Annotated in this window: 64 protein-coding genes and 1 other annotated feature (2 of these 65 only partly in view); of the genes, 35 read left to right on the forward strand and 29 right to left on the reverse strand. The window is 34.3% G+C overall.

What is annotated here, in order from left to right; genetic code table 11:
- A protein-coding gene (locus F1325_RS08050) for an IbrB-like domain-containing protein (protein ID WP_109372555.1) crosses the window boundary here: on the reverse strand, nt 1-135 show its 5' portion. It extends 507 nt beyond the left edge of the window; the window shows 135 of its 642 coding nt (coding positions 1-135); the start codon lies at nt 133-135; its stop codon lies off the left edge, out of view.
- Nucleotides 136-147: 12 nt separating this feature from the next.
- Nucleotides 148-1,374, reverse strand: a complete 1,227-nt coding sequence (locus F1325_RS08055) for a phosphoadenosine phosphosulfate reductase (RefSeq protein ID WP_109372554.1) — start codon at nt 1,372-1,374, stop codon at nt 148-150.
- 304 nt (nt 1,375-1,678) lie between these two features.
- Between F1325_RS08055 and F1325_RS08060 the strand changes: the two genes are divergently transcribed.
- From F1325_RS08060 to F1325_RS08075, 4 genes are all read left to right on the forward strand, one after another.
- A complete protein-coding gene (locus F1325_RS08060; protein WP_109372553.1) occupies nt 1,679-2,338 on the forward strand; it encodes a class I SAM-dependent methyltransferase in 660 nt (219 codons plus the stop codon).
- A 62-nt stretch (nt 2,339-2,400) separates the two neighbouring features.
- Complete coding sequence (locus tag F1325_RS08065) at nt 2,401-2,796, forward strand: subtilase family AB5 toxin binding subunit (protein WP_160230302.1); 396 nt, start codon at nt 2,401-2,403, stop codon at nt 2,794-2,796.
- Between the two features lie 124 nt (nt 2,797-2,920).
- Nucleotides 2,921-3,256 carry a c-type lysozyme inhibitor gene (locus F1325_RS08070; RefSeq protein WP_109372551.1) on the forward strand — a complete coding sequence of 112 codons (336 nt, stop codon included), beginning with the start codon at nt 2,921-2,923 and terminating at the stop codon, nt 3,254-3,256.
- Nucleotides 3,257-3,434: 178 nt separating this feature from the next.
- Entirely contained in the window at nt 3,435-3,938 is a 504-nt protein-coding gene (locus F1325_RS08075) for a hypothetical protein (RefSeq protein WP_109372550.1), read from the forward strand.
- A gap of 77 nt (nt 3,939-4,015) precedes the next feature.
- On the opposite strand, the gene F1325_RS08080 is transcribed toward F1325_RS08075, so the two are convergent.
- Together F1325_RS08080 and F1325_RS08085 are read right to left on the reverse strand one after the other, a co-directional pair.
- Complete coding sequence (locus F1325_RS08080; protein WP_160230303.1) at nt 4,016-5,965, reverse strand: autotransporter outer membrane beta-barrel domain-containing protein; 1,950 nt, start codon at nt 5,963-5,965, stop codon at nt 4,016-4,018.
- A gap of 265 nt (nt 5,966-6,230) precedes the next feature.
- Complete coding sequence (locus F1325_RS08085; protein ID WP_109372548.1) at nt 6,231-6,878, reverse strand: hypothetical protein; 648 nt, start codon at nt 6,876-6,878, stop codon at nt 6,231-6,233.
- A gap of 202 nt (nt 6,879-7,080) precedes the next feature.
- Here F1325_RS08085 and F1325_RS19170 point away from each other — a divergent pair, with 202 nt between their 5' ends.
- From F1325_RS19170 to F1325_RS08095, 3 genes are all read left to right on the forward strand, one after another.
- On the forward strand, nt 7,081-7,236 hold the full coding sequence (locus F1325_RS19170) for a hypothetical protein (RefSeq protein ID WP_167392481.1): 156 nt from the start codon (nt 7,081-7,083) through the stop codon (nt 7,234-7,236).
- 571 nt (nt 7,237-7,807) lie between these two features.
- Nucleotides 7,808-8,155 carry an immunity protein Imm33 domain-containing protein gene (locus tag F1325_RS08090; protein WP_160230304.1) on the forward strand — a complete coding sequence of 116 codons (348 nt, stop codon included), beginning with the start codon at nt 7,808-7,810 and terminating at the stop codon, nt 8,153-8,155.
- A 244-nt stretch (nt 8,156-8,399) separates the two neighbouring features.
- Entirely contained in the window at nt 8,400-8,621 is a 222-nt protein-coding gene (locus F1325_RS08095; protein ID WP_109372547.1) for a DUF465 domain-containing protein, read from the forward strand.
- A 205-nt stretch (nt 8,622-8,826) separates the two neighbouring features.
- Here F1325_RS08095 and F1325_RS08100 read toward each other — a convergent pair whose 3' ends face one another.
- From F1325_RS08100 to F1325_RS19345, 3 genes are all read right to left on the reverse strand, one after another.
- A complete protein-coding gene (locus tag F1325_RS08100) occupies nt 8,827-9,093 on the reverse strand; it encodes a putative Se/S carrier-like protein (RefSeq protein WP_160230305.1) in 267 nt (88 codons plus the stop codon).
- Complete coding sequence (gene yedE, locus F1325_RS08105) at nt 9,068-10,153, reverse strand: YedE family putative selenium transporter (RefSeq protein ID WP_244313558.1); 1,086 nt, start codon at nt 10,151-10,153, stop codon at nt 9,068-9,070. The genes F1325_RS08100 and yedE overlap by 26 nt, the downstream gene beginning before the upstream one ends.
- Nucleotides 10,154-10,390: 237 nt before the next feature.
- Complete coding sequence (locus F1325_RS19345) at nt 10,391-10,663, reverse strand: hypothetical protein (protein ID WP_244185023.1); 273 nt, start codon at nt 10,661-10,663, stop codon at nt 10,391-10,393.
- Nucleotides 10,664-11,156: 493 nt separating this feature from the next.
- Here F1325_RS19345 and F1325_RS08115 point away from each other — a divergent pair, with 493 nt between their 5' ends.
- From F1325_RS08115 to F1325_RS08130, 4 genes are all read left to right on the forward strand, one after another.
- Entirely contained in the window at nt 11,157-11,438 is a 282-nt protein-coding gene (locus F1325_RS08115) for a DUF5339 domain-containing protein (protein ID WP_109372544.1), read from the forward strand.
- A gap of 213 nt (nt 11,439-11,651) precedes the next feature.
- Nucleotides 11,652-12,185: a dihydrofolate reductase family protein gene (locus F1325_RS08120; RefSeq protein ID WP_109372543.1), complete on the forward strand. Its 534-nt coding sequence runs from the start codon at nt 11,652-11,654 to the stop codon at nt 12,183-12,185.
- A 196-nt stretch (nt 12,186-12,381) separates the two neighbouring features.
- Complete coding sequence (locus F1325_RS08125; protein ID WP_160230307.1) at nt 12,382-12,885, forward strand: hypothetical protein; 504 nt, start codon at nt 12,382-12,384, stop codon at nt 12,883-12,885.
- Between the two features lie 43 nt (nt 12,886-12,928).
- On the forward strand, nt 12,929-13,174 hold the full coding sequence (locus tag F1325_RS08130; protein ID WP_109372541.1) for a hypothetical protein: 246 nt from the start codon (nt 12,929-12,931) through the stop codon (nt 13,172-13,174).
- 147 nt (nt 13,175-13,321) lie between these two features.
- Here F1325_RS08130 and F1325_RS08135 read toward each other — a convergent pair whose 3' ends face one another.
- Nucleotides 13,322-14,077, reverse strand: a complete 756-nt coding sequence (locus F1325_RS08135) for a hypothetical protein (protein WP_109372540.1) — start codon at nt 14,075-14,077, stop codon at nt 13,322-13,324.
- 361 nt (nt 14,078-14,438) lie between these two features.
- Between F1325_RS08135 and F1325_RS08140 the strand changes: the two genes are divergently transcribed.
- From F1325_RS08140 to F1325_RS08155, 4 genes are all read left to right on the forward strand, one after another.
- Nucleotides 14,439-14,636, forward strand: a complete 198-nt coding sequence (locus F1325_RS08140) for a ParD-like family protein (protein ID WP_109372589.1) — start codon at nt 14,439-14,441, stop codon at nt 14,634-14,636.
- A 12-nt stretch (nt 14,637-14,648) separates the two neighbouring features.
- Nucleotides 14,649-15,425 carry a type I methionyl aminopeptidase gene (map, locus tag F1325_RS08145; protein ID WP_100158067.1) on the forward strand — a complete coding sequence of 259 codons (777 nt, stop codon included), beginning with the start codon at nt 14,649-14,651 and terminating at the stop codon, nt 15,423-15,425.
- A 272-nt stretch (nt 15,426-15,697) separates the two neighbouring features.
- The gene (locus tag F1325_RS08150) at nt 15,698-16,036 is read left to right on the forward strand and encodes an antiterminator Q family protein (RefSeq protein ID WP_244185022.1); all 339 of its coding nucleotides are present in this window, start codon (nt 15,698-15,700) and stop codon (nt 16,034-16,036) included.
- A 219-nt stretch (nt 16,037-16,255) separates the two neighbouring features.
- On the forward strand, nt 16,256-17,119 hold the full coding sequence (locus tag F1325_RS08155) for a lipase family alpha/beta hydrolase (protein ID WP_160230308.1): 864 nt from the start codon (nt 16,256-16,258) through the stop codon (nt 17,117-17,119).
- Between the two features lie 76 nt (nt 17,120-17,195).
- Here F1325_RS08155 and F1325_RS08160 read toward each other — a convergent pair whose 3' ends face one another.
- A complete protein-coding gene (locus tag F1325_RS08160; RefSeq protein WP_109372538.1) occupies nt 17,196-17,636 on the reverse strand; it encodes a hypothetical protein in 441 nt (146 codons plus the stop codon).
- A 320-nt stretch (nt 17,637-17,956) separates the two neighbouring features.
- Between F1325_RS08160 and F1325_RS08165 the strand changes: the two genes are divergently transcribed.
- Nucleotides 17,957-18,694, forward strand: coding sequence for a phosphatase (locus F1325_RS08165; RefSeq protein WP_109372537.1), 738 nt, complete (start codon nt 17,957-17,959; stop codon nt 18,692-18,694).
- A gap of 74 nt (nt 18,695-18,768) precedes the next feature.
- Here the strand turns inward: F1325_RS08165 and F1325_RS08170 are convergent, their stop codons facing one another.
- The 5 genes from F1325_RS08170 to F1325_RS08190 all read right to left on the reverse strand — a co-directional run bounded on the left by F1325_RS08170 (nt 18,769) and on the right by F1325_RS08190 (nt 23,912).
- Nucleotides 18,769-20,367, reverse strand: a complete 1,599-nt coding sequence (locus tag F1325_RS08170) for a methyl-accepting chemotaxis protein (RefSeq protein ID WP_167392480.1) — start codon at nt 20,365-20,367, stop codon at nt 18,769-18,771.
- A gap of 702 nt (nt 20,368-21,069) precedes the next feature.
- A complete protein-coding gene (nqrE, locus tag F1325_RS08175; protein WP_109372536.1) occupies nt 21,070-21,669 on the reverse strand; it encodes an NADH:ubiquinone reductase (Na(+)-transporting) subunit E in 600 nt (199 codons plus the stop codon).
- Nucleotides 21,670-22,004: 335 nt separating this feature from the next.
- A complete protein-coding gene (locus tag F1325_RS08180) occupies nt 22,005-22,595 on the reverse strand; it encodes a class IV adenylate cyclase (RefSeq protein ID WP_244185021.1) in 591 nt (196 codons plus the stop codon).
- Nucleotides 22,596-22,781: 186 nt separating this feature from the next.
- Nucleotides 22,782-23,162, reverse strand: coding sequence for a DUF2628 domain-containing protein (locus F1325_RS08185; RefSeq protein ID WP_160230309.1), 381 nt, complete (start codon nt 23,160-23,162; stop codon nt 22,782-22,784).
- Between the two features lie 315 nt (nt 23,163-23,477).
- Entirely contained in the window at nt 23,478-23,912 is a 435-nt protein-coding gene (locus F1325_RS08190; protein ID WP_072062602.1) for a universal stress protein, read from the reverse strand.
- Nucleotides 23,913-24,613: 701 nt separating this feature from the next.
- Here F1325_RS08190 and ftnA point away from each other — a divergent pair.
- The 4 genes from ftnA to F1325_RS08210 all read left to right on the forward strand — a co-directional run bounded on the left by ftnA (nt 24,614) and on the right by F1325_RS08210 (nt 27,235).
- A complete protein-coding gene (ftnA, locus tag F1325_RS08195) occupies nt 24,614-25,117 on the forward strand; it encodes a non-heme ferritin (RefSeq protein WP_075673382.1) in 504 nt (167 codons plus the stop codon).
- Between the two features lie 437 nt (nt 25,118-25,554).
- Nucleotides 25,555-25,947 carry a copper homeostasis periplasmic binding protein CopC gene (gene copC, locus F1325_RS08200; protein WP_023582413.1) on the forward strand — a complete coding sequence of 131 codons (393 nt, stop codon included), beginning with the start codon at nt 25,555-25,557 and terminating at the stop codon, nt 25,945-25,947.
- On the forward strand, nt 25,947-26,843 hold the full coding sequence (copD, locus tag F1325_RS08205) for a copper homeostasis membrane protein CopD (RefSeq protein WP_109372535.1): 897 nt from the start codon (nt 25,947-25,949) through the stop codon (nt 26,841-26,843). Before copC ends, copD begins: the two co-directional genes overlap by 1 nt.
- A 47-nt stretch (nt 26,844-26,890) precedes the next feature.
- The gene (locus tag F1325_RS08210; protein WP_160230310.1) at nt 26,891-27,235 is read left to right on the forward strand and encodes a YebY family protein; all 345 of its coding nucleotides are present in this window, start codon (nt 26,891-26,893) and stop codon (nt 27,233-27,235) included.
- Between the two features lie 307 nt (nt 27,236-27,542).
- Here F1325_RS08210 and F1325_RS08215 read toward each other — a convergent pair whose 3' ends face one another.
- The 3 genes from F1325_RS08215 to yebS form a co-directional block, all read right to left on the reverse strand.
- On the reverse strand, nt 27,543-27,785 hold the full coding sequence (locus F1325_RS08215; protein WP_023582410.1) for a DUF1480 family protein: 243 nt from the start codon (nt 27,783-27,785) through the stop codon (nt 27,543-27,545).
- 206 nt (nt 27,786-27,991) lie between these two features.
- Nucleotides 27,992-30,310 carry a PqiB family protein gene (locus F1325_RS08220; protein WP_160230311.1) on the reverse strand — a complete coding sequence of 773 codons (2,319 nt, stop codon included), beginning with the start codon at nt 30,308-30,310 and terminating at the stop codon, nt 27,992-27,994.
- Nucleotides 30,252-31,508 (reverse strand): membrane integrity lipid transport subunit YebS, encoded by a 1,257-nt coding sequence (gene yebS, locus F1325_RS08225; protein WP_160230312.1) that lies wholly within the window; start codon nt 31,506-31,508, stop codon nt 30,252-30,254. The genes F1325_RS08220 and yebS overlap by 59 nt, the downstream gene beginning before the upstream one ends.
- Nucleotides 31,509-31,786: 278 nt before the next feature.
- Here yebS and F1325_RS08230 point away from each other — a divergent pair, with 278 nt between their 5' ends.
- The 5 genes from F1325_RS08230 (at nt 31,787) to htpX (ending at nt 38,730) form a co-directional block, all read left to right on the forward strand.
- Nucleotides 31,787-32,284 carry a GAF domain-containing protein gene (locus F1325_RS08230; RefSeq protein WP_088495806.1) on the forward strand — a complete coding sequence of 166 codons (498 nt, stop codon included), beginning with the start codon at nt 31,787-31,789 and terminating at the stop codon, nt 32,282-32,284.
- A gap of 95 nt (nt 32,285-32,379) precedes the next feature.
- A complete protein-coding gene (gene proQ, locus F1325_RS08235) occupies nt 32,380-33,075 on the forward strand; it encodes an RNA chaperone ProQ (RefSeq protein WP_023582406.1) in 696 nt (231 codons plus the stop codon).
- A 19-nt stretch (nt 33,076-33,094) separates the two neighbouring features.
- The gene (gene prc, locus F1325_RS08240; protein WP_109372531.1) at nt 33,095-35,155 is read left to right on the forward strand and encodes a carboxy terminal-processing peptidase; all 2,061 of its coding nucleotides are present in this window, start codon (nt 33,095-33,097) and stop codon (nt 35,153-35,155) included.
- A gap of 913 nt (nt 35,156-36,068) precedes the next feature.
- Entirely contained in the window at nt 36,069-37,421 is a 1,353-nt protein-coding gene (locus F1325_RS08245; RefSeq protein WP_109372530.1) for an OprD family outer membrane porin, read from the forward strand.
- 430 nt (nt 37,422-37,851) lie between these two features.
- Entirely contained in the window at nt 37,852-38,730 is an 879-nt protein-coding gene (gene htpX / locus F1325_RS08250) for a protease HtpX (protein ID WP_088495802.1), read from the forward strand.
- An 87-nt stretch (nt 38,731-38,817) separates the two neighbouring features.
- On the opposite strand, the gene F1325_RS08255 is transcribed toward htpX, so the two are convergent.
- The 4 genes from F1325_RS08255 to hxpB form a co-directional block, all read right to left on the reverse strand.
- Nucleotides 38,818-39,681 carry a hypothetical protein gene (locus tag F1325_RS08255; RefSeq protein WP_244313559.1) on the reverse strand — a complete coding sequence of 288 codons (864 nt, stop codon included), beginning with the start codon at nt 39,679-39,681 and terminating at the stop codon, nt 38,818-38,820.
- Between the two features lie 135 nt (nt 39,682-39,816).
- On the reverse strand, nt 39,817-41,208 hold the full coding sequence (locus F1325_RS08260) for an L-cystine transporter (protein ID WP_109372529.1): 1,392 nt from the start codon (nt 41,206-41,208) through the stop codon (nt 39,817-39,819).
- Nucleotides 41,209-41,451: 243 nt separating this feature from the next.
- Nucleotides 41,452-42,018, reverse strand: coding sequence for a metal-dependent hydrolase (locus tag F1325_RS08265; protein WP_109372528.1), 567 nt, complete (start codon nt 42,016-42,018; stop codon nt 41,452-41,454).
- A 309-nt stretch (nt 42,019-42,327) separates the two neighbouring features.
- Entirely contained in the window at nt 42,328-42,996 is a 669-nt protein-coding gene (hxpB, locus tag F1325_RS08270; protein WP_100158082.1) for a hexitol phosphatase HxpB, read from the reverse strand.
- A gap of 200 nt (nt 42,997-43,196) precedes the next feature.
- Between hxpB and F1325_RS08275 the strand changes: the two genes are divergently transcribed.
- Nucleotides 43,197-43,736 (forward strand): YniB family protein, encoded by a 540-nt coding sequence (locus F1325_RS08275; RefSeq protein WP_167514940.1) that lies wholly within the window; start codon nt 43,197-43,199, stop codon nt 43,734-43,736.
- 135 nt (nt 43,737-43,871) lie between these two features.
- Here the strand turns inward: F1325_RS08275 and F1325_RS08280 are convergent, their stop codons facing one another.
- From F1325_RS08280 to F1325_RS08300, 5 genes are all read right to left on the reverse strand, one after another.
- Nucleotides 43,872-44,744, reverse strand: a complete 873-nt coding sequence (locus tag F1325_RS08280) for a fructosamine kinase family protein (protein WP_109372525.1) — start codon at nt 44,742-44,744, stop codon at nt 43,872-43,874.
- 154 nt (nt 44,745-44,898) lie between these two features.
- Nucleotides 44,899-45,756: a metal ABC transporter permease gene (locus tag F1325_RS08285; protein WP_109372524.1), complete on the reverse strand. Its 858-nt coding sequence runs from the start codon at nt 45,754-45,756 to the stop codon at nt 44,899-44,901.
- Complete coding sequence (locus F1325_RS08290; protein ID WP_099073583.1) at nt 45,753-46,664, reverse strand: metal ABC transporter permease; 912 nt, start codon at nt 46,662-46,664, stop codon at nt 45,753-45,755. Before F1325_RS08290 ends, F1325_RS08285 begins: the two co-directional genes overlap by 4 nt.
- Nucleotides 46,665-46,666: 2 nt before the next feature.
- Entirely contained in the window at nt 46,667-47,554 is an 888-nt protein-coding gene (locus F1325_RS08295) for a manganese/iron ABC transporter ATP-binding protein (RefSeq protein ID WP_109372523.1), read from the reverse strand.
- Nucleotides 47,551-48,408, reverse strand: a complete 858-nt coding sequence (locus F1325_RS08300; RefSeq protein ID WP_244185027.1) for a metal ABC transporter substrate-binding protein — start codon at nt 48,406-48,408, stop codon at nt 47,551-47,553. The genes F1325_RS08295 and F1325_RS08300 overlap by 4 nt, the downstream gene beginning before the upstream one ends.
- Nucleotides 48,409-49,047: 639 nt before the next feature.
- Between F1325_RS08300 and F1325_RS08305 the strand changes: the two genes are divergently transcribed.
- Nucleotides 49,048-49,719 (forward strand): transglycosylase SLT domain-containing protein, encoded by a 672-nt coding sequence (locus F1325_RS08305; RefSeq protein ID WP_109372521.1) that lies wholly within the window; start codon nt 49,048-49,050, stop codon nt 49,717-49,719.
- On the opposite strand, the gene F1325_RS08310 is transcribed toward F1325_RS08305, so the two are convergent.
- Both F1325_RS08310 and F1325_RS08315 read right to left on the reverse strand, forming a co-directional pair.
- Nucleotides 49,716-50,429: a MarC family NAAT transporter gene (locus F1325_RS08310; protein WP_099075216.1), complete on the reverse strand. Its 714-nt coding sequence runs from the start codon at nt 50,427-50,429 to the stop codon at nt 49,716-49,718. The two genes, F1325_RS08305 and F1325_RS08310, sit on opposite strands and share 4 nt — an antisense overlap.
- 99 nt (nt 50,430-50,528) lie before the next feature.
- The gene (locus F1325_RS08315; RefSeq protein ID WP_109372585.1) at nt 50,529-51,122 is read right to left on the reverse strand and encodes a GNAT family N-acetyltransferase; all 594 of its coding nucleotides are present in this window, start codon (nt 51,120-51,122) and stop codon (nt 50,529-50,531) included.
- Nucleotides 51,123-51,385: 263 nt separating this feature from the next.
- Between F1325_RS08315 and F1325_RS08320 the strand changes: the two genes are divergently transcribed.
- The gene (locus F1325_RS08320) at nt 51,386-51,724 is read left to right on the forward strand and encodes a tRNA-binding protein (protein ID WP_088495790.1); all 339 of its coding nucleotides are present in this window, start codon (nt 51,386-51,388) and stop codon (nt 51,722-51,724) included.
- A gap of 96 nt (nt 51,725-51,820) precedes the next feature.
- Nucleotides 51,821-52,510 carry a helix-turn-helix domain-containing protein gene (locus F1325_RS08325; RefSeq protein ID WP_160230313.1) on the forward strand — a complete coding sequence of 230 codons (690 nt, stop codon included), beginning with the start codon at nt 51,821-51,823 and terminating at the stop codon, nt 52,508-52,510.
- 4 nt (nt 52,511-52,514) lie between these two features.
- Here F1325_RS08325 and F1325_RS08330 read toward each other — a convergent pair whose 3' ends face one another.
- Nucleotides 52,515-52,955, reverse strand: a complete 441-nt coding sequence (locus tag F1325_RS08330) for a PACE efflux transporter (protein WP_109372518.1) — start codon at nt 52,953-52,955, stop codon at nt 52,515-52,517.
- Between the two features lie 379 nt (nt 52,956-53,334).
- Between F1325_RS08330 and thrS the strand changes: the two genes are divergently transcribed.
- The 6 genes from thrS to pheS all read left to right on the forward strand — a co-directional run.
- Nucleotides 53,335-55,263: a threonine--tRNA ligase gene (gene thrS, locus F1325_RS08335; RefSeq protein WP_023582384.1), complete on the forward strand. Its 1,929-nt coding sequence runs from the start codon at nt 53,335-53,337 to the stop codon at nt 55,261-55,263.
- Between the two features lie 3 nt (nt 55,264-55,266).
- Nucleotides 55,267-55,806: a translation initiation factor IF-3 gene (infC, locus tag F1325_RS08340; RefSeq protein ID WP_036937410.1), complete on the forward strand. Its 540-nt coding sequence runs from the start codon at nt 55,267-55,269 to the stop codon at nt 55,804-55,806.
- Nucleotides 55,807-55,900: 94 nt separating this feature from the next.
- Nucleotides 55,901-56,098, forward strand: coding sequence for a 50S ribosomal protein L35 (gene rpmI, locus F1325_RS08345; protein ID WP_004263702.1), 198 nt, complete (start codon nt 55,901-55,903; stop codon nt 56,096-56,098).
- A gap of 42 nt (nt 56,099-56,140) precedes the next feature.
- Nucleotides 56,141-56,497, forward strand: coding sequence for a 50S ribosomal protein L20 (gene rplT / locus F1325_RS08350; RefSeq protein ID WP_006537111.1), 357 nt, complete (start codon nt 56,141-56,143; stop codon nt 56,495-56,497).
- A gap of 106 nt (nt 56,498-56,603) precedes the next feature.
- Nucleotides 56,604-56,727: a sequence feature (Phe leader region), on the forward strand.
- Entirely contained in the window at nt 56,605-56,652 is a 48-nt protein-coding gene (gene pheM, locus F1325_RS19555) for a pheST operon leader peptide PheM (RefSeq protein ID WP_120655563.1), read from the forward strand. It overlaps the preceding feature by 48 nt.
- Before the next feature lie 100 nt (nt 56,728-56,827).
- On the forward strand, nt 56,828-57,671 hold the 5' portion of the coding sequence (pheS, locus tag F1325_RS08360; protein WP_023582383.1) for a phenylalanine--tRNA ligase subunit alpha. 140 nt of this gene lie beyond the right edge of the window; the window shows 844 of its 984 coding nt (coding positions 1-844); it begins with the start codon at nt 56,828-56,830; the stop codon falls past the right edge of the window.

Below are 57,671 nucleotides of genomic sequence, written 5' to 3' on the forward strand. Positions count from 1 at the left end.
ATCTATAGGTTCATTTTTGAATGGACTAATTTGATGAAGAAATAATTTGATTTTGTTGATAGCTTCGATTTTTTGCTCATCATTTAGTTTTAGCAGATAATCTTTTAGCGAAGAAAACACTGTTTCAATAGTCATATTCACCTCTTGTTAAATCAACTGCCAATTTTTACGTTTTTCCTGTATCCGTTTGCAATATCGGTCATAACAGTGTGATTTGGTAGGACTAAATGCTAATGTTCTACACCAAAAATCATTACGTAAAATAGTTTTACAGATCCGTCGCCAAGATGGGATTTGTTTACTGCTAGTATCACCCTCTTGTTCATCTGGTATTCCATTTGGATAATCTCGCTCAGCATACCAATGGAGATAAACTGCGATTTTATTTCGGTAATGTTCGGCTGTTTGTTCTGGTACGCTCGCTAGTAAAAAGTGGGCGTAAGATTTCCATGTATGATGGGCGGGTTTACTGATTTTACGTTGTCCAAAAAAACCTGATTTATTACGAGGGTGGGTGTATAACATACCCGCATCAGCACCACTCACTCGTTCACAGGCTAGACTCCACGTCTCAGGTTCTAATACATGGTATAACCATAGCCCTTTGCGTTGTTCAGGGCCAAATGGCTCACAAATGCGCATTTGACTTAAACTAACCCCAGCTTGGTGCATTAGACTATAAATAGAATTATAGGGTAGGTTAAAACGTGAAATGTATGTCCAAATATCTTTTACATGCCAGTCATAAATAGGATAGGCCATATAATAAAAACCTTCGGGTGATGCCGTTGTCCATGGGATATCGTCGGCATAACGTAGTTTTTGGTTGTTATTGATAGCAATAAAGCGATTTAATGATTCATCTGTCCTGATCCCTAATAAAATAACTGAACTACGATGATTTCCTGTGATCCACTGATTAAATGCAGGTGTGAAGTCTTCAAAAATCATATTCGGATGATAAAAAGGGAAAAAGTCTGGATCAGTGATTGCGTATTCTGGAGGTTGCCTTACCCATTTTTTTTCTGGTTCCCAAGCCGTCCAAATTGGTTCATATTGTGAGATCCCGCTTTCCGTCGTGATAGGTAATGCAATCCAGTAAAATCGCTCCGTACAGTCTTCATACAAAGATTTCATTTTTGCAACATGGCTAATGGTTGCGGAGTATTGCACTTCCCAGTCAAGAAACATGACATTGAATTTTCGATGTCGTTTTCTTGCTTCAGCAGCAACAAGATGAAAAAGAACAGTAGAATCTTTACCTCCAGAAAAGGAGAGAGAGATTTGTTCAAAAGTATCAAATAACCATTCAATTCGCGTTTGAGTAGCATCTAACACATTTATTCCAAGAGGAATTTTGTGTTTGCAAGACATAACTATCACCAGAATAAGTTAGTTAATAGTATTATTACTTAATCATATTTAGATTATAAAGGTAAGTTATGGTTGCTAGTTGTTACTGAGATTTACTTGAAAAAATAGGATAATAAATCATATATCATTGTTATTATTGATAGTTTCTAGTCATGAAAAAATTTTTTATAATTAAGAAAAATAAAGTAAGTGACTTAGTGAGTAGAGAATGTTTTAAAAATATTTCCTGATTTATTATTCGGGATTTTCAACTATTCATACAATAAATAAAAAATAAAATAGTCATTTTATGATAGGGTATTGTATGACATTAAGTACACATGATGGAGTCAAAGTATATACACCAGTGTCATTGAAGCTATATGATTGGTGGGTGCTTAATATTTCTAATAGCTATGCATGGCACTGTGATACGAATAAATATCTAATTCCACATTTTAAAAATCATCTCGGTGAGCGCCATATGGATATTGGCGTTGGAACGGGATTTTATTTAAAAAAATCATTAAATTATATAAAAGAAATCTCATTGACTGATCTTAATTTACACAGTCTGGAACATACTAAAAAGTATATACCTGATGATAAATTAATAAATTGCCTTCAGCATGATGTTTTTCAGCCTTTTTCTAATAAATTAAATGAATCTTATAATTCTATCTCATTGTTTTATTTACTACATTGTTTACCAGGAACGATGGATGATAAGAAAAAAGCGATAGAAAATATAAGTTATTTACTGACAGAAAAAGGGGTTTTATATGGCACAACGATTTTAGGGCAGGGAGTCAAACATAATTTTTTTGGTAAAAAATTAATGTCTATTTACAACAAAAAAGGTATTTTTTGCAATTATTCTGATTCGGTGGACTCTTTGGAAGAAATGCTTTCCTATTTATTTCATGACATCTCTATTCATGTACAAGGTACTGTCGCTTTGTTCACCGCAAAGAATAAAAAATAATAAGAAATATTATTCTGGATTAGAGGCCTTTTATCTTTATTTTCTTAAGGAATGGTATGTTAATGCGTAGCCTGTTTTTTACCTTTTTATTATTAACACCAGCGGCATTTGCCACAGATACATTAAGTCATGATATTGAATATTATTCTAATGTTACGTTAACGGATTTTAATTCGGGAAAAATTGAAGATGGTCGGTATTTTTGTGTTAAGGCCATGAATCATGGAGGTGAATTTATCGCCTGTGCAGTATCTAACAAGTCAGGTTGGGCTTCTTCTTATGATCACTTTTTTCAGCAAGCACATTATTACTACACAACAGGTAAAAGCTTTAGGTTATATGTTCAACCTAATGTTTGGACTCATCCCAAATTTACTCGAGTATATTCAAATAAAGCGATAGCAGGGTTCGCTAGTTGTCATAATAGTCGTTGCATGGGGCCAACAAAAGATAACTAATTGATTAATAGTAAATTTTATAAATTGGATAAATCCCATTAGAGTTTCAGATAGATTTTTTTAAATTAGTGAAGAGTAAAAGAATACTCTATAAACGCTAATTTAATGATATTTAGGAGACTATATGAAATTTTTATTTAAAAGTGTTTTTCTTGCAGTAGGTATTTTGTCTTCTAGTTTTGTTATGGCAGATAATGCTGATGAGATAACCAAAATTTCTTATGTGTGTGAAAATAATAAAGTGATGGAAGTTATCTATGTAAATACAGCAAAAGATAGCTATGCGATCATTAATCAAATGGATGAAATGATCCCAATGAAAATCATGAAAATGGCTTCTGGTGCAAACTATGAGGCGATGAATAAAAATTATACTTATAAGCTTTATACTAAAGGTGATAATGCCGATTTAGTCGAAGGAAAAGATAAACCAGTGTTGAGTGGTTGCAAAGCTAGTTAATTACCACTATTTTTTTGAAAATCATTTAGCGCTCTTACTAGAGGTCACTTCGGTGGCCTTTTTTTGTATATTTAGTTGATAAATTTGAAATTTAATTTATCCTTGCGATCACTATATGGATATAATTCACTATATGAAAATATAATTATTTTCTTACAATAAATAGGTTAGGGGTGGTATGAAAAAACACTCATATTCTCAGTTAGTTAGTTATGTATTTTCAATTTTATTTATTATAGCTGTATTTTTATATTGGAAAATTGAAATTAAAGAGTATGTTATAGTTTCAAATGTATCGATTAAAATAGCATTAGGGTTCTCTGTTATTGTCTCGTTAGTATGCTTTTTCTTTATATATAAAAAACCAACTTTTAATAAGGAAATAAAAAATTTATTAATTTTTCCTTTAGCATTAATTATGATTATATTTATTATTGTATATTTCATACTTTCTAATATTGTGTATTTTACTAGCGGAGAAATAAGTAGCTATAAGTCTAGTTACTCATACGTAGAAGGAAGAAGATCATGTTCTGGTATAAAAATAAATGATGAAAGTGAAGGCGAAGTAAAGATTTGTGCTAAAATTGTTCACGGTAATATTTATGAAACGGGAAATGCAGAAGTTTTGAAGAAAGCAAATGCAATAGGTTTTGAACTGATATCAGCAAAAACATACTAATATGAAACTGAAATAGAAAACCTCATAAGTTATGAGGTTTTTTATGTATTAATTTTATAAAATGAAAAATAAAATAGTTAAAAATTCATTCTAAATCCTGTTGTTACATATATCGGAGTTTCTATTTTATTACCATTTTGATAGTTTATTTCAGTATAGAAAAGAGCATCATTACCTATATTAGTTGTTAAACCAATGCCGTACTTACCAGTATTCCCAGAATAACGACTATCAAATGATACGTTATTAATTTCTATTTCATTATTTTTAATGAATTCACGAGATATTGCTGCTTTTAAGTAAGGCTTAATATTGTGGTTTGCAATCAGTAAATTACTTTCTAATGTGGTTCCTAATTCACCTTTTAAGCTATCCGCATTGTGGATGTTTGCTTTCATACCATTATCTAATAAATAATGCGACTTACCAATATGAGAATAAAGGATCTGGCTGTATGGTGTCAGTGTTAATGCGTTTGAGAACGCAATAGGATAACCTATTTCTGTTGACGTTGTAATCGCATTTTGATTGTAATTTCCTTTAACTCTTCTACCTTCATTCATATTAGTATTGATTTCATTATGAAGATGATTCATCTTAAATAAAGAGTCTACATAAAAACTAGAATGATTAATCCAAGTTAAATAAATACCACCACTATAGCTATTAATATCACCATTATTAATATTGTCAGATTTGATCTTACTCTTAGTGTAAGAAGTTATTAAACCAAATAGTAATTGGTCATTATTTATGGCTATCTTCTTATCTATACCAACTTGCATTCCATTTAAGTTTGAATGGAATTGACTATAACCTTTATCATTCAAATGAGAATTATGATTTAAATAGCGAACCCACACTCCGAGATCATTATTATTTTCACGCAAGAAGCCCATTCTTTGGCGTAAAGTACTCGTCTCAATACTCAATATGTGCTGTGGTGCTGAGGCCATATTAATAACGGCTTGAGCACTATTGCTTAATATAGGTTGAGTAACATTAGGCTGTTTAGAGGTATCAGGCTGTTTAGAGGTATCCGGCTCGCCTGATTTTCCACCTACAAGATACCACTCTGTATGACCATCATTAGTTTTGCTATTTAGTTTATATTTCCAAACACCAACTTCAACATTACCCTCTTTATTTAATAAATTAAAATTAGCATCACCTCTATTTACATAAACTAATTGAGTATTTTTAGGATCAGAAATTTCTTCTCCGCTATCATTTATTTTTAATCCAAAATGCCCAGTAGCATGATCTGAAATATAAATATTATCGCTTAAACCATTGGCTAAGCTGCTACTTAAAATAAAAGTACCTTCACCGGTGAGCGTTTTCAATTCAAGCCGATTAAATTGCATGCCAGAAATATAATGTTCCATTTCAAGTTGGCTACCAGATTGCATCTCTAGATTGTTAATATGAGTAATTAATTCTGGGCCTGGTTTTTCTGGTCTAGGAGCATTGCCATCATCACCATAATCTTCGTTCCATGAGGGTAAAATATATGTTTTACCTGCTAGTGTTAAGTTTTCTATAAAGATTTTAGTTGAAGGGACAGGATCATTTTTAGATACATCAGTAGATTCAGCATCAATGTTATCAATATATAATTCAGCATTTTTATCTATAAATAATTTGCCTATAGATGATGAACCTGCGCTCATATCAATATTACTTGTGCCTGTTACTATAGTATCTTTAATAGTAGGAATACCTATTTTTTTTGCATCATGAGCATACATACTAATAGTAGCATCGTCTTTAACGATAGTACCTATCGCGAGACTATCACCATTCATTCTTAATATTGCCTCGTTTGAAAGAGTAATATTTTGTATTTCGTGGCTTTTATCTATATAAAGATTTGTTGTATCACTGTAAGTAGAATTAGAAGTAATTTCATTATTGGAGAGAATAACACCTTGTATATTATTTTCTTTTGCATAAACAGAACTGGCTAAGAAAGATAATATACTTATAGTAATAATATTCTTACTAAAATGTTTATTCAATAGCATAAAAATGACCTTTTTTATTTTTTATTGTGTGAAAAATAATTAATTTATGCTTAATGATTATGTTATTTGTTTTTTTTATCAATTTAAATAACCGTAAAAAAATTTATTTAGAATATAATCTTTCTTAAGGTGAATTCTATTAAAGAAAAATATAATTATTTGCTATATAGAATAATATATCTTAGATGGGTTATTTAGCTTATGGTGTTTTTTATTTTAAAAAACACCATAAGCTAAATAAGAGAATATCATAATAGCCTAGCTATTATACTTTGGGGTTTCTGTATACTAAAATAGCAAAAAATAGAGCCCATAAGAAACTGATAACTTTAAACCATTTAGGATATTTTTTTTGTAGAGAAAACCAGCAAAAAATAAAGGGAGCAAAAAAAGTGGCAATTGCTAGGATAGCAAATTTTGTTTTATAAAATCTTTTTGCTTTAAATTCTTTTTTAACTCTTTTCTCAATTTCTTTGCCGTTTCTTTCTACTTCAGCTCTTTCATTATTCCATAATGGGTATTTATTATCTAACCAACGCGTTATCCCAAATAATGAGGTGGTAATTCTATTCTTTGCGTATTGACTTGTATCGCCAGAATATTTTATTTCTTGAATAATTTGAAAGAATGATACAGTAAGTTTAAGAAACTCATTGTCTAATTTCTCATAAGGCAGAGGCTTATCAGAGTTAGGGCTTTTACTTTTTTTCTCCGATCGTTCAAAACAACCAATCATTGTAGAGACTTCATCAACGGTTTTATCTGCAAATTTATTAAATTCTCTTTTTTGAATTTCTTGCGGTGACAGTCCATCATCAGAAAGACTAATTCTGTATGTAGTTCCCAAACTAGGAAAAATTGAGTTTCTTTTTCTTACATTAGCTTTTACGGTTCTTTTGGGGTTTAGAAACATGAATGATACCTATCTATTTTCTAATTTATCATGAATATATTAATGTTTTTTCTAAACTTAAACAACGAACTATATCGTAAATATCCTATCGATAATGTACTGCTAATCATCTTTAAATGATGATTTTGTAAAACCGTGTAAGTCAGACCGTTCTGTTGCTGTTTTGTGCCAATATTTTCTCTTTTACAAATGGGGAATTATTATGTCTACAATGAAAACAGAAGTTATTGTTATTCGTTTAACAAAAAAAGAGCGTGCATTATTGGATTCAATAAAAACAGCACCACTACTTGCAGATTGGATGAAAGAATTAGCACTTTCTAAATTACAAGAGCACGATATTTCATCTAATAAATAGTTACAAATGCCGGCAAAAAGGGAATTGAGTCGGCATCCTTATTTTATTACTTATACTATAAAATTAAGTCGTAACAGTAATAATGGATTATAGTTTATGTCCATTAATTTTAAGATATGGATATTAATAGAACTAAAAAAGCATTTGAGTAAAGTTAAAGAGATGTAAAGCTAATTGTAATGAGAAAATGATATCAACAACCATTGCCAATAAAAAAGCCCAATGTGGCGGCATTGGGCTTAGTGACTCGAATAGATGGGTATAAAAAACTATTAGAGATCGGTATAAATGTAGTGAATTTTCATTTTATAAATTAACAATAAATGCTTTTTTTTAAGTAAAAAGTGCTGTTATGCTTTATGTCGTCTAGTTTTAAAGCAAATTGATGTTTTTTCATTCTATTTAATTGTGTGGAGTTTCGTAGATCTACTCGTTTTCATACTTTTGGCTATGTGAATAGAGGGAGCGATGCGCTCTTTTATCAATACTTGGTAGATAACGATAAGTTAATTATAATCAAAAACTTATAAACTCTTTTCTCGAGTGCTTTTTGTAAAATTAAAGATATAATATGAATAAAAACAATAAGTTATTAATTTCTGAGCAACAGAACATAATGTGTGAAAGATATGGTGTTTTACCTCAAAAGCCAGAAGAGATGGTAGCGATTGCTTTGGATAACCTAAATGGTAATCCTATTTACGGTACACGCATAAAACACTTAGAAGGTGGTACTATAAGTTGGTTTTTCTATTGTGAGGAATATTGTGCAAAGGACGACTTTTATCAACCATTGCATACAGAACATTTGAAAGAATTACTACCTGAAGTAATAAATTATCTTTATCTACCAGAAGGATATAATTTTATTATTGATAGAGATGGATATGAAGATGTTTGGTTTGAAGAGATAAATTAATAAGTATTTATCATTATTTTATAATTTTTAGATTAAGTAGATTTACATTTTTATATGCTCTTACGTATTGAATTTTATAACTATGCTGAGAGTATATAATATAAAAATATTGAGCTATTTTAAGAATTAAAAATATTAATTGATGTTGGTCTTATTTTTAACATAAAGACAATGACAGATTAATCAGTTTGAGTAAATATTATAAGAGTATTTAATTCACTATTAATAAGGAAGGTAGCTATTTATGTTTCCAGAATATCGTGATTTAATTTCAAAACTTCGTCAGACTGATCCCCATTTTCGTGCTCTTTTTGAACAACATAACGAACTTGACCATAAAATTGTTAGATTAGAACATAAAGATAGAAGAGGATATGGTGAAGAAGTTGTTGAGCTCAAAAAACAAAAACTAAAACTGAAAGAGGAAATTCATCAGATCCTCAAAAACCCACCGGAAGAAGCGTGAGTAATAAAAAATAATTACTCTATAAATACATAAAGATGCAGAAACCATCCAACTAAAAAGGGATGGTTTTTCATTTTTAAAAAGATAATTTATTTTTAATTAAAAAATTATATAAACCATATAGTTATATATATAAAGAAAAGGCTACTATTGTAGCCTTTTAACTGTCTAGGTTCTAAATATAATAACTTAGTTATGTACTATGTTAAAACTCATCTTTCCAAAGCACATCAAAATGGTTTGAATCTATTTTATAAACAGCTCTAACGTTATCATTAATATACTGTTTATAAATTTCATCGTCAGAAAAATAAATGGATATGGCTAACTCACATTCTGACGATATTTTTCGTGGAGCATCAATAATTTTTGCGGAAAAATTATCTTGTTGGAGTTGTTGCTGAAGTTTTTTTACAGCGTATTGCTCATGAAAAAGGAATAAATAGTTATGCGCCATTTTTACTAATTCCATTATCTTTTGCTTTATTTGCGACATAGGTATAAATAGCAGCAACAATGACAGCAAACAATAAACCAATAATAACAACTAGCTTACCATTATCAGTAACTCCAGCAGGGCTTGAGGCATAAGTGAAGTTATGAGCAAATGCTGCCCCCACTAACATACCCATGACGCTTACAGCAGCATCTGAGTTACCTTGGCCAGCATTAGCTAGTTGTCGTAATGGGCAACCTGTAATGAGTACACCACATAAGCCTACAAGCGCCATAGAGAGAAAATTCCATAGACCATCGCTGTGGGCTATTGGTTGATTTTCAAAACTAAGATTAAACTTGCCTAAATAGAGATTACCCAAAAAAACAACGAGTGTTAATGTGATTACACCAAACGCCATATTGTAATTGCGCGATAAAAATACATGTTTGGCCATTCCAATAAAGCAGAATCTTGTGCGTTGAATAATAAAACCAATAATAAGCCCTGCGATGATAGACATCCACACTGGCGCATGACTTGCTCCAGGGCCTTTCACACTGGCATTAAATATATCACTATTCCATAAGAATAGAGCAAATAGGAATATACATATGATAGGTAAAATAAAACCTTCTATAGAAGATTGGTTATAATTTCTTGGTAGAGAAAATCCTTTTTTGACAAATAAACTACCTATGCCAATTCCTATTATTAATCCAACTAATCCTATAACAGCATTTAAATCACCGGCGCCGATACGAAGTACCATTCTTAATGGACAACCTAAAAAAACTAAGCAACCTATCATCATTAGAAAACCCAGTGTAAAACGAATAATAGGTGCAGAGCCTGCCTTTGGTTGAAATTCTTTGAAGATAAGTGCGGCAATAAAAGAACCAAGAATAAAACCAAATATTTCTGTGCGAAGATATTGTACCGTTTCGGTGTGATGCAAGCCCATACTTCCTGCGCTATCACGAATAAAGCACGCTACACAAACCCCCATATTAGGTGGATTTCCGTTAATACCAAGAAGTAACGCAAGAGTACCGATAATAAATCCAGATAGGATTAAAACCCATTTTATAGACATCAAATGCTTCCGTTGATGGGGAAGCCCCCTGACTAATAGAACCTATTAAGTACGGAGCAACTATATATAAGAATAACGTATGATTCTTTTATATAGATCACGTCAAAATTAATAAACTAGATAAGATAATTTTTAGAATCTAAGAATGTTAATTTAATGAGCAATAAGTTAATTATTGTTTAAATAACTTATTGCTAATAATGAAGAGTATAAAATGATGTTTAGAAAAGGATTAATTTAACTATTTATTTCTTTTTTCCACTTTGTATATGCATTTGTAATTACAGGTGCAATTTTTTCATCATTATCCCATGTATTTTCAACATAATATGAAGAAGATAACCCTTGGGCTAAAACACGCTCGAAATCTTCAAAATAGCTATTATTTTCTGATTCATAATAATATTGTGTAAATGCATATCCTTCATCACTCAAGTCATCACTAATAAATTTCTCGTCACAAACTTGGATAAGAAATGCAAGACCATCCATTTTTCTTTTACGCAGCATTTCTAGTTCTTTAGTTGCATCTTCTTGTAAATCCTAACTTTCTAAGTTATTTTCAATAATCCAAGTTAAATAAAACCCTATATGTATACCTCCATTTTCAGGTGGAAGGTCGTCAGGAAAATCACCATAAGCGTGCTAGTCGATTCTATCAATTGCCATTTTTCTACCTGTGTTAGTGAGTGGAGATTATTTTATTGTAACAAGTTATCGATATACAAATAGTAGCATTACTATAAAAATAAAATTATCAGTGGATAATAATAACAGATTAAATTAAAAAGAATAAACCAATGTGTTAGCTGATACGGAAAATAATAAACTAAATTCAATTATCATATTTTGATTCCACTTATTATAATAATCATTATTAGATTGGTATTTATTTTTTAATTAAGATAATACTTATCCCCATTTTATTATTCTTTGAGATAATACTGATTTAAAAGATAATGGAAGTAACTCTCTAACTGTTAACAATACTTAAAGTATATTTATGGAAAATTTTATTTTAGCTTTGGGTTTATTATCAATTTCTTCTATCGCTGTTTCTGCTGATTTATCTAAAACATGCGAAGACTATTTTAAAGAAACTGACTCTTATGTCGAATTAATGGCAAAAAATGATGCAACTAAAGCTCAAGCAGAAGCGATGAAAGCGCAATATACTCAAGCTAAAGAACAATTTGCAGCATTACCTAAAGATGTACAGGAAAGTACTTGTAAGCAAGCTTTAGATTCTTTAGAGCAAATGAAAAAAATGTCAGCAGGTCAATAAGTTTTATTTTATTTCGATAAGCCTTATAATAATTAAAGTTATAGGGCTTTTTTTATGACTAAAAGATAAAAATACTTTTTATATCGCAATATCTTCTTATTAAATCTAATTTAAAATTAAAAAATAATTTATTTTCATTACCTCTATGTTTGTTTTCAATTTTATTTATTTAATGTTAATATCAAATGCCTTCTCTAAGAATGAGTATTGACAATGAACATTGTGGTTTATATTGCAACAAGTTTAGATGGTTATATTGCTGATAAGCAAGGTAATATTGATTGGCTTACCAGTATTGAAAACCCTGAAAATTTAGACTTTGGTTTTTCTGACTTTCTTAGTGAAATAGATGTAATTATTATGGGAAGAACAACGTTTGAAACAATAATGGGTTTTGATATTGAGTGGCCCTATGTTCAGCCTGTTTTTGTATTAAGTAATACCATTAAAGAATTACCAAGCTCATTACCTAGTAATGTAAATATCTTATCAGGAAATGTTAGTGAAATAATAAAAAGACTTAAAGATGATGGATATAATAGAGTGTATGTTGACGGTGGAAAAACAATTCAAGGATTTATTAATAAAGGTTTTGTTGATGAACTTATAATAACTAGAATGCCTATTTTATTAGGTGAGGGCATACCGTTATTTATTCCAAATGATAAAAAAATAGAATTTACTCATCATAAAACAGAAGTGTATTTAAATTCTTTTGTTAAATCACATTATAAAAAACATAATTAAATATCAATTATTAAATTTGGAGGGCACCTTATTGGTGTCCTTTCTTATTTCTATATGATTAATAATTTAATATAGTTGGTTGCTATACATTTCCGTTGGATGTATTTTTGTTTATTCTTATTATTTTAGTTAAGTTATTTGTTTGTCTTGTATTTTTTATCAAGTTATAGCTTAAATCATTTTCTATCATCGATTTATGAGCATATTTCTTTATTTTTATATAAATGGGAAAATTTATTTTGTTGATGAATCGATTTTATGGAATAATTATTTACTCCTATTTCTTATTGATATTCAATTTATGCATTATTTTTTATTGTTATTACTTTCTGTATTTGTAAGTTCTGGATGTACCAATAATAAAGTAGCTCAGACTAAACTAATTGAAACACACACCGATAATTCCATTTCTGATAGTCACTCGGTTAATAATAACTTGGTTTTTATGTTAGGAAAGCAATCTCGTTTTGAAATGGAAGTTCAAGAAGAAAAACAAAGGCTTGGACAAGTTTTTAAGGTCGGTTTAAATGAGAAAAAACCATCAATCAACGATCAGTATTTAAATAATAATTCAACATTAAAGCCTATTCAAAAAATAAGTTTTACTATGCCAGTTGCTGAGCCTATTTGGAATGAAAAAAAACAAACTGTTGAATTCAAATGGAAACAAAAGCCACATTATACTTTTGATGCCTATTAATATTTTAATATCAATTTAAAATTTAATTTTATATGGATAAATTATGCGCATAGCAATCACCTTATTATTATCTTTTCTATTATTGGGTTGTACTACTGATAACGTTACTTTTAGTACGGGTAATTCAGGGAGCCATAGAATAGGCAGCCCAGTATGTTCTACATTAGTTTGTGGTAAGAATACTCGAACACCAGGAGAGCAAAAATCAATTAATGAGGCTGTTCATGAACAACAGCGGGCTATTATGCGAGGAGAAAAACCTGATTTGCAGATCATGGCTTCTTATTAGAATTTAACACGATTTAAATAGAGCTAGAAAAAGTGCACTAGCATTAAATGCTAATATAAATCTTAAGCCGCTTTATTTCATAGTTGCTCAAAAAAATAGCGTAATAATTTACGCTATTTTTAGCAGAAGAAATTTAATGGATAAAGATTAAGGGATACAAGGCTCTGGTGCATAGTTACTATTTGGAAAAGGATTTGGTAAATAGCTACATTTCTTCATCATTTGTTGTGAGCCTTCTTCTGATTCAAAAAGTGCAACACCAATTACCCCCATATTTCTTTTATCACCTTGAGCACTATAATTTACATATCCTTCATCAGGAGCGCCAAAGCGAAAAGCGGCAACTTGTTGCTGATTTTTTCTAAAACCTTCAACAAATAAAGTATCTCCAGGTCTTAATAAATAACCTCTATTTTGATAAGAGCCTGCTGTTCCACTAATGACATCTAATCCATCAACAGTAATAACAGCTTCATATATTATTTTATGGCTAGTGTTATGTAAGAAAATAATATAGCGCTCATTCTGTTTTCCATACAGTAAATATTGATTATTCTGTGTGTGATATAATGGCATTATCTTTCTGTATTCAGTCAAGATTGATATCTGTACTGGACTTTCACTAATACGCACAATTTTTGAATAAGAATTGGAAGGCACTCCACTTTGATAAAATATAGATGTTGTTTGTGAAGGTGTTTGTGATAATCGATACGCTTCAACACTTTCAGTAACAGAAGATAAACTTTCTCCCCATTTTGTTGAAAGGGCTCTATTTTCAGTTTGCTCATTGGCAATACTTAAGCTAGTGGGATAGTTTCTCTCAATTGTTGTACAACCAGAGGTTAGTATTAAAATACTACTCAATAACGAAAGTGATGCGATTGTTTTGAATAGATTCATATTCTTGCTTTCCTTAGTATTTATGCGAGATTTGTTTCTAAATTTTATTAATACCAAATTAGCGTGTGCTTTCTAATTTGTCTCTCAGCTAATTCTTAGGATAATCGTATTTAAGATAAACAGCTGTAATTTAGGATAATTTGAGACCAAATATTATTCATTTATGGGTTGGCGTAATAAAATAGATAAAAATAAAAAAATGATCTCATTATTTTGAGTTTTTATTTTCTCCTATTTCTCCCTATTTTCTTATTTAGGCATTTTATGCCTATGGCGGTATTGAATAGCAATTGAAAGAAGAAGAGTTTAATTCTATTATAGAACGTATATGTTTTATTATGATCTGTATATAAGGATTGGTGTGGGTATTGTAAAAATTTCTGATGAATTACATGAGTACTTGCGAAAAGCAAGTAATGTGATGTCACGCTCTGTTAATGCTCAGGCAGAGTTTTGGATAAAAATTGGCATTCAAGCAGAGTTAAACCCAGATAAGACATTTCCAATGATTATCAATGAAATGCTGGAAAAAGAAGCCATCAAGCAAGACGTAGAATAAGAGGAAAGAAGAGTGGATAAAATAACGATTAAAACGGCTGATGAAATTGAATTAATGCGTGAGTCAGGGCGTTTATTGGCGAAAGTTTTTACAATGCTTGATGATTTTATTGTACCTGGTGTTTCTACACTAGAGATTAACGATAAAGTTGATGATTTTATTGTCAATGAACTTCAATCAAGACCAGCAAGTAAAGGTCAATATGGTTATGAGTATGTGCTAAATACATCTATCAATGAAGTTGTTTGTCATGGTGTGCCAAAAGCAGATGAGCGCCTTAAAAGCAAAGATATTGTTAATGTTGATATTACACTAGAAAAAAATGGATTTATTGCTGACTCTAGTAAAATGTATATTATGCCAGAGGCATCTCCTATTGCGCGTAAATTAGCAAAAACAACGTATCAAGCAATGTGGGAAGGTATTAAGGAAGTAAAACCAGGTGCGACATTAGGCGATATTGGTCATGCTATTCAAAGCTTTGCACAAAGTCATGGATATAGTGTAGTGAGAGAATACTGTGGGCATGGAATAGGAAGAGAAATGCATGAAGCGCCACAGGTACTACATTATGGTATTAAAGGACAGGGCGTTGAATTAAAAGAAGGCATGACTTTTACGATTGAGCCAATGATAAATCAAGGCGGCGCTAAAATAAAAACCAAGAAAGATGGTTGGACTGTTGTAACAAGAGATAAAAAGTTATCTGCTCAATCAGAACATACTATTTTGGTAACAGCAACAGGGTATGAAGTGCTCACTTTACGTCCAGAAGAAGTATTACCATAATTGCTACTCTTTTATATTTATAGCCATTTTAAGAGAAAATATTTTTTATAATTTAAAAATATTTAAATTTTTAATTGAAGTGGCTAGTTGCATCTATTTTATTTTCCATTCCTATCAATAAATTAAGTTAAAAACTCAATATCTTTACAAACCAGAGTTGTAAATTACACGTTGTTCACTATATTAATATCAATATTCATTAAGTGTTAATGGAACATTGTCAAATGATTGCAGGATGCGATTATTACTTTATGAAAAATAAGGATGTTAATATGGAAAATATTTCAAAAATTTTAGAAGCGTGGGGATCATGGGTAGCTAATGATCAAAATGCTATTAATTTGTTGAATAATAAAGAAATCATTCCAGAGCGTATAAAGTTGAGAGAAAAATGTACTCATCATAATGCTAATATTATTAATGACTTAATGAAAAGATTGATGGCGCACAATAAAGAGGACTATCAATTGCTTATTAATTATTATATTTTTGGTAAAACGTTTATTCAGCTTGCAAAATATGATCAATGTTCGGATACATATATTGGAAAAAAACTGAAAAAAGCAGAAGGTATGATTGAAGGTATGCTGATTTTCTCTGGTATTAATTAAGACTATAAATAAAAAATCAAAATAATGCTTTACGATCGTAAAATAAAGATTAAGCTAAAAACACTTAGAATAATTAAGGTATAAAAATACGATGCTTACTATAATTTTTGTACTTCAAAGTTGTATTTTAAATTTTGTATTCTAAGTGTTGTTTTAAGTATTGCTAATAGGATGTTTAGCAAATTAAATAGATTAATTTAAACCCAAGGAGTGGAAAATATGTCAACTACATATCCAATTATTTTAGTTCATGGTTTATCTGGTTTTGATGATATCGTCGGTTATCCTTATTTTTATGGTATCGCCGATGCCTTAGAAAAAGATGGCCATAAAGTTTTCACCGCATCTCTTTCTGCATTTAATTCTAACGAAGTTCGTGGTGAACAACTTTGGGAATTTGTGCAAAAAATTCTCAAAGAAACGAAAGCAAAAAAAGTAAATTTAATCGGTCATAGCCAAGGCCCATTAGCTTGCCGTTATGTTGCTGCAAAACATGCGAAGAGCATTGCTTCTGTTACTTCTGTTAATGGTGTAAACCACGGTTCAGAAATTGCAGATTTAGTACGACGTATTATGCGCAAGGATAGTGTGCCAGAATATATTGCTGATGCAGTAATGAAAGCTATTGGTACTATTATTTCTGCATTTTCAGGTAATTGTGGCAATCCACAAGATGCCGTCGCTGCATTAGAAGCGTTAACAACTGAAAATGTAACTGAATTTAATAAAAAGTACCCACAAGGGTTGCCAGCTGTTCGTGGTGGTGAAGGTAAAGAAATCGTAAATGGCGTTCATTACTATTCATTTGGTAGCTATATCCAAGGTTTGATTGCTGGTGAAAGAGGCAATTTACTGGATCCTACTCATGCCGCAATGCGTGTATTAAGTGCATTCTTTACTGAGCGTGAAAATGATGGCTTGGTAGGTCGTACAAGTATGCGATTAGGTAAACTGATCAAAGATAATTATGCTGAAGATCATCTGGATATGGTAAATCAGGTTGCTGGGTTAGTAGGGCGTGGTGAAGATATCATCGCTATTTATACAAACCATGCGAATTTCTTAGCAAGTAAAAAGCTTTAATCATCCTGCATACTTGTTATGAAATAATCTAGTACGAATGGCTCTAATCAATTTAGAGCCATTTTTATTTTTTTAATTATTGTTGGTTAATATCTTTATTAACGCTGACAGAAATAGCATAGCCTAATAAATAAAGTGCTTGCTCTAGACTATCTACTTTTGAGGTTTGATTAATTTCAAGTAAACGCTCTATTTGTGCACTCGTTAAATTCATTTTTCTTGCAAGATCGGATTTTTTTGTCTTTGTTTCTAACATCGCATTATGTAATGCAATTTTTAAACAGCTAATAAGAGGTAAGTAGACAATAAAATCACCATCTTGGGCTTTGGATGGAGCAGGAATAGGCTGTTTACTCGCAATAAACTCCTCAAGACCCACATGTAAAATATCAGAGGCTTCTAGTTCAATATCATCTTCTGTATAAGCAACAGCGTGTATATTATCAAAATCACGGTAGGTAATTTCGTAAGTTTCACTTTCTTTATCAAAATGAGCGACTGCTGGATAGTTGAACATAAATAGCCTTTTATAAAGTTGAAAACTAGGTTTAACATGAAATTACACAATATAATGTGTTTTCAAAATTCTTGTGTATAGTACTAAAGTCAAACTCTATTTATCTATTTGATATTAAATAGTATGTTAAAGATTAAAGCATATTTATTAAAATTTATCTTCATTTCTTGCTAATGTAAGAAAAAGTGCAGTAGATAGTACATTGCTTGTTGGTTATTGCGTATTTTTACTGGAATTGATAATTAATTCTAGATAGATCTTATATTCAAGAAAAGCCATCTTATCGATGTTCATAAGGTGTTTTTAGAAAGGAGTTGTTTATGTATCCCGTTGATTTACATGCTCATACTATTGCTAGTACACATGCTTACAGTACAGTTAGTGAATATTTCCAGCAAGCTAAAAAGCAGGGAATTCAGTTGTTTGCAATTACTGATCATGGCCCAGATATGGATGATGCACCTCATGAATGGCATTTTTCTAACTTACCTGTGATCCCTCGTATTATTGATGGTGTTGGTATTCTTTATGGTATAGAAGCGAATATTAAAAATATTAAAGGTGAAACAGATTGTAGTGAGAAAATGAGCAAGAAATTAGATATTGTACTTGCTGGTTTTCATGATCCAGTAATGAGCTCATTAGGTCTTGTTGATAATACAAAAGCGTTAATTGCAACAATAGCAAGTGGCTGTGTCCAAATGATTACGCATCCAGGTAATCCGAAATATCCAATAGATATTGCTGAAGTTGCAAAAGCAGCTGCTACTTACAACGTTGCTTTAGAAATGAATAACTCATCATTTATTCATTCTAGAGTAGGAAGTGAGAAAAATTGCATAGAAATAGCGAAAGCAGTACGTGATGCAGGAGGATTAATTGCACTAGGCTCTGACTCACACATTGCTTCTTCACTAGGAAATTTTGATCGAGTATTAGAAGTATTAGCTCAAATAGATTTTCCACAAGAACGTATATTAAATGTAACTCCAAGAAGGGTATTAGATTTTCTAGAGTCACATGGTAAAAAAGAGATCCCTGAATTTAGCCATTTTTAATATTGGGTTAAATCAGTAATAAGAAAGCTATCCTAAGATTAAGATAGCTTTTATGCTGTGGGTAGACTTAACATTTACTGATGAAAAACAGTTAATTCTTGTTTTAGTCTATCTGATTGTGTTTGCAAAGAATCTAATGAACTGACTAATTCTCGTGTCATTGTTGAATTAGCTTGTGTGGTTTGATCTAATTGATTTATTGCATCTTCAATTTGGGCAATACCATTACTTTGTTCATTTGTAGAAATAGAAATATCGTGGATCATTTCATTAATATTTTCAGTATGTTTAGAAATATCTACCATATTATCGTTTGCGTCAGCGGCTAGCTGAAAACACTGATTTATTTTTTTACTTGAATTAGCGACAAGTACTTTTATCTCTTTTGATGCCAAATTACAGCTAATAGATAATTCTCTTACTTCTTTAGCAACAACAGCAAAACCTTTTCCGTGTTCACCGACTCTTGCCGCTTCTACGGCAGCATTTAAAGCCAATAGATTTGTTTGGAAGGCGATATTATCGATTGTAGAGGTAATGTCGTTTATTTGTTCAGAGAACGTGACAACTTCATGCATATTTTCAACAACGTTAGCGAGCATTTCATTGCTTTGATGGATCATCGTATCTGTTTTTGTTACTAGCTCACATGATGCTTGTGTATTTTCTGCATGTTGTTTTGATGTAACGCTTAATTGTCGTATTCCTGCGGAAGTTTCGAGCACAGCTGCTGACTGTTGTTCAACACGAATAGCAAGATTATTGTTCATAACAGCAATATCACTTAATTCTGAATTAATAAGACCTGAGCTGTGATTGATGTTATTGACGATCCGTTTTATCTGATCTCGCATTTTTTGAATATTGGCAGTGAGAATATTTATTTCATATAGACCTTTTGTGGTGACATCGGTCGCTAATTCTCCATTACTAATATCTTCGATATTTTTCATTATAGCGTTTAAAGGTGAAATAAAGTTTTTTCGTAGTACAACTTGAACTAAGAAAGAAAAAATAACAATTAATATTGAAATGGCAATTAAGCTATAAATAATTTTATCGTACAGTAATTCTCCTTCACCCAATGAAGCCGTGTAATAATTTTCTAGCTGTTGATGATAGTTAGTATAAGCTTGCTCAAAATTGTCTTGATAGGTTTGTGTTGGTTGATTTAAATACTCGTATGTTTTGCCTTGTTCTAGAAAGGCTAAAAATTCAATGAGCGCTGCATTAAGCTCAGTATATTTCTGCTCTAATTGTTGTATATAACTTTGATCTTCAACATTATGAGGAAAATTCTTGAAACTTTCCCATCCATTTTCAACGTGCTGAAGTTTTTCTTTAGTTTGTTGTAATAATGAGGATATGTCAGTATTTGCGGTAGCCATTTTATTAATGATTAATAAGTGGCGAGAACTAGCCCTATTTAAGGTATTACGTGTTTGTAGTAGATTTTCCCAAGTATCACTTAGTAGTGATTGTTCATGGTAGATATTATTTAGTGTGTTTAAGTTTCTCTTGTAATCATTAACTGAAGAGAGAAATAAAACACAAGCTAGCCCAAGAAGTAAGATTAAAGAGCCTGTAATAAGCCAAACTAGGGTGGTTGTTTTTAAACTCGACATATTAAAAGAGACGTTTGGCAAATAACGTTGTTTGAAGTTCTTAAACATGTAATGTTATTTCCTTTTTCATAAAAATATAACTGTGTAATTTATTGATTTTTAAGTTTTATTTTTACTTCCTGTAACTGGTATAGACAAAGAATTAAAAAAACAAATGAAAATATGTTTTTAGGTCACTCTTTGATTTAATGCCATATATCCTTTTGATTTTTTCAAATACTAAAAAATAGTATCGGCATTTTATAAATATTCTTTATGCTTATTTATTGTTCTGATTAATAAATTTATTAAATGTATTTATTTATTTTGTAACACGTTGATTTTTAATTAATTTTTCTTAAATATTAAAAGTTAAAGATAAATAATAAAAATGATATAAAAGAGATCACCTTCGTGGAATATAGTTAACCTGTTGATTTATTATTAACTTTATGTGATTGACTAGTTTATTTTTGAACAATTAGATTTAAATAATGCCAGTGTTTCTATTTATAAAATAAAAAATTAATAATGATTAAAACAGCAATAAATTAAATTATTTTTTGTTTATTTAATAGAACAAATAAGAGAACTTAACGTTATAAATGAGAGGAAGATAAAAAGATTGCAATAGATAAAAAATAAGAAATCAGACGAAATCGCTATAAGCGGGAGGGTTATAACCCCTCCGCCTATAAATAAAGATCACATCAGGAATGATCCTAATGATGTATGAAAATTTCACATAAGATTAAAGATAAAAATAAGTTATTAAAGTGAAATGCCAGAGAATGACATAAAACCAAGTGACATTAATCCTACTGTGATAAATGTGATCCCTAATCCTCTCAATCCTTTCGGAATGTCTGAATATTTCATTTTTTCACGTAAACCTGAGAGGGCTATAATCGCAAGTAACCAACCTATGCCACATCCTGCACCATATATCACTGATTCAGTAAATGTGTAATCACGTTCAACCATAAAAATGGTGGCACCAAAGATAGCGCAATGAATAGTCAATAAAGGCAAAAAGATCCCTAATGAATGATAAAGTGAAGGGATAAATTTATCTAAAAACATTTCTAAAATTTGAACTAGTGCCGCTAAAACGCCAATAAAAGTAATATATCTAAGAAAGCTAAGATCAATACCTTCAACTATCGCGTCTTTCTTTAGGATAAAATGATAGATTAAGTTGTTGATAGGTGTAGCAATAATAAGTAAGACAGTAACAGTAAGACCTAGTTTTAATGAGGTTTTTACTTCTTTAGAAACAGCAAGAAAAGTACACATTCCTAAAAAGAAACTTAATGCCATATTCTCAACAAAAGTTGCCTTAATAAAGATATTAAGGTAATTTTCAAGCATAAACCCTCCTGTTAATATATTTTTTTACTAATTCTATTAAAAACAGTGTATTAATATAAGTGGTATTGCAAAAATATCTTTAAAATTAGATCTAAATGACATTTTTTGACTAAGAGTGAGATTTATTTAAGATAAGGAAAATAAAATTATTGGATAAATGTAATAAATATAGGATTCAAATAAATCTTCTATTTAAAACCCCATTTTTTATTGTTAGTGGGTAGGATAAAAAGCATTAGAAATGACAAAGCATCAATATCTGTTGATAGCATATCGATGCTTAGATGAGAAAGTTTTTAATTATTTTTATAGAGATGTTTACTGAATAAAATTGTTTATGATTTGAGGTTGTTTAACATGAGTGTTTTATAGTTATCTTTCTCAAGATCTTTTTCTGTAAAACCAAATTTTGCGGCTAAATGTCTTAATTGAACCGTGTAGAGTGATAGTTTGCTTTGGTCGTCCGTCATGATAGCAAACTCGGCAAATGAGCCTAATTTATCTAGTTTATCAATTGTGATATGAAACTCATCTAGAAAATAGATTTCTCTTGATTTTGTATAATTGAGAATACAATGGTAGCCAAGTGTCGTAAACATAGAGACTGTTTTTTCTGCATCTTCGATGCGAACGGCTTCACATTGTGATAAATCAGGGCCTTTAACGATAAGAAGATTTATTCCTGAGGGTAGCATTTTTCTTACGCATAAACTGATGGTTGGAGTTGAAAATTCAGTATTATCATGTTCCATGTACCAATCTGTTTCTTTATTCTCAGGTGTAAATAATGTGGCTCCTGATTTTTTTAATTCATTAATAAAATTTTGTGGATTTTGAAGGTGATATTTTAGTTCAGCTTCAAATTTACCTTGAAAGTGTTCAGACATACGTTTTCCCCAATTTAGCGTTAATGAATTATAGCGCATTAACAAGGTGCTCTTCTGAGATAAAAACGAACTTTTAGTGTTATTTCATTATTTTCTATTTTAGTAAATTAGATGAAAATATTTAAATAGAGTAATGGATAAAATTACTATGAAATAAGGATAAGAGGATATAGTGTTATTAAAAAAAGATATAAGGGAAAATAAAGGGGCGTTGCCCCTTTATTATTACAGAACACCTTCGAACGGGTTCCAACTTTGATCATTTTTGGTTTCTTTTAAGTAGTATGCATAGTTGGCTGTTATCGCCCATAAAATGTTAACTGCGATACCCACAGCATTGATAACACTATTGTTTACAGGTAAAAAACCAATAATAGTAAAAATGGCAATATTAATAGCAAATAATGTTAATGCCTTGCGCCATAAACCTAAAATAAGAAAGTAAATAAAACCAAAGAAAAATGCCCAGATATTCATTCCAATAAGAATACGTTTACCAAAGGAGAGTTCTTTATAAGCAGCTTTAAATTCTGGCGTTTTAGGTGAGCCATATTTATCAAAAAATGAAAAACGCTCTTGCCATTTTTCAGAAAGTTCTTTATTCATTTTAATTCCTTTTACTCTGTTGATTAAATTTAGCCTTAATAGAAAAGTATCTTTACATAATTTAACATCATGAACAATATAAATTTATTAAGAGATTATTAATATAAGAGTTTATATAAAAAGCATTAAAGTGACTGTATTTCTAGTCATTTTTTAATAATTATCTTATTGCTTCAGAATATATTTTTAATAATTACTCTTAAAAATAAACAGGATAAAATAAAATATCATTTTGAATGGATTTTATGGTGAAAAGAATAAGAAATCTGGCTTATGACGAATACCAGATTTCTTATGGAAGTAGGAAGTGAGTGATTAACGCACGACTAATACAGATGATTCTGCGTAACTAACCACTGAAGATGCGGTAGAACCTAGAAGATAAGTTTTCATACCAGGATTACGAGAACCAATGACAATCAGCTCTGCTTGAATTTTTTTTGCGGTTTCTAAAATTTTATCGCGAGGATTGCCTATAGACACGTAAAATTGAGTTGTACTATTGGGAATATCAATGTGCGATAAATTTTCTTTTAGTGTGGATAATGCAATTTCAATACGTTGTTTGTCACTTGCTAGTCTATCTTGGCCTGCGAATGCAAATCCGACAAAAGACTCATAACTTGGAATGACTGATAAAAAATGAATATTCAATTTGTCAGCGACAGACAATGCTTTTAGATGAGACACAACCTTGTCTAATAAACCAAGCTCTGTAAAATCAACGGGTACTAACACTGTTTTTGTCATAGTGGCTCCTAATTAACCTTTTATTATGATTAGGGCTTTTATATTAATTTTTTGTGCATACAAATATGAGTTGCCTACTAATCTTATCAGTCAAAATGAAAAACTGCACAAAAATTGGAATTATTTTTATTTTTTGAGAGTTATGTATTTTTTTATGTGAAAAGAGTGAAAAAAACTGCTGTCTGAAAAATAAATATGTAGCAATATCAAATAGAAATCATAAAAAAATAGGGAATGATAACAAGTAATAGAAGGATATTTTATTTTTCTAATGATGATTATTGTAGATATTACGTTGTATATATTTATTGATATATGGTAAAGCTTATTTTTGAATATTTTTTAATGGTTGGAATATGATTTTTATTTAATGCTAATTTTAATTTCTTGGATTATAAAGAAAAAGTTAATAAATATGGAAACTAAAATTAAAAGTCAAAAGTGAAATATTATATTTATATATTTCAATGCGTTAGGTTATTTTATGTAATGGTTAAATACATGTTTTATCTTAATGATAATAAATGCTATTTAGCTTTTTAATAGTATTAAAAGCATATTACAAATGAGATTGGTTTTTATTTTTATTACGGCTAATTAATTAAAAAAAATAAATAAAAGCACACTTAAATAGCTATATTTTTATTTTTAACTGTGCATAATATCCATAATGTTAATTTTCATCGCAAGGAACGTAAAATATGTTACATCAAGATATGATCAACAAATTGAATGAACAGCTAAATCTAGAGTTTTATTCGGCAAATCTGTATTTGCAAATGAGTGCTTGGTGCGACGATAAAGGGTTTGATGGGGCTGCTAAATTTTTAAAAGCTCACTCTCGTGAAGAAATGGAACATATGCACCGCTTATTTGATTACTTAAGTGATACAGGTGCAATGCCTTTACTTGGGGCGATTGAAGCTCCACCTGCTGAGTTTTCATCATTATCTGAGTTATTCGATAAAACTTACGAACATGAAAAACATATTACATCTGAGATTAATAAATTAGCGCATGTTGCAATGACAACTCAGGATTATTCAACATTTAACTTCTTACAATGGTATGTTGCAGAGCAGCATGAAGAAGAAAAATTATTCAAATCAATCCTTGATAAATTAGCAATGGTTGGTGACAGTGGAAAAGCTTTATTCTTGTTAGATAAAGATCTGAACACATTATCAACATCTGCACATGTCTAATTATTAATAAAGCTTTAAATAGCCTAAATTAATAAATGAATTATTGCGCTCTGCTGTGAATGAATAGCAGGGCGTTTTTTATTCTTCTATATTACCTCCCTTTCTATTGTTGCTATTCTTATCTCTTCTCTTACTTACATTGTCTGTTTTTTACCCTAAAAAATACCTACCCCATGTTATTTATACAGAGTGGTTATTTTACTTTTAGTTGTATTTGGTTATGTATTGAACTGTTTAGACTGTCAATATGGGTATTATATTTTCTCAAAGTGTAAAAATGGGTGATATTTGAAACAGAAACTGGTCTAAATAACATATATTTTGAGTGCTAGTTCACAACCTTTTATTTCTAATATCAAGAAGCGAAGATCTTGACGTAAATTTGCTATAAAATATTTTCATAAATAAAAAAATCACCTGTAATTTAAGAGGTTATTATGTCATTAAATACACTTAAGACATCTTGGGGTAAATTATCGGCTATTGCTGTTTTATTCCTTGGTATGTCATACCAACAAGCATTAGCACACGCACACTTAAAATCACAGTTACCTGCTGAAGGTGCTGCTATTGAACAAGCGCAAGCGCCTAAAGTTATCACACTAGACTTTTCTGAAGGTATTGAATTAGCCTTTAGCAAAATTAAAGTCACTAATAGCGACGGTAAAGAAATTACCGTAGGAAAACTGAGTTTAGATCCTGTTAACAACACTAAATTATTATTGCCTTTAGAAAGTGATTTAGCAGAAGGTAATTATTTAGTTAATTGGAACGTTGTTTCTGTTGATGGGCACAAGACAAAAGGTTCTTATCAATTTAGTGTAAAATAATGACACCTGAAGACGTTTATATTTTATGCCGTTTTTTCCATTTCGTGGCAGTCATGTTTATGTTCGGACTGAGCTTCTCGGCTGCCATTCTTGCAAAAGATAAGTTCATTCCTCTTATTCAAGTCCGTTTGCGCCCTGCATTAGCCATTAGTACCGTCACTGTCTTTATTACGACTTATTTATGGATGGTTGTGCAATCTGGTATTATGGGAAATGGATGGGAAGACGCTTGGTCATTCGAAATATGGAAAGCGGTATTAGGTACTTCTTTTGGTCAAGTTTGGCAATGGCAATTGGTATTAGCAACCGTTGCATTAGCCGTTTTATTTATACACCAACGTTATATTCGTAACTTCTCTTTATTAATTGTTGCTTCAATTATGTTGATCTTACATGCATCAATTGGTCATGGTGCCATGTTTGCAGGATCAGAAGCGATATTTTACAAAGTTAACCAAAGTATTCATCTTATTAGTGCTGCCTATTGGTTTGGTGGTTTATGGCCATTTGTTGCTTGTTTGCAATTTTTACGGAATAAAGACGAGCTTGCAGATGGAATGATCAAACCTATCATTAGTACAATGAAGCGATTTTCACTTTTTGGTCATATTGCTGTTTTATTGGTTATTATTACCGGTGTTATCAGTGCCGTTATGTTAATTCCAGGATGGCCAGCCGTACAATTATCATCTGAATATCAAAGTATGTTATGGCTTAAAATTAGCTTAGTGGTGTTAATGCTTGGCCTAGCTGTAATCAATCGTTATGTCTTAGTTCCTCATATCCGTAAGAAAAATAACTTTCAATGGTTGCTAGTAAATAGTTGGTTTGAACTATTACTTGGAACAATGGTTATTTTTACTGTAGCCATCTTTGCGATTAACTCACCCGTATAGATTGTTATATAATCGAAAAAACCTAATTTCTTAAGTGAGACATCCACATGAAACGTTTTTTATTAGCGGGAATGTTAATGCTTTTCTCTTTTCAAGCATTCTCGGCGGCACCTATTTCAACGGTCAGTAAACTTCAATTTGGTGACGATTGGCCATTTACTCGAGAAGAAGTGATGCTCAATTGCCGTGCTGATGGTGCTTGGTTTGTGATTAATCCAGCAACACTGATGCAGTATCCACTTAATGAAATTGCAATGAAACAAATGGAAAGTGGGAAAGTAAAAGCACAGTTAATTGATGTTATTTTACTGCCAGATCCTAATGCACCTGAAAAGAAAAAATCAGTAAAAGTGATACAGAATGCGATTAAGTTGCTCTGTGAGAGTAATTAATCAAGTGATTGATAATATGACTAAGGTTTTTTATTTTTATCGTATTGATTTTAATAATAAAAATTAAGAGCAAAGATTTTTTGAATAGAAAATGGTGTGCTACTAGGTTGTTTACTGGATCTTTACATATTGTTAGCTAATATTTAACAGTAGGTTGTGAGATAGAAAAGTCTGAGTTAGTCCTCGATTTTTGTTTATGCAGTAATCAACAATTACTTTTTAGCGCACGGCTCGCAATGAGCCATTTCCCTAAGCCAGATAAATGATTTATCTGGCTTTTTTTATGTTATTTCGCTTTAGCATCTCGTTATGCCACTTTTAAGATCCAGTGGTGATTATCTTTATCATAAGCATGACGATAAAGCAGAATATTTTTATCTTTCAATTGGGCTGGAATACTTGTGTTTTCATCCCATCCATCTAATTGCATGCAAAACTCTTTGTCATAATCACATGGAATATGAATATAAGTTAATTGGTTATCAGAAGAGTGTTTCAAAGTAATATCTTCAATTTCATAGCAAGCAATTTTCAACGTTGTCTTTTTCATAATAAAACTCCGGATTAAGCGATGTTGTGTTCTGTTGTGTATTGTTGGTGGCATTTATTTTAAAGAATGCTTTTTGACCGAACAAAATTAAGCATAGTATAAATGGAATCTATTTCCAAAATATTTTTTGGAAATAAAAAAAGCGGATCATTTTTTGTGATCCGCTTTAAATAAATTATCTGAAATAGGGCAGAATTGTCTAATTTTTAAGGTTTAGGTATTGCTGTTCCCCATTCATCCCAATCTTTGGGTTCTTTATCATTTAAAATGAAATTCTGTTCCTGTTTTGCTTTCGCTTGTAATGGTGTGGAAGGTGGTGTTGCAAAAGTGATCCCACCGCGTATAAATTGCTTGAATGTACCACTACGAATAACGCCGCCAGTTAAACCAAACGAGAAGTTATATCCAGATGAGAGCCAAAACTCAGTATTATTTCGAACTAGGTATTGGTATTTTTTACTAATACGGATGTGAATTAATACTCTGTCAGACATGTTTCCTAGTTCAAGACCTGTTACGGCGCCAACTTCAAGACCACGGTAGTAAATTGGTGTACCAATTTGTACCGAACCCGCTTCAGTGGCATTTAACACAAGATTTAATCCATCGAGATAGCGTGAGTCTGTAATGTTAGATGTTTGCAATTCAAATTGACGATATACGCCACCATTGCCAGGTTCTGCTTTAATATAAGGTTGTATAAGTGAATCTAAGTTATCTAATCCTGATGCTGTTAATTCGGGAGTAACAACAGCGAAGCGACTGCCTGATCTCGCAAAGGTTTTGACATAATCAGGGTAGAGAACAGCAGATACAGTCACTGCTTTTCTATCTGGTGAAAGGATTAATGATTCGACTTGTCCAATATCAATGCCTAAATAACGAATAGGCATTCCTTCAGAGAGTTTGCTTGCGTCATATGTTTTTAAAGTAATTTGAGCACCGATAGCTCGTGCGCTAGTTTCTGATGGATAGAGTTTGTAACGTGAAACGTTATTATTGATATTTTCGAAATTATCAAAACTGATTGCGCCTTTTAATGCGCGATTTAGTGGTGTTGCTTCAACAGTTAATCCTGAGCCATTAACAGATACTTTTGCTGCCCCTTCAGTCCAAAATACACTCTTTTCTGTAAGCAGATGGCGGTATTGCTTTGAAATATAAACATCAATATCAAATTCATCCATTAAAGGTCGAACATCAGTAATTTCACCGACTTGGAATTGATGATAAAGAACCACTGAACCTTTTTGTATCCCAGGAAGGCTTGCTGCTTTTAAAGTGAGTATCACGGGTAATTCATTACCATCAACACTGGCTTTAGCAAAAAAGTCGTTACGATAAAGGCGATACTGTTCTTTAGGTGTTCCTTTAGTACCTTGAATAAGATGAATGCCTCCTTCAAGCCATTCTTGAGGTGTAGCACCTTGAACTTCAATGCCATTTAGACCCATATTGACGTTAATTCGGCTATTAGCAACAAATTTACTATTTTCATAAATATAATGTTTATATTCAGGGGCAATAATTGCATCAAAAATAACTCCATCATCACTCATATTACGCTGAATGATTTGTCCAATAGTAATTCCTCTAAAAAGAATAGGTTGTCCTGCATCGACGCCCCAACTTTCTTCACTGGTTAGAGAAATGATTAATCCATCTTCGCCATATATTGCTTTACCCGCATCTACGGAGGTTGCTGATTGTAAAACAAATTGCTGGTTTTCTTGTGCTGGAGGGCTGTTTTCTGGGGAATCAAACGCAATTGCACCATTGATTAAAGCAGAAACACTTTCCATTTTTACTGATACGCCACTTTTTAAATTGAAATTACCTTGAAAGCCCGAGACGTTCCAGAAATGGCTATCTTGGCGAATTAAGTGGGCATATTGTTTATCAATACTAAGTTCAATAAAAATACCTTGATTATCAGGGCGAATCGCATAGCTATACACTTTACCAACAGGAACTTGGCGATAATAAACTTGAGAGTCAACATTGAGTGATCCAAGTTTTTCTGTCGTTAGCGTTATTAACTGCTGATTTTTATCAATATTAGCTTGAGGACGAACTTCCTGAGCAATAAATTTAAACTGCTTTTCACCGTCACCTGGTAACATGCTGATATAGTTACCACCAACTAAAGCATCGAGCCCAGATACGCCAGAAAGGCTGGCTTTAGGTGTAACTAACCAAAACTGTGTGTTTTTGCGCAGTGTAGTCGATAGATCTTTGCGGATATCAGCTGTAACAATAACTCGACGTAAGTCATCGCTTAAAGTGACATCTTTAACAAGACCCACATCAACGCCTTGATAACGAATAGGCGTTCTGCCAGAGACAATTCCTGATGCGGATTGAAAATCAATCGTGATTTGCACGCCTTTATCTTGCCAATGTTGGAAAAGCAACCAACTAGCAATAAAAATGGCGATAACAGGGAGTAGCCAAAATGTCGAAATTTTACGCTTGCGGCGTATTTGGGCTTGTGTGTCCTGAACGTCGTTTTCTTCTTGTTGCATAAGTATCCCATAGTAAACGACTATCCAACCATTCAACGGCAAGGATAGTAAGAATAACCGCAGTACCAAAATAAAAAGCCGCTGGTCCCATTGTGAAAGTCATCAATTGATCTCGATTAATCAATGACATCATCAGTCCAATCACAAAGAGATCAAGCATTGACCATCGTCCTATCCAAGAGACAAAACGGTATAGTTTCATTCGAAGTAGGGGGTCAATACGAGAATTAAAATGAATGCTTAATAATAAGCCCAGCATAATTATAATTTTGAAAAAAGGCACAAAAACACTGGCAATAAAAACAATAACTGCGATCGGAGTATTGCCTGAATTCACTAAGGAAAGTACACCTGAAAAAATAGTGTCTTCACTACGTCGGCCATTAAAATAGAAAATAGAAATAGGTAATAAATTTGCAGGTATGAGTAAAATTATTGCTGAAATTAATGCCGCCCATGTTTTTTGTAAACTCATTGGTTGTCTTGGGGTATAGCAAGATTTACAACGTGGGCAGTGTGTTGATGGTGTTCTTTTAAAATGATAATGACAAGCATGGCAAGTCGCAGGGCTTTTTTCTATTTCTTTTTGTGGATAAAAGCGTTGCCAAAGTTGGTCCATATTAATGTTAATTAGCATTAATAAGCTGAGTATCATTAAAGAAACAAAAGCAATTAAGCCATTGCCAATATAGACGGTTGCATAATCACCTAATTTTATTGTTGCAACACCAAGACCAATCAAATAGACATCTAACATTACCCATTCTTTTAATTTCCCTAACATTAATAAGACTGGGCGAAGATTAAGGCGTAAGCGAGATCCTAAATGAAGATATAAAATAGCGATGGGGAGGCTAAGTGGTGCAGCAACAGCACAAAAAGCTACCATCGTTGCTGTAAGAGGAGAGCCTTGCTCTGACATCATGCGAATACCGTCAAGCACATTCGCCGTTATCATCGTGCCTAATAGATGAATTTTAATTAGTGGCTGAGTAAATGCTATTGATGCCAAAATAAGCATTGTAATAGAGAGAATAAGTAGACGAGTTAATGACCAATATCGATAAGATGCGAGTTTGGCTTGGCAACGTGGGCAATAGGCATCCTCTCCACGCTTCAATGCGAGAGGTAGTGTCACGAGGTGATCACACTCCTGACAGCGTATTGATTTTTTTTCCTTTGTTGCGATATTGTTCACTATGTTGCTCGTTAATTCGCCTAAGTTGGTTTTCTCAAGAGTTATCGTTTGATTAAGCTAAAAAAAAGTACCTATACTCAATGGTTCACAAGTTATCATTTTTATTATATTTATGCCTTTCATTTTACAATACAAAGTGTCTGATTTTTTTTGTGGGTGTTAAGGGGATATTATCGTTTTTTTACCCAATTCTTGAAAATGGAGTATTCAACCTCAAGATAAAATAGGCTAAATTACGAGTATGTTATCTATTTTAGTTACGCAAATAGGGTTTAATGATGCCAAAATCGCTTTTTTATCAGGAACTCACTGATAATTTGTCAGCCTTGTTGTCTGGTGAAAATGATCTTATCGCATCACTTGCTAATACCAGCGCACTTCTTTACGAGAAGTTAGATACGATAAATTGGGTTGGGTTTTATCTTAATGATGGTGATTCATTAGTCCTTGGCCCATTTCAAGGCAAAATTGCTTGTGTCAGAATAGGTTTTGGGAAAGGAGTTTGCGGAACTGCATACTCTGAAAACAGAATTTTAAGAGTAAGCGACGTTCACCAATTTAGTGGTCATATTGCTTGTGACAGTGCAAGTCAGTCTGAAATTGTTCTCCCGTTAGAAGTGAATGGACAAATTATCGGCGTTCTCGATATTGATAGTCCTATTTTTGATCGTTTTGATAAAAAAGATGAAAATGGGCTTAAAGCGTTGTGTGACGTGCTCTGCGAGCATTTAAAAACTTGTCATACAGCAAAATATTGTGAATTTTGTGTAAGTTAACAGGCGTTTGCCATAGAAATTGTTGGCAACACTATTATAATGTCGCTTGTTCATGCCTGCGCTGGTTGGCAAAACCGTTGTAATCAGGAAATTTCATGGAAAATCAACCTAAGTTGAATAGTAGTAAAGAAATCATCGCTTTTTTAGCTGAACGTTTCCCTAAGTGTTTTATCGCTGAGGGCGAAGCTCGCCCTTTGAAAGTTGGCATTTTTCAAGATCTTGTTGAAGATCTAAAAGATGAAACTCAACTGAGTAAAACACAGTTACGTTCGGCATTACGCTTATATACCTCAAGTTGGCGCTACCTTTATGGAGTTAAAGAAGGAGCAAAACGTGTCGATTTGAATGGTAATGACTGCGGCGAACTGGAAGCTGAGCATATTGAACATGCTCGTACACAATTAGCAGAAGCTAAGGCGCGCGTTCAAGCTCAGAGAGCAGAACAACGTGCTAAGAAGCGCGAAGCTGAAGGTGATAAGGAGACCAGCAAACGTCCGGCAGCGAAAAAGCCAAATAATACGCGTCGTCAGCCACCTAAAGAGGGTGAAAAACGGCAGCCTCGTCCTCAAAAAGCGACTCAAGCACCTCGTAAAGCACCACCACGCCAAAATACTGAAAAGTTAATTCCAGTGAAAGACACATCAGTTCTTACTGTTGGTCAATCGCTGAAAGTTAACGTTGGTAGCAGCGTGATGGACGCGACAGTGCTAGAGATAGCGAAAGAGGGTGTACGTGTACAATTGCCTAACGGTTTGGCAATGAATGTACGCACGGAACATTTAAAGTTCTGATACGGAGGCCAACCAGAGCATGAACAAACTTTTAAATGTGGCTTTTGCAATCGGATTAACGTTAACAGGCACTTCTGTTGTGATGGCTGAGAAACCAGCCACCCCAGCAATGGTAACTATTGATCAGTTACCCGACTTAAAGCAAGAGCCACAGCATTCTACCGTGAGCGAGCGAGTAACCTCTCGTTTTGAACGCTCTCATTACCGTCAGTTCTCGCTAGATGCGAGCTTTTCTGAAAAGATTTTTAATCGCTATCTTAATTTATTAGATTATAGCCACAATGTGTTGCTAGCATCAGATATTGCCCAATTTGATAAAGAAAAAACCAAAGTAGGTGAATATCTGAAAAAAGGTGAGCTTCAGCCCCTTTATGATCTTTTTAATTTAGCGCAAAAAAGACGTTTTGAACGTTTTCAATACGCCTTAAACCGCCTAGATAAACCCATAGATTTAACTGGTCAAGATAAGTTTGAGTTAGATAGAACAAAAGCGCCGTGGCCGCAAACTCAAGCTGAGCTAGATAAACTTTGGGATGAAAAAGTAAAATATGATTGGCTAACGCTGAAACTATCTGAAAAAACAGATAGCGAAGTTAAAGAGACACTCACTAAGCGTTATAAAGCTGCATTACGTCGTCAAACGCAAAGCCAAAGCGAAGATGTTTTCCAAATCATTATGTCGGCATTCGCCCGCGAAATTGATCCTCATACAAGTTATCTATCACCAAGAAATACCGAAGCCTTTGACTCTGAAATGAGTCTATCCTTAGAAGGCATTGGCGCTGTATTACAGATGGATGATGATTATCCTATGATCAACTCTATGGTAACGGGTGGTCCCGCTGCAAAAAGCAAAGAGTTGAAAGTTGGCGATAAAATTATTGCTGTAGGGCAACAAAATAAAACGATGGTTGATGTTGTCGGCTGGCGACTTGATGATATCGTTGCTTTGATTAAAGGGCCGAAAGGTAGCCAAGTAAAATTAGAAGTTATTTCTGATGAGAAAGGCGCTAAACCAAGAACAATCACGTTAGTCAGAGAGCAAATCCGTTTAGAAGACAGAGCGGTTAAGCTAACTGAAAAAGTAATTAACGGTGATAAAGTTGCAATTTTGGATATTCCAAGCTTCTATGTTGGCTTAACCAATGATGTAAAAACACAGTTACAAAAAGTGGCGAAAGATAATGTTTCATCTTTGGTCATTGATTTGCGCGGCAATGGTGGTGGAGCATTAACCGAGGCGATTTCACTTTCAGGATTATTTATTCCAAGTGGTCCCGTTGTGCAAGTCAGAGATAATAATGGTCGTGTACGACAAGATTTCGATAAAGATGATGTCGTGTATTATAAAGGGCCACTGGTTGTTATCGTGAATCGCTTTAGTGCTTCTGCCTCTGAAATTTTTGCTGCTGCAATGCAAGACTACGGACGAGCATTAATTGTCGGTGAGCAAACGTTCGGTAAAGGAACAGTTCAGCAATATCGCCCATTAACCCGTGTTTACGATCAAATGCTAAGCCCTGATTGGCCTGGTTTAGGTTCAGTGCAATACACTATTCAAAAATTCTATCGAATTAATGGTGGTAGTACTCAACTTAAAGGGGTAACACCTGATTTGCTGTTACCAAGCTTTGATAGTGCTGAAATGGGTGAAAGTTTTGAAGATAACGCATTGCCTTGGGATAGTATCTCTCCAGCAAGTTATCAGCTATCTGAGTATTCAGACAAGCTGAAAGCGGCGTTAGCACCATTAACTGAACAGCATACTAAGCGCATTGCAAATGACAGAGAGTTTTCATACATCTTTACTGATATTCAGCGTTATAACGATGCTAAAGCAAAAGGTGAAGATAAATTTGTTATCTTAAACTTCGCTGAAAGAGAGAAAGAAAACAAAGAGCTAGAAGCCATTAAATTAAACCGCATTAATGAGCGTTTTAAATTAGAGGGTAAGCCTGCGTTGAAATCACTCGATGATTTGCCTAAGGATTATGAAGGGCCAGATCCTTATTTAGATGAAACAGCTGCAATTGCGGTTGATCTCTCAAAAGTGCTTAAGCCTAAGAAATTATTAAATTAAGTTATCAGTTATAACAACGGATACTTAAAGTAACCCCCCAATAGTTGGATAACCAATTGCTGGGGGGTTTTGTATATATATTGATCAAGATATAAGATTATCATTGCCAATCAATGCTCATCAGGCTTTTCATCAAAAATCTTCTTAACAAAACCAATAATATCTTCTTGGATAGAACCCTTCATATTTTTAGTTATTCACTATATTAAGTTACCAGTAATATAAATAATTATTAATAAATAGATATTTAAATTTTACTTTATGTCACTTAATTTTTAATTCGAAATATATCTTGAATAAGTTTTGTAAGCTATAAGAGAGAATACTAGGTTAATTTTTAGATAAGAAGTGAGTTTCTTATCTAATAAGTGGAATGAAAAGATAAAGGGATTATTTATTGTGATTAAGATCTCATTTGAAGGCATGTCTATTGTAATAAATGTAACATGTTGTGACAATGATCTCTAAAATTGACATAAGATTACTATAGTATACAGATTATGAAATATTTGCGTCATTTTTGGATATTGACGCGTTAGCTAAAATCTTACCTAAATGATGAGTTATCTTTATTCTATAAGTTCAAAAATATATTTTTAGAGCAACATATCATAACTAAAATAATATATTTTCAGAGTAAGGTTCTCTACGTAAGGGATAATGACTAAAGGCAAATAATCTATAATTTGCTTATAGGATTTTATTGCAAAAAAATAAGTGAATATAAATATGGTGAAGTATCCATATTGGATTTTTTATGCCAAAAAATGACTCTATTGCTTGAAAATGGTGCAACTATAAATTTAATCAAAGGTTATTTTTTAGCTAAATAAAGAAATGGTGTTTTATTAAACTTGCTGAATATAAGTCAGTATAACTTAATTCAAATATTTATTAACCAGGTTGCATTTAAATGAAAGTAAAAAAAATAGTATTGTTTATGTTGTCTCCTTGCTTCTTAGCGGTAAGCGCTGCTAATGCTGCGAATTGGGAAGACTCAATTAAAGAAAGCGCGTTTATTTCAGATTCAGAACTTGAACTTTCTACAATCAATATGTGGAAATACTTGAAAACTGAAAACCGCTTTGATAAAGAAGAGCAACGCTACAGAAAGCAAGTTGCTAATGCTTGGGGGCAAAACTTCCAAGCTGATTTCAGATCAGGTTATTTAGGTGGCATTCTAGGATTTGATGTCTCTTATTATGGTGGTATCAAATTAGGTGCAAGTAAAGACTTCGCCTCTCGTGCAATCTTATATAATGATGATGGCGAAGCAAAAGGCTATAACAAAATTGGTCAACGTTTTGCAAAAGTTAAATTCGATTTAGATCCTGTATTAATTAACGGTAAAGCGGGTTGGTTTACTCTGAAAAATACCGGTATTTTTACAAACTCACAGCGTTTATCATTAAACAGCTACAATGGTTATGCAACTAACACTGCAATGGGCGACTGGAGCCTAGATTTACTATTCCTTGACGGTAAAGTAATGCGTCGTGATAGTCCAAATATCGACAGAATGTATTTTAGCGATGGTAATGGCGTTAGACATAATATCGACCATGTGCTGACTGGTGGCATTAACTACAACTCCAAACCGTTAAAAGTATTTTATTTCTATGGTCAAGCGGATGATGTATTCCGTCAACATGGTTTAGAAGCAAAATATAAATTAACCTCAGATGTTACTGTTGGCGGTGTTGTTTATTATCATGATTACGGTAGTGATGGTAAACGTACATTAAGTGATGCCAATAAGGGTAAACGTAACTTTGATAATGACGCATGGCACTTTGCAGGTACTATGGAATGGCGCATTCCAGAGTCACCATGGACGTTACGTACAGGTGTGACATATACCGATGCAGAAAAAGCTAATGGTGTTGGTCAATTTGCTCGTAATCCAATTGGTAATACCCGTGGACGCTTTAACTCACCTGCTTACGCAGATATCGACTATGTACGTGATGGTGAGGTTATGGGTGCATTGGAAGCTGAATACAGAGTTAGCAAAGAACTGTCTGTTGGTGCGCGTACCAACTATAGTGAATTCAGCTATTCTGGCGAAAGATTAAAACAAGGACAGTTTGGTTTATTTAGCTACTGGAAACCAACCGCGAATCTTTCTGTTTCTTTAAGCGGTGGTATCGGCTGGCACCACCAGCAAGAAAACGACTATACCACACCAAAACTTTATGATGGTCACTCACAACGAGCTCACTCATTGTCTGGCTCTATGACAACAACATATCGTTTTAAAATGTAACCTATAGCGTTAATTGAGTTTATTGCTCATATCAGATGCACGACTTGCATACATTGTGAGTCGTGCATAAAAATACAGAGATAGCGGCTCTATCGATTATCGTAAAAGATGGCGTCTATATGCTAACTTACGCTGTTTTTTTATGGTAAACCCATTGTCATGATATTAAACAATACAAGCCTTTCTTAAATAAATTCCTTCCGTTCGACAAAACAGAAAATTCATATCATCTATTATCAATCACACTTTATACTTAAGTTTTAAATGATGCCTAATATTAGGTGTTCACTGGCTATTTTTTTATCAAAATGTAAAGTTATATCGTTTTTAATATTAAATAAGTTAAAAGGCTTGATAAAATCTAAAAAAGCCTTATTTATAAGACAGTTTTAGCAATGTGATAATTAGATAAAATAGGAACAGTATCAATATGATGAGAATTGCTTTATTCCTGTTAACAAACTTAGCCGTTATGTTTGTTTTTGGGATCATCTTATCTTTAACAGGTATACAAGGTCGTAGTGTTCAAGGCTTGATGATCATGGCGGGCTTATTTGGCTTTGGTGGTGCATTCATTTCACTATTAATGTCAAAATGGATGGCATTACGTTCAGTGGGTGGTCAAGTTATTGAAAACCCAACTTCAGAAGTAGAGCGTTGGTTATTAGATACGGTAAGACGACAATCTGAACAAGTCGGTATTAAAATGCCACAAGTAGCAATTTATGATGCACCTGATATTAATGCGTTCGCGACAGGTGCTCGTCGTGATGCGTCGCTGGTGGCCGTGAGTACTGGTTTGTTAGCTAGTATGAGCCGTGATGAAGCAGAAGCGGTTATTGCCCACGAAATTAGCCATGTCGCTAATGGTGATATGATAACCATGACCTTACTGCAAGGTGTTGTGAATACCTTCGTTATCTTTATTTCTCGTATCATCGCTCAATTTGTTGCTAACTTTATTTCTAATGATGAAGAGAGCGAAAATAGCAATGGAAACCCATGGGTCTATATGGGAGTTTCAATGGTTCTGGAAATTGTATTCGGTATTCTTGCCAGCATTATTACAATGTGGTTCTCTCGTTATCGTGAGTTCCATGCGGATGCTGGTTCTGCAAAGCTTGTTGGCCGTGAGAAAATGATAGCTGCATTACAACGTTTGAAAACGAGTTACGAGCCGCAAGAAGAAAGTAGCATGATGGCTTTCTGTATTAATGGCCGTAATAAGTCATTCAGCGAGTTATTTTTATCTCACCCGCCATTAGATAAGCGTATTGAAGCACTGCGCAATGGTGAGTATCTGAAATAAGATTGAGATTTTAATCGCCAACTCTCAAAAAATTAAAGCGCTCAATATGAAAGTATTGGGCGCTTTCTATTTGTGAAGAATAGGGCTTTAATCTAAATATTCGCCAAAGTATGTCACCACTTTTTCCTCATCAATTTTAAGGCTGCCTTTCCAGCCTGCCCACGGCATTTCCATATCAGAGCGACCTTTTGTGTTATTAAGTTGGTTTTCTGCAATGGTAATATCGCCGAAATTAGCCCAATGATCCAAAGATAATGGAATATACGCATTGGGAATAACACCAACTAAGGCAAGTGAGTGCAAAATACCTCGTTTGGTATATTTATCACCAGAAATTAATTTAGCTTCATTTAACCGCTTTTCAAACTTACCCGGAGTTTCATCTTCTGGAGATTGGCGTAATAAATGGAGTAATTGCTTAAAGATCTCTTTATCTGCGGATGTTGGACTGACTGGCGCGACGGTCAGTAGATGTTTTAAATTCAAGTAAGCATAAGAGGGATTGTCCGTATAAGAATTACCATAATAGAGGCAATATTGAAAATAGCTGTCATTAATATGTTTTTGTTGATCCCCATCACTACAAACCCAACAGCAGGCATATTGAGGTTTTTCTTCATAATTATGTAATGGCAAATTTTGTAATTTATGAAAAGCCCCTAGAACAGAGCGACCTCTAAGATAACTGCCTCCAACACCTGCAACAAAAGCATCTAAGCAACGCTTTTGGGTGAGTAATGGATTATTCTTTAAGCTATTTAATTTCGAAATAACATCAGTGTGATCAGCAAATTTTTCTATGATATTAGGTTGCCAATTGGCCTCAGATAACAAAGTTTGTTCCTTGTCTGAAAGAATATTAAGGGGATACAGTGAAACTTGGCGTTCTGGATCATATTGGCTATTTTCATATTTATAGAGTTTACGTAAAACTCGCATAATTTTTTGCACGATTTTACCTTGTTATGTTTATAGGTTTTTTATTGATATTGGTGAATTGCATAGATAGAAGATAGGTAACTTAATATAGATACAAAAAAAAGCCAGTTCAAATGAACTGGCTTTATCAATAGAGGTAGATAACGTTTATTTTACGGTAAGCTCAGTTTCTTCATCTTGGTTGAAGACAGCTTTGTCCGTTTGTCCCATAATTTGACTGGTGATTGTACCTGCTGTCATTGAGCCACTAACGTTTAATGCTGTACGTCCCATATCAATTAACGGCTCTACTGAGATTAACAGAGCAACTAATGTCACTGGTAAGCCCATTGCAGGTAAAACGATAAGGGCTGCAAATGTTGCACCACCACCCACGCCAGCAACACCAGCAGAGCTAACAGTTACGATAGCCACTAAAGTTGCGATCCACATTGGATCTAATGGGTTAATTCCCACGGTAGGCGCAACCATAACAGCTAACATCGCAGGGTAAATACCCGCACAACCATTTTGACCAATTGTTGTACCAAAAGACGATGAGAAGCTTGCGATAGATTCAGGTACACCAACACGTTTAATTTGAGTTTCAATATTTAACGGAATACTTGCAGCACTTGAGCGGCTTGTAAATGCAAATGCTAATAAAGGCCCCGCTTTTTTGAAGAATTTAATAGGGTTTAAACCCGTGAAGCTGACCAGTAATCCATGAACAACAAACATTAAGCCAATAGCAACATAAGAGGCAACAACAAAGCTTCCTAATTGAATGATGTCGTGCATATTTGAGCTTGCAACAACCTTAGTCATTAGAGCCATTACACCATAAGGTGTTAACATCATAACAATACGAACCAGCTTCATGATCCATGATTGTAGGCAATCAATCGCGGCTAAAACTTTCTCACCACGAGGCTGGTCTTCTTTGAGTAATTTCAATGCAGCCATGCCTAAGAAAGTTGCAAAGATAACAACGCTAATAATCGATGTTGAGCTTGCACCTGTTAAATCAGCAAATGGATTTTTAGGAATAAATGACAAAATAAGCTGTGGCATCGTTAAGTCAGAAACTTTGCCCATGTAATTTTGTTCAAGCGCAATTAAGCGCTGTGCTTCTTGTTCACCTTGTACTAAGCCTTCTGCTGTTAAGCCAAATAGGTTAGCAATAACAATACCGATTAAGGCAGAAATAGCGGTGGTAAATAACAGTGTACCAATAGTGAGACCACTAATTTTTCCTAGTGATGATGCTTGATGCAAACGAGCTACGGCACTAAGAATAGAGGCAAATACTAATGGCATAATGATCATTTGCAACAGCTGTACATAGCCATTACCCACGATATTAAACCAAAGAATAGATTCTTTAATAATAGGATCGTGTGAGTCATAGAATGCGTGTAGTGCTAGTCCAAAAGCAACACCAAAAACTAAACCAACAAGAACTTTCTTTGAAAGGCTCCACTGACGTTGACTTAATTTAGCCAAGATGAGTAATAGCACAACAAAGACGAGTACGTTAATAATTAACGGAAAATTCATCTTAACTCTCCAACGAGATCTTTATTTATATAAATTCAACGATTGTATGCGATATGAGTTCTTAGGTAATAAGAAAGGATATAACAGCATCAATTCGTTATATAGTAACAGGGTTGTTAATAACTTTTTATAATTAATTAGTATTTTATATAATCGTTTGGTTATAAAGACAAGGAAAGTAGGTATAAAAAGATGTAAGAATTTATAAATAAATAGAAAAACGTAGGGTTTTGTCAAGGGATGTTAAAAGTTAGTGCGCTTATCGTGGTACATCTGTAACCAGTTGTTGACTTGCGAAGGCAGGGTAACAGTAAGGTGTGGAGGTAAAAAAAGTGCGCCAACAAGGATCAAAACAGAAATAAATCTCTCGCCTTTTTTATTATTCTTTTTACCTAAAATAGGTAATGCAAAACGCATTTTTAAAGGCCACAAGAAAGGAACGCCCGCAGGAGTTAACATATCGGCAATGAGATGACTAAGATAACCCAATAAAAGGGCATGGAAGATATCGGCAGAAATATCCCAACGTGGTGAAACTTGGGTTTCCCACAAAATAGCTAAACCACAAAACGCAAGTAAACTATGCGTAAAACCTCGATGACCACAGAGCTTTGATAGCGGCAGAGAAATAATACGGAATAATCGCCCAAGAATAGAGCCAGGGTGATCTAAATCAGGAAGAAGTGAGCCTAATAAGACAGCAGGGATCATGTGAAACCAATCACCATCAGCAAGAGCTGGTGTTATTTCAAGCTTCTGTGCTAACACAAGTGTTGCCACAGAAAAAAGTAGATGTCCTTCTGCTGTCATTCCATATCTGTTCGTTTGCTGTTCATTTATACAGTAATGAAGTATAAAAGGTTTTGACGATAACTAACAGACAAAAAAGATAAAAATTGTCTTAAATATTAAGGAATAACGGGAGTATTTTATTTGATTGATTTAAAAATGATCGAATTTAGGATAAGAAACTAAAAAGTAAGATAACAGCGAATGGCAGTAAGCAAAATATATAAGAGGAATACTTAAAAGTAGAAAATGGCTCGCGAGGCGATAAACATTAAAAATAGAACAAAAAGGATATCTGACAAGGCAAGATATCCTTTTTATTTATGGAAATTAGCCTAATAAATGCAGTTGTGTTAGCTCATTGAGTGATGCAATTTTTACATCAGCTAAGCCCCATTGTTTATCATTAAATTGTTCTGTTGCTGGTACAACGATAGAGCGCATTCTTGCACCTTTACAAGCAATCATACCATTGCGAGAATCTTCTAATGAGACACAGTGGATAGGATCAAGATTAAGTGCTTTAGCTGCGTTTAGATAAACCTCAGGGTGTGGTTTGCTGTGTGGTAATTCATCAGCAGACACGACGGCTGAGAAGTAATGGCGAATATTAAACAACTCAAGTACACGCTCAAGCATAAAATCAGGAGATGCCGATGCAAGTGCAATTTTTAACCCTGATGATTTGCAAAGTTCTAAGGCATGTTCAACACCTGGTAATAGTGGCTTTGTTTCTTCAACCAATTTGACAACACGAGAAACCATTTTTTGTTTTGCTTCTTGTTTTGAAACGCCTTGCCAAGGTGATGCTCTATACCATAAATCAATGACTTCATTTATTCTTAACCCAACCATATCGGGCATTGCCGATGCAAGGGATAAATCGACGCCTAATTCAGCAAAGACCTCATGTTCTGCTTGCTGCCAAAATGGTTCAGAGTCGATTAATAAACCATCCATATCAAATATTGCAGCTTCAATAGGGAATTTAAAAGACATGTTACTCTCCATAAATAAGGTCTATGTTGTCGAGTGGCGATTGTAGCAAGAGTTACAAGGAAAATCTTTTTAATCAGTTTCTTATTTATTTTGTAAAATAAATAGAGAGAATAGCTACTATTAATTTATTGTCGTATTAGCCGTTAACTAGACTACGATAAACAGATAAGATATTGACGAATTCTATTAGTGAGGATGTGATGAGTTATCAATATGCAGGATTGTATGCCATTTTAAATCGTGTACTTGGCTGGCTTATTTTTATTCCTGCCTTTATTTCGACAGCCGTATCATTGACAGGATTGGCTGCAATACAACGCCCAAGTGGTGATGGTGTAAATGCCGTAATTAATGACTTTTTTCGTGTATTAGCGGAAATGGTGCAATTTAACACACCTTTTTTAGGTTTTTTCTGGAGAAATTCACCTATCCCTAATACTCAAATGGGGTTTAGCCAAGAAAATATCACTTTTTTTGTCATTTTTCTTTTTATGTTTATTGGTTTAGCATTCAGCGCATCAGGATTACGAATTTATCGCCAAGTGAAATATTTGAAAGAAAATATACAAGATCAGCTTATTATCGAACGCGCAATGAAAAGTGGTGTGACGGCTGAGGAGTTGCAACAAAATATCAAATTACCGCGACATACTATCTTTACTCAAATTATGGTGCTTTATCTGTCACCTTTGGTTGTTATTGCAATAGGTTATTTCTTGATGAAATTTTTAGGATGGTAATACTGCTTTAAAGTGAACGAGGACGGTTCATTGATATTAACTGAAGGGAAAAATAAACCTCGCACAACCGAATCTGGCGAGGTTATATTTTTTAGTTTATGTATCTTGTCTCAGAGCTACTTCACACTTTTCCTATTAAGGTGTTGCTAATAGGTCATCAATTATTTTTCTGACTTCTAAATAATTTTCTTCGCCCCCAAATAAATTACAACGGTTGAGGAAGAAATAGAGTTGGTAAATAGGCTGACGTGATAAAAACTTATCTGATAATGGCCAAACGCTTTGATAACCATCGAAAATATTTGCAGGCACTGCTGTGCAAAGTGGTAACATCGCGATATCACACTCTCGATCTCCCCAATAACAAGCAGGATCGAATACCGTACCTTCTGATTGACCAATCGCAGCACAGTTTTTAGGCCATAAGTTGCCGTGAAGCAGAGAGGGTTGTGGATTATGATCAGCAAGGCGATGATTGATGATTTGAATTATCTCGTCGATATCCCCAAAAATCATGCCTTTCTCAGAAGCTAGTTGTAGCTGAAAACCAATACGTTTTTCTGAATAAAAGTGATTCCAGCGTTTTTCCCAGCTATTGAGTTGAGGTGTTGTATCGATTTGGGTGTCGAAATCAAAGCCATAGCTAGGTTGATCTTCCCACTGATGTAGTCTTGCTAGTTGTTGTCCAAAACAGTAGGCGCTATGAGGTGTAAATGGTTGAACAGGCAAAAATTCAAGGAGTAGAAAACTGGCATCTTTACTATTACCGATACCAAGAACCCGAGGTGTTCGAATGGTTTGACTTTTTGCCAACATTTCGAGTTGTTCTGCTTCATTTTTAAAATTAGGCAGAAATTCACGCAAATTAGATTTCACAAAAACTGGCGTTTCACCATAATAAATTTTCCATGTATGATGAATATCGCCACTAGAAAGGTGGATTTTTTCGTTTATCTTTGCTGAAAATCCTAAGTTTGATTCCAGTAAACGACCTATATTCTGCCACATACTTACACCTCGCAAAGTTGTTTACTTAGTAGACCCAAATAAAATAATAACGAGCGATGTTTATACTATGACAATAACACTTTAATTAAACCAATAAAGTATAAAGCTAAAAAACGGGATGATTATCCCGTTTTTGCTAAGATAAAGAATATTATCAGGCGTTAGCGGGTTTTGTTTGTCGCTTTATTTTTGCCAATTTTATCTGATTACAGAGTAACGCAATAATAAAGAATACAGCTTGCGTTAGCACAATACATGGGCCTGTTGCTCCATCAATATGGAAACTAATAAATGTCCCTATAACGCTAGATGCGACAGAAAATACAATTGCTAACATAATCATGCGTGAAAAACTGCGTGTTAATAAATACGCGGTGATCCCCGGTGAAATAAGCATGGCGACAACTAAAATAATCCCAACAGCCTGCATTGAAGCAACAATAGTTAATGCCAAAATAGACAACAATCCATAGTGCAATAATGTGACAGGTAAACCAACAATCCTTGCTTGGTTAGGATCAAAGCAATAAAGCATAAAATCTTTTTGCTTAACAAGCATAATAGTGATGGTGATTACACAGATAATACTAATTTGAGTTAATACATCAGGTGTAATGCCTAAAATATTACCAAATAAAATATGCATTAAATGTTGGTCTGTATCGACACTGGCAAAAATGACCAAACCCACTGCAAACATACCTGAGAACACAATTCCCATCACAGTATCTTCTTTAATGCGACTGTGATCTTTTAAATAACCCGTGGCAAAAGAGCAAAATAGACCTGAAAGAAAGGCGCCTACTGTTAACGGGATTGCGGTGACATAAGCAAGAACAACTCCGGGTAAAACAGCGTGAGAGATTGCATCTCCCATCAAAGACCAGCCTTTTAATACCATATAGCAAGATAAAATTGCACAGGCGATACCTATGATAATGGCTGCAATAATAGCGCGTTGCATAAACGGGTATTGAAAAGGCTCAATGAAAAACTCCATCAACTCATTCATAGTTTCACCTCTTCTGGTTTTGTTGATCCTTTATGCTGATGAGATTGTGTGATCAACTGTTGTGAACTCTGACGAGCACGACGGCGAGCGGCTAACATACCGTGTTTAGGGGCAAATAAGAAAGCCAACAAAAAGAGTGATGTTTGCATTGTGACAATCACACCACCTGTTGCACCATTAAAGAAGTAGCTAAGATAAGCGCCTACTGCACTTGTGATTGTGCCGATACAGATAGCAATAATGGCAAGTCGTTTGAATTGGTCTGTGAGTAAATAAGCCGTTGCACCAGGAGTCACTACCATAGCAATGACAAGAATGGCGCCAACAGTTTGAAGAGCCGCAACAGTACATGCGCTCAAAAGAGTAAAAAAGATAATTTTTAATTTTAGTGGCGATAAGCCGATTGATTTTGCATGAACTTCATCAAAAAAAACCACCAGCAAGTCTTTCCAAATACAAAATAAAACTAAGAAAGAGACACCTGTAATAATCACAACTTGCCATACATCTTCATCAGCAATACCTAAAATATTTCCGAGAATGATGGTCTGAACGTTGACGGCTGTCGGTTTAAGCGAAACCAGCAACAGGCCAAAGGCAAAAAAAGTGGAGAAAATAAAACCAATAACGGCATCTTCACGAAGGCGTGTGATATGACGAATAAATGTCATTGATAATGCGGCAAGCAAACCCGTAAAAAAAGCACCGACTGCATAAGGCAAACCTAATATATAAGCCCCCGCAACACCGGGAACAACTGAGTGGGAAAGGGCATCTCCCATTAACGACCAACCTTTCAAAATAAGATAGGATGAAAGAAAAGCGCAGACAGCACCGACTAAGGCACTCACCCAAATTGCTTTCACCATATAGTTATATTCAAAAGGTTGTAGGAGTAAATCTAGCATGGCTAATCTCCTTGTTTGCGCTGGCTTTGGTGCGCTGGAGTGTGTTCTTCTTGATGACCATAAAAGACAGCAGCACGTTCATCATCGGTAATGACAGTGAGTGAACGAGGATCGTCATCATCATGAAGATCAGAACCCGATAGGCTAATGTGACGTAAAACACCACCAAATGCGTGCTCTAAGTTTTTCTGTGTAAATGTCGTTTCAGTTGGACCACTGTCTAACACTGTTCTATTGATTAAAATAACGTGGTCACAAAATTCAGGTACACTTCCCAAGTTATGAGTTGAAACTAAAACTAAGTGGCCTTCTTCGCGCAAATTGCGCAGCAGCTCGATAATGGCATTTTCTGTTTTAACATCGACACCAGTAAAAGGTTCATCGAGTAATAAAACAGTACCTTCTTGAGCCATTGCTCGAGCTAAGAAAACACGTTTTTTCTGACCGCCAGAAAGTTCACCAATTTGGCGATGCCCTAAGCCTGACAAGCCAACGCGTTCTAATGATGCTTCAACAACTTCATGGTCACGTTTTGAAGGAATACGAAAAAATCCCATTTTTCCATAACGCCCCATCATTACAACATCAGAAACGAGGACGGGAAAATTCCAGTCAACTTCTTCTGTTTGTGGAACATAGGCGATCATATTTTGTTTTAACGCCTGCTGGATTGGGCTACCGTTTAACGTCACTTTTCCTTTAGAGGGCTTTACCAGCCCCATAATGGTTTTAAATAGTGTGGATTTACCACTACCATTGATACCCACTAGGGCACAAATAGTACCACCAGTGATAGAGAAACTTGCATCGAAAATAGCCGTATGACCGTTGTTGTAAGTCACTGTGGCATTATCAACAGTCAACGTAGGATTAGCTTTTATATTGTTCATTGCCCAAATCCTTTCGCAATTGTATCTACTGTAATAGTAATCAAATCAATATAAGTAGGAACTTCGCCACCTTCAGCGGAAAGTGAGTCAACATAAAGAACACCACCGTATTTTGCGCCAGTTTCTTTACTTACTTGTTTAGCTGGCTTATCTGAAATTGTACTTTCACTAAAGACAACAGGGATCTTGTGTTCTCTAACGGTATCAATCACATATTTAACCTGCTGTGGTGTGCCTTGTTCTTCTGCATTGATGGGCCATAAATAAACTTCTTTAAAGCCATAGTCATTAGTTAAATAGCTGAATGCACCTTCACTGGTCACTAACCAACGCGCTTCTTGTGGAATACGGGATAGTCTTTCTCTTAATGGTGCGTCAAGCTGTTTAATTTTTTCTGCGTAGCGTGCCGCATTTTGATTATAAATAGCCGCATTATCGGGATCGTGTTCAACAAGTGCCTTGCGAATATTTTCAATATAAATTAATGCATTATTCGGTGACATCCACGCATGTGGGTTAGGATTGTTTTTGTAAGCACCTTCCCTAATTGCCATTGGTGTGATGCCTTCAGTGACAACAACTGCAGGTACGTTACGTAACTCATTAAAAAAGCGTTCAAACCAACGTTCAAGGTTTAAGCCATTCCATAAGATAAGATCAGCCTTTTGAGCTTTTACAATATCTTTAGGAGTAGGTTGGTAATCGTGAATTTCAGCGCCAGGTTTTGTGATTGATTCGACAATAGCTGCATCTCCAGCTACATTTTGAGCGATATCTTGAATGATAGTAAATGTGGTGACGACTTTTAGTTTATCTTTTGCTTGTGTAGGTGCTGTTAAAAATACGGATGCCATAAGGCATAAAGCCGTAAGTGAAAGTTTGTTTACAGAGCGAAATATATCCATATTATTATTGCCTTATAGTTGCAGAGTTATTTTCTCAATTGATAATGATTATCAATATCATTTCAAAAAAGTCAAGTTATCTCTGTGTAAAAAGCTTCATTTGATAACGACCAGAAATAAGATAACAACATGTATTCCAATAAATGTTAAGTAGATTGTCGAGTTTTGTCACAAAAATTAACAATAGTTCGTAACTATTTGTGTAAAAGGTTATTTTTATTACGTATAAAAATACACTTTCCCTTATTAATCCAATGTGGATTATGTCTCTACAGTTTTTATCGCTACCTTTCAATATCGCTTTTACATTGCATTTAACGCACGTTATTTATTAAAAAATAAGCAATAACACAATATAAACCTGCTATGGCTAGATTCTATTCTGATTAATATATTTGGGAGATAATATTGTGAATAGGATAGATTTGAGATAAAACGCACACACTAGAAGTCGTAATAGATTGATTTATTTCTCATGTTTTGCCATATTTTAGCATGCATTTTTGCATGAAAATAGAATAATATATCTATAAATCATTGATATATAAAACATGTCTTCGTACAACCCTTTATGCAAAAGGATAAAACGTGAAAGTAAACATCATCTTTTCTTTGGCAATTTTGCTTCTTGCTGGTTGTGCTGATCATGCTCGTCAACCTGTTCAAAAAGAAACATCACGATTCTTAAGCCAAAAACCAGTAGAGAACCGCGTTAATAATGCTTCAATTTCAACGGCACAATGGAAATCAACACCTTTTGATAACCATATACAGCAAGCATCAAGCCGTTACGATGTTGATGAAACCTTAATTAAGGCGATTATCCAAGTTGAATCAAACTTTAGACCTGAAGTTATTAGCAAATCAAATGCAGTTGGATTAATGCAAATTAAAGCATCAACTGCGGGAAGAGATGTTTACCAAAATAGAGGTAAGGCAGGGCAGCCAACAACTGCTCAACTAAAAGATCCCGCCATTAATATCGATTTGGGTACAGCTTATATTCAATTATTAAGAGAGCGCCACCTTGTTGGTATTGCCGATCCTGAAACTCTTTATTACGCCACTATCCTTGCTTATGTGAATGGCGCAGGCGCTTTATTAAGAACATTTGATAAAGATAGAGATAATGCCATCGCTAAAATTAATTCAATGAGTGCGGATGATTTTTATCGTTATGTCGAAAAAAATCATCCAGCTTCTCAAGCGCCGCGTTATTTAGCAAAAGTGAGAGCGGCTTACCATGCAGGTGATAATTAATCTGGCAAATTAGCAGCGGCTTGAGCCTGTTTTAATAAAGCTGGCAAATCAGCAATAATTTCAAGAACGCCATTGATCATAAACTGAACGCCCATACAGATTAATAAAAATCCCATTACGCGAGAAATAGCGTCAATACCGCTGTGGCCTAAATACTTCATAATGCTGGTGGAGCCACGAAGTGATACCCAAACAATAACGCTAATTAAAAAGAAGCTTGTCACAGGGGCGATATACAATACCCATTGTGCAATATCAGTACGTGAGGGAATTGAAGCCGCCGTACTGATTATCATTGCAATTGTTCCGGGGCCTGCGGTACTTGGCATTGCTAAAGGAACAAAGGCAATATTAGGCTCTTTGGGATTACGATGTGGATTGTTATCGTCTGAAATAGGATCATCGACATTAGGTGTATTTGGAAACAGCATACTAAAGCCAATAAAGGCAACTATCATTCCGCCTGCAATACGAAGACCGGGGATCGAAATACCAAAGGTTGTCATTATGATCCGTCCCGCATAGAACGCGATGGTCATAATAAGGAAAATATACACACATGCCATTAAGGATTGTTGATTACGTTGTTCCTTTGTCATATTGCCTGAAAGGCCAAGCCAAAGAGCAACAGTCGTTAATGGATTAGTTAAAGGCAAAAGCAAAATAAGACCAAGACCGATAGCCTGAAAAAACTGGTAAACAGAGTGCATGGAATATAAAAGCTCCCAATAACAGGTAATTAAGGAGTAATTATGATAACAAATTAAACGAGATAAAAGTTATTTTCCTCGTAATATTCTTAATGTTTATTAGTATTTTTTCATAAGCCATTCTAAATGCATTTTTACCGATCCCCAGTCATAATCAGTAATGCTATAAACGCAAGTATCTCTTTTTTGTCCCGTCGTCGTTAATCTATGATTACGTAAAATACCATCCAGTTTTGCACCAAGTCGTTCAATCGCTCTACGGCTAGTTTGATTTAATATATGAGTACGAAATTCAACAGCAATGCATTGCAAGTCTTCTAAGGCATATTTAAGTAAGAGATATTTAGCTTCTGTGTTTATTCCTGTTCTTTGTACTTCTTTGGTATACCACGTTGAACCAATTTCTAATCTTGGAGTTTGGCTATCAATATTCATAAAGGTTGTTATGCCAACCACACGGCTATTAGCTTTAGAAATAATGGTAAAAGGTAACATTAATCCTTTTTGTTGTAACTGAAGTTTATGCTCAATATCGTGTTGTAATTCTGTTACTGAAGGAACGGTGGTATACCAAAGCTCATCGGGTCTATCTTTTTCAATTAGTTCATAGAGTTCTGAGTAGTGTTCCATACTTAGGGGCACTAAACGCACAAGTTTTCCTTCTAATGTTGTCCACTCTGTTATTTTTTTCATCATAAATATTCTCTGGGGGGAATAAAAACATATTTCTTAAGAATACTTTTTATACATAACAAATTTATGAATTGATATGGTTATTTAAAAAGTTATTAAAAAGTAGATAAATTTCAGAATGATGAAAATAGAGAAAAAAGAGTGTGAGTGACTCTTTCTCAACAGAGAATGACTGTCTCGCCACAGGTGAGCCAGCATCATGCGTGTTAATCTATAATTCAGTAATAGTGATATAACCATAAACACAATAGATTGGTAAAAAAATGACAGATTTAATTGAATGGGATGATTTTTTACGAGTAGAAATGAGAGTAGGAACGATTATTAGCGCAGAAATAAATAAAAAAGCGAATAAACCTGCTTATGTTATGGAAGTTGATTTAGGTGAATTAGGTATAAAGCGTTCAAGTGCTCAAATTACGGTAAACTATACACCTGAAGAGCTTGTGGGACGTCGTATTTTATGTGTATGTAATTTTCCAGTTAAACGCATTGCAGGTATAAAATCTGAAGTTTTAATTACAGGGGCACCTGATGAAACAGGAGCAATTGTATTGGCTGAGTTTAACTTACCTTTACCAAATGGCTCGCGTTTAGCGTAAATAAGTATCTTGATAAGACACTCTTAAATAGTGATGTTCGGCTGAGTTTTGATATAGTAATTATTCAATAGCAGGATGGATATAAAGGAGTGTCTTTTGTTATTACCTCAATTGCATTTGCGATGTTATACACAAGAGACGGTATCTCATCAGCATGATAATTTATGGCAGATTATTTTCGGGCTTTCGGGTTCGATGGAAGTTAATTTCAATCGAGAAGATTTTCTGATTTCCAATCAAAACTGTTTGATTATCCCTCCAACTATTCATCATGCCTTTTCAGGCAATATAGATAATAAAAATCTTATTCTAGAACTCCCTGCAACGTCTCAATGGCAATTAAGTGAGAAAGGTGGACAATTTGTGTTATCACCAGCAGCCATTGGTTTATTAGAGTGGCTACATCAATATCCTCAACCTCCAGATCAATATTCAACGATCACACGCTTATTACTCGCTCAAATGAAAATACAAAAAGGTTGGCGCGATAGTTTGGATGCTTGGTTAGTGAATAAATTACATACACCATTAACCGCATATGATATTGCTTGCGCTTTTAATACGTCAGTGAGTACGTTACAACGAAAAATGAAAGCAGAGGTGGGAGTATCTGTGATGCAATATGTCACTCAACAGCGACTTAGCAAAGCCGCTGAATTATTAAAATACACATCAGTAAATATTGAAAATATTGCTTTAGTTGTAGGATATGACTCGCATTCTGCTTTTAGTCAGGCATTTCGCCAATACTTTAATAAAAGTCCTACTGAGTATCGACAAGATTAAGCCGTTACACCACTTTATTTCCTGTTGAATAAACTCGAGGGCATAATTTATCGAAGGCGAGTGTGAATAAATAGGTATAGACAAAGAAGAACACTAATATAGTGATTTCCATACTAATTGCTTTGATAAAACCCACGTTATACCACCACATATAAAGTGGAATGGTAAAGAAGAACAGACCTAATTCAAAACTTATTGCATGAGTAAGCCGTACCATAACTGTACGCTTTTTGATTTTTAGTTTTGATTCAATCAATTCAAAGAAAGAATTAAAAATATAATTCCAAATCAAGGCAATAACAGAAACAGCGATTGCAACGGGTAGTGAATTATGTGATTGGCTTTGGCTTAATATCGCTAGTAAAACAGTGCTTAATAAAATCGCAAGAGTTTCAAAGGTAATGGCATAGACTAATTTACGAGAGCGGGGCTTTAGATAAAACACGTTACACACCTTTATATTAACAATGAAGATTCTGGTCCGCCCCAGAGAATGTTATTTTAAAAGCCACGGTTTCCGCTTGCTCGTTATGGTAGTCAAATTAAAGAAAAAATTCTATCTATCTCCCTGTATTAAAAAAAGAGATGTTAAAATTACCGATGAGATAAATGTATAAATCTTTATAGTCTGTGATAATATCCCCCCTGAGTTACGATAAGGCTCAGTGATGCTATGGATATTTATAAAATAAATATGTGTACATAACTGTGTGCAAACCTCGCGAGGTAAAGTGAGAAATTGTCGTAACGTACTGAATATATATGAAATAAAAAGCTTACAAGTGATCTTGCGTATGGGTCACCACTGTAAATAAGGATTTTAAATGCCAATTATTACTCTTCCTGACGGAAGCCAACGTCAATTTGAAAATGCAGTTTCTGTCATGGATGTCGCTGCAGATATCGGTCCTGGACTTGCGAAAGCATGTATTGCAGGCCGTGTTAATGGTGAGCTGGTAGATGCTTGTGAATTAATCGAACATGATGCAAATCTGGCGATTATCACCGCAAAAGATGATGAAGGTCTTGAAATTATTCGTCACTCTTGTGCCCACTTATTGGGACATGCAATTAAACAATTATGGCCACACACCAAAATGGCGATTGGTCCTGTTATTGAAAATGGATTCTACTACGATGTCGATTTAGACCATTCGCTAACACAGGAAGATTTAGACACTCTAGAAAAACGCATGCTAGAGTTGGCGAAAACAGATTATGACGTTATTAAAAAACGCGTAAGCTGGGCTGAAGCTCGTGAAACATTTGTTTCTCGTGGTGAAGACTATAAAGTTGCTATTCTTGACGAAAATATTAGCCAAGATTCTCAACCAGGTCTTTATCATCACCAAGAATATGTTGATATGTGCCGTGGACCACACGTTCCAAACATGCGTTTCTGTCATAACTTCAAATTACAGAAAATCGCAGGTGCATATTGGCGCGGTAACAGCGATAATAAAATGCTACAACGCATTTATGGTACAGCTTGGGCTGATAAGAAACAGTTAAAAGCTTACTTAGATCGCTTAGAAGAAGCGGCTAAACGTGACCACCGCAAAATTGGTAAACAGCTTGATTTATATCATATGCAAGAAGAAGCGCCTGGTATGGCTTTCTGGCATAATGATGGCTGGACTATTTTCCGTGAGTTAGAAACATTTGTACGTTGTAAATTAAAAGAATATGATTACCAAGAAGTAAAAGGTCCATTTATGATGGATCGTGTTCTTTGGGAAAAAACAGGTCACTGGGAAAACTACAAAGAAAACATGTTCACAACATCTTCAGAGAACCGTGAATATTGTATCAAACCAATGAACTGCCCAGGTCACGTACAAATCTTCAAACAAGGTTTACGTTCTTACCGTGATTTGCCATTACGAATGGCTGAATTCGGTAGTTGTCATCGTAATGAACCATCAGGTGCATTGCATGGTTTAATGCGTGTTCGTGGCTTTACACAAGATGATGCGCATATCTTCTGTACTGAAGAACAGATTTTAAGTGAAGTAAATGACTGCATCAAATTGATTTATGATGTATATTCTACTTTTGGATTTGAAAAAATCGTTGTTAAGCTGTCTACTCGCCCAGAAAAACGTATCGGTGAAGATGCATTATGGGATGTTGCTGAAGCAGACTTAGCAAAAGCCTTAACTGATAACAATATTGAATTTGAATATCAGCCAGGCGAAGGGGCGTTTTATGGTCCTAAAATAGAATTTACACTTTACGATTGTTTAGATCGTGCATGGCAGTGTGGTACAGTACAATTAGACTTCTCACTACCAGGTCGTTTAGGCGCATCTTATGTCGCCGAAAACAACGAGCGTAAAGTACCTGTTATGTTACACCGAGCAGTGCTGGGATCCTTAGAACGTTTTATTGGTATTCTGACAGAAGAATACGCAGGATTCTTCCCAACTTGGTTAGCACCACAGCAGGTTGTCGTGATGAATATCACGGATGGACAGGCTGATTATGTACAAAAACTCGTCAAAGAATTGCAAGATGCCGGAATTCGTGCAAAAGCAGACTTGAGAAATGAGAAGATTGGCTTTAAAATTCGTGAACATACTTTACGTCGTGTTCCGTACATGCTTGTCTGTGGAGATAAAGAAGTTGAATCAGGCAAAGTGGCGGTTCGTACTCGTCGAGGAAAAGACCTTGGCAGTATCGACGTTAACGAATTTAAAGAAAAGCTTCTGCAAGAAATTAGAAGCAGAAGTCTTCATCAGTTGGAGGAATAAGGTATTAAAGGCGGAAAAAGAATTCAATCAACGCGTCAGAATCGCATCAATGGTGAGATTCGCGCTCATGAAGTTCGTTTAACAGGTTTAGATGGCGAACAGATTGGAGTTGTTAGTCTGAAAGAGGCTCTTGAGAAAGCCGAGGAAGCAGGTGCTGATTTAGTTGAAATTAGTCCTAATGCCGAGCCGCCGGTTTGTCGTATTATGGACTACGGCAAATTCCTCTATGAGAAAAGTAAGACTCTCAAAGAACAGAAAAAGAAACAAAAAGTTATTCAGGTTAAGGAAGTTAAATTCCGTCCTGGTACAGATGAAGGCGACTATCAGGTCAAACTACGCAACCTGATTCGTTTTCTTGAAGATGGCGATAAAGCCAAAGTCACACTGCGTTTCCGTGGTCGTGAAATGGCACACCAACAAATCGGTATGGAAATGCTTAACCGTATCCGTGAAGATTTGGATGAACTGGCTGCTGTTGAATCTTTCCCTAATAAGATTGAAGGGCGTCAGATGATCATGGTGTTAGCGCCGAAGAAGAAATAGTCGGGCAATTCAAGTAATAGCGTCAGCCTTTAAAGGCTGATTGCTATTCGCCTTATTATTTTATGTTATTAACAATGCGAAGTGGATTATAGAAATGCCAAAGATTAAAACAGTACGCGGCGCAGCTAAGCGCTTTAAAAAAACTGCTGGTGGTGGCTTCAAGCGCAAACATGCTAACCTCCGTCACATTCTGACTAAAAAGTCAACTAAGCGTAAACGTCATTTACGTCCAAAAGGCATGGTCTCTAAAGGAGATTTAGGTCTGGTCGTAGCTTGCTTACCATACGCATAAGTATCACTTTTTTAACAGAATATAGACATTTAGGAGTTTAATATGGCTCGTGCTAAACGTGGTGTTATCGCCCGTGCTCGTCACAAGAAAATTTTAAAGCAAGCTAAAGGTTATTACGGTGCACGTTCTCGTGTATATCGTGTAGCTTTCCAGGCTGTTATCAAAGCTGGTCAATATGCGTACCGTGACCGTCGTCAGAAAAAACGTCAGTTCCGTCAGCTGTGGATCGCGCGTATCAACGCAGCAGCTCGTCAGAACGGTATGTCTTATAGCCGTTTCATCAATGGACTGAAAAAAGCATCCATTGAAATCGACCGTAAGATTCTGGCTGACATCGCTGTATTCGACAAAGTAGCATTCGCTGCTTTAGTTGAAAAAGCGAAAGGTGCTCTGGCTTAATTATTATTAAGCAATGGAAGAGGGAGTTTTCTCCCTCTTTTATTTTGTCTAAATTTGTGGCTTAATGATATAAATTCAATAAGTTAATATTTTAAGAGACATTATCAATGTTAAATATCGCTTTTTTCCGTTTCTTTTTTTACTTTAGCGCCTAATTCAAGGGGGCTTTTGCGCGTAAGAAAAGAAACGAAAAGTAGCGCCTGAGCCTCCAATATGGAGGCTTTTTTGTTTTCAGATCTCAATACTGGGTTAGAAACCAAAAAGGGCAATTTTATTCGTCATCATTGATAACAACTAATAGACCTCATCAGGTCAAAGGAAGAGGAAACGATGCCACATCTCGCTGAACTCGTTGCTCAAGCTAAAGCAGCTATCGAAGAGGCACAGGATGTTGCTGCGCTGGATTCGGTTCGTGTTGAATACTTGGGGAAAAAAGGTCATTTAACGCTTCAGATGTCCACGCTGCGCGACTTACCCGCGGAAGATCGTCCAGCTGCAGGGGCTGTCATTAATCAGGCTAAACAAGAGGTTCAGCAAGCGCTGAATACTCGTAAAGATTATCTTGAATCAGCATTATTAAACGAACGTTTATCTGCTGAGAAAATCGATGTGTCTTTGCCTGGTCGCCGTATTGAAAACGGTGGTCTACACCCAGTAACTCGTACAATTGAACGTATTGAAACTTTCTTTGGCGAATTAGGGTTTTCTGTAGAATCTGGCCCTGAAATCGAAGATGATTATCATAACTTTGATGCGTTGAATATTCCTGCACATCACCCAGCAAGAGCCGACCACGATACTTTCTGGTTTGATGCGAAGCGTTTACTGCGTACACAAACATCAGGTGTACAAATTCGTACCATGCAAGATAAACAGCCGCCTATTCGCATCATTGCACCAGGCCGTGTATATCGTAACGACTACGATCAGACTCACACACCAATGTTCCACCAAATTGAAGGCTTAATTGTTGATAAAGACATTAGCTTTACCAATTTAAAAGGAACACTTCATGATTTCCTAAAAAACTTCTTTGAAGAAGATATGGAAATTCGTTTCCGTCCTTCTTATTTCCCATTCACTGAGCCTTCAGCAGAGGTCGATGTAATGGGTAAGAATGGTAAATGGTTAGAAGTGTTGGGTTGCGGTATGGTTCACCCAAATGTATTACGTA

It is taken from the genome of Proteus columbae (genome assembly GCF_009914335.1).
GTDB lineage: Bacteria > Pseudomonadota > Gammaproteobacteria > Enterobacterales > Enterobacteriaceae > Proteus.

What these genes read in the sequence shown, in the direction of transcription:
- copC (WP_023582413.1), top strand. Translation starts at nt 25,555, where the DNA reads ATGTCATTAAATACACTTAAGACATCTTGGGGTAAATTATCGGCTATT.
- F1325_RS08190 (WP_072062602.1), bottom strand. Translation starts at nt 23,912, where the DNA reads ATGACAAAAACAGTGTTAGTACCCGTTGATTTTACAGAGCTTGGTTTA.
- F1325_RS08070 (WP_109372551.1), top strand. Translation starts at nt 2,921, where the DNA reads ATGAAATTTTTATTTAAAAGTGTTTTTCTTGCAGTAGGTATTTTGTCT.
- rpmI (WP_004263702.1), top strand. Translation starts at nt 55,901, where the DNA reads ATGCCAAAGATTAAAACAGTACGCGGCGCAGCTAAGCGCTTTAAAAAA.
- F1325_RS08150 (WP_244185022.1), top strand. Translation starts at nt 15,698, where the DNA reads ATGGAAAATATTTCAAAAATTTTAGAAGCGTGGGGATCATGGGTAGCT.
- F1325_RS08220 (WP_160230311.1), bottom strand. Translation starts at nt 30,310, where the DNA reads ATGCAACAAGAAGAAAACGACGTTCAGGACACACAAGCCCAAATACGC.
- F1325_RS08130 (WP_109372541.1), top strand. Translation starts at nt 12,929, where the DNA reads ATGCGCATAGCAATCACCTTATTATTATCTTTTCTATTATTGGGTTGT.
- F1325_RS08065 (WP_160230302.1), top strand. Translation starts at nt 2,401, where the DNA reads ATGCGTAGCCTGTTTTTTACCTTTTTATTATTAACACCAGCGGCATTT.
- F1325_RS19345 (WP_244185023.1), bottom strand. Translation starts at nt 10,663, where the DNA reads ATGCTGCGTAAAAGAAAAATGGATGGTCTTGCATTTCTTATCCAAGTT.
- F1325_RS08075 (WP_109372550.1), top strand. Translation starts at nt 3,435, where the DNA reads ATGAAAAAACACTCATATTCTCAGTTAGTTAGTTATGTATTTTCAATT.
- F1325_RS08315 (WP_109372585.1), bottom strand. Translation starts at nt 51,122, where the DNA reads ATGAAAAAAATAACAGAGTGGACAACATTAGAAGGAAAACTTGTGCGT.
- F1325_RS08230 (WP_088495806.1), top strand. Translation starts at nt 31,787, where the DNA reads ATGCCAAAATCGCTTTTTTATCAGGAACTCACTGATAATTTGTCAGCC.
- F1325_RS08170 (WP_167392480.1), bottom strand. Translation starts at nt 20,367, where the DNA reads ATGTTTAAGAACTTCAAACAACGTTATTTGCCAAACGTCTCTTTTAAT.
- rplT (WP_006537111.1), top strand. Translation starts at nt 56,141, where the DNA reads ATGGCTCGTGCTAAACGTGGTGTTATCGCCCGTGCTCGTCACAAGAAA.
- F1325_RS08245 (WP_109372530.1), top strand. Translation starts at nt 36,069, where the DNA reads ATGAAAGTAAAAAAAATAGTATTGTTTATGTTGTCTCCTTGCTTCTTA.
- F1325_RS08095 (WP_109372547.1), top strand. Translation starts at nt 8,400, where the DNA reads ATGTTTCCAGAATATCGTGATTTAATTTCAAAACTTCGTCAGACTGAT.
- copD (WP_109372535.1), top strand. Translation starts at nt 25,947, where the DNA reads ATGACACCTGAAGACGTTTATATTTTATGCCGTTTTTTCCATTTCGTG.
- F1325_RS08155 (WP_160230308.1), top strand. Translation starts at nt 16,256, where the DNA reads ATGTCAACTACATATCCAATTATTTTAGTTCATGGTTTATCTGGTTTT.
- F1325_RS08210 (WP_160230310.1), top strand. Translation starts at nt 26,891, where the DNA reads ATGAAACGTTTTTTATTAGCGGGAATGTTAATGCTTTTCTCTTTTCAA.
- F1325_RS08215 (WP_023582410.1), bottom strand. Translation starts at nt 27,785, where the DNA reads ATGAAAAAGACAACGTTGAAAATTGCTTGCTATGAAATTGAAGATATT.
- F1325_RS08135 (WP_109372540.1), bottom strand. Translation starts at nt 14,077, where the DNA reads ATGAATCTATTCAAAACAATCGCATCACTTTCGTTATTGAGTAGTATT.
- F1325_RS08295 (WP_109372523.1), bottom strand. Translation starts at nt 47,554, where the DNA reads ATGAACAATATAAAAGCTAATCCTACGTTGACTGTTGATAATGCCACA.
- F1325_RS08165 (WP_109372537.1), top strand. Translation starts at nt 17,957, where the DNA reads ATGTATCCCGTTGATTTACATGCTCATACTATTGCTAGTACACATGCT.
- F1325_RS08080 (WP_160230303.1), bottom strand. Translation starts at nt 5,965, where the DNA reads ATGCTATTGAATAAACATTTTAGTAAGAATATTATTACTATAAGTATA.
- F1325_RS08160 (WP_109372538.1), bottom strand. Translation starts at nt 17,636, where the DNA reads ATGTTCAACTATCCAGCAGTCGCTCATTTTGATAAAGAAAGTGAAACT.
- F1325_RS08090 (WP_160230304.1), top strand. Translation starts at nt 7,808, where the DNA reads ATGAATAAAAACAATAAGTTATTAATTTCTGAGCAACAGAACATAATG.
- F1325_RS08185 (WP_160230309.1), bottom strand. Translation starts at nt 23,162, where the DNA reads ATGAATAAAGAACTTTCTGAAAAATGGCAAGAGCGTTTTTCATTTTTT.
- F1325_RS08265 (WP_109372528.1), bottom strand. Translation starts at nt 42,018, where the DNA reads ATGACAGCAGAAGGACATCTACTTTTTTCTGTGGCAACACTTGTGTTA.
- F1325_RS08055 (WP_109372554.1), bottom strand. Translation starts at nt 1,374, where the DNA reads ATGTCTTGCAAACACAAAATTCCTCTTGGAATAAATGTGTTAGATGCT.
- proQ (WP_023582406.1), top strand. Translation starts at nt 32,380, where the DNA reads ATGGAAAATCAACCTAAGTTGAATAGTAGTAAAGAAATCATCGCTTTT.
- ftnA (WP_075673382.1), top strand. Translation starts at nt 24,614, where the DNA reads ATGTTACATCAAGATATGATCAACAAATTGAATGAACAGCTAAATCTA.
- F1325_RS08120 (WP_109372543.1), top strand. Translation starts at nt 11,652, where the DNA reads ATGAACATTGTGGTTTATATTGCAACAAGTTTAGATGGTTATATTGCT.
- F1325_RS08320 (WP_088495790.1), top strand. Translation starts at nt 51,386, where the DNA reads ATGACAGATTTAATTGAATGGGATGATTTTTTACGAGTAGAAATGAGA.
- prc (WP_109372531.1), top strand. Translation starts at nt 33,095, where the DNA reads ATGAACAAACTTTTAAATGTGGCTTTTGCAATCGGATTAACGTTAACA.
- htpX (WP_088495802.1), top strand. Translation starts at nt 37,852, where the DNA reads ATGATGAGAATTGCTTTATTCCTGTTAACAAACTTAGCCGTTATGTTT.
- F1325_RS19170 (WP_167392481.1), top strand. Translation starts at nt 7,081, where the DNA reads ATGTCTACAATGAAAACAGAAGTTATTGTTATTCGTTTAACAAAAAAA.
- hxpB (WP_100158082.1), bottom strand. Translation starts at nt 42,996, where the DNA reads ATGTCTTTTAAATTCCCTATTGAAGCTGCAATATTTGATATGGATGGT.
- F1325_RS08085 (WP_109372548.1), bottom strand. Translation starts at nt 6,878, where the DNA reads ATGTTTCTAAACCCCAAAAGAACCGTAAAAGCTAATGTAAGAAAAAGA.
- F1325_RS08180 (WP_244185021.1), bottom strand. Translation starts at nt 22,595, where the DNA reads ATGCGCTATAATTCATTAACGCTAAATTGGGGAAAACGTATGTCTGAA.
- F1325_RS08290 (WP_099073583.1), bottom strand. Translation starts at nt 46,664, where the DNA reads ATGCTAGATTTACTCCTACAACCTTTTGAATATAACTATATGGTGAAA.
- F1325_RS08285 (WP_109372524.1), bottom strand. Translation starts at nt 45,756, where the DNA reads ATGAATGAGTTGATGGAGTTTTTCATTGAGCCTTTTCAATACCCGTTT.
- yedE (WP_244313558.1), bottom strand. Translation starts at nt 10,153, where the DNA reads ATGTCTATAAAATGGGTTTTAATCCTATCTGGATTTATTATCGGTACT.
- F1325_RS08310 (WP_099075216.1), bottom strand. Translation starts at nt 50,429, where the DNA reads ATGCACTCTGTTTACCAGTTTTTTCAGGCTATCGGTCTTGGTCTTATT.
- F1325_RS08100 (WP_160230305.1), bottom strand. Translation starts at nt 9,093, where the DNA reads ATGGAATTAGTAAAAATGGCGCATAACTATTTATTCCTTTTTCATGAG.
- F1325_RS08125 (WP_160230307.1), top strand. Translation starts at nt 12,382, where the DNA reads ATGAGCATATTTCTTTATTTTTATATAAATGGGAAAATTTATTTTGTT.
- nqrE (WP_109372536.1), bottom strand. Translation starts at nt 21,669, where the DNA reads ATGCTTGAAAATTACCTTAATATCTTTATTAAGGCAACTTTTGTTGAG.
- F1325_RS08060 (WP_109372553.1), top strand. Translation starts at nt 1,679, where the DNA reads ATGACATTAAGTACACATGATGGAGTCAAAGTATATACACCAGTGTCA.
- F1325_RS08280 (WP_109372525.1), bottom strand. Translation starts at nt 44,744, where the DNA reads ATGTGGCAGAATATAGGTCGTTTACTGGAATCAAACTTAGGATTTTCA.
- F1325_RS08260 (WP_109372529.1), bottom strand. Translation starts at nt 41,208, where the DNA reads ATGAATTTTCCGTTAATTATTAACGTACTCGTCTTTGTTGTGCTATTA.
- F1325_RS08115 (WP_109372544.1), top strand. Translation starts at nt 11,157, where the DNA reads ATGGAAAATTTTATTTTAGCTTTGGGTTTATTATCAATTTCTTCTATC.
- F1325_RS08300 (WP_244185027.1), bottom strand. Translation starts at nt 48,408, where the DNA reads ATGGCATCCGTATTTTTAACAGCACCTACACAAGCAAAAGATAAACTA.
- thrS (WP_023582384.1), top strand. Translation starts at nt 53,335, where the DNA reads ATGCCAATTATTACTCTTCCTGACGGAAGCCAACGTCAATTTGAAAAT.
- F1325_RS08275 (WP_167514940.1), top strand. Translation starts at nt 43,197, where the DNA reads ATGAGTTATCAATATGCAGGATTGTATGCCATTTTAAATCGTGTACTT.